Raw genomic sequence first — 44,457 nt, 5'->3', positions numbered from 1 at the left:
TTCGAGTACATCGAGTTGGACTACAACCGGCAGCGCCGACACAGTGCTATCGGGATGATCAGCCCAGAGGCCTTCGAGGCTCAAATGATCGCTTAAGTCGGTGTCCACCAGTGCTGGGCAAGATCAGTGGCGATGACGGGACACGGCCCGCCGATAGGAGGGGCGCTATTGACCAACGGTCTGGAGCATATCCTCACTCACTTCCATGCCGATCACATGCCCGACCATACCTTCATGCACTAGTCGGTCGAGGCACCACGTCCGATCTCCCTCGTTCATGGAACATGTTCCAGAACCACCCTCCCCTCTTCATCCACGACGGTCAATCGACAGGGCGTCCGTTTTCTCATCTTCGCTATCTTGCCTACCCATTTCGGGGAAGAGTGCGAGGTCTCGAGGAAGATGGTGTCGACTTCAAGGCGACGCGCCTCCTCCACGATCGTCTCGGAGACCTCACCGGCCTTGACCACGAAATTCACCGCAGCCATGGGCTCGTTGAGTTGGTGCCACATCGCCTCGAGATGCGATTTGGCAGCCGCGAAGTCCTCGTCGTCCAGTGCATGGGTGGCAGCGCCTGTCGCCGCTCCGAGCACGTCCCCCGTCTCCTCCGGCACGACGACATGTAGCAGGTAGAGCCGGGAGTGCTCGCTCTGGGCAATGCCTCTTGCCTTGCGCAGCGCTGCCATCGAGCTTTTTTCCTTCCCCATGGGGATCAGAATCGCATTCTGCATCTCTGGCTTCTCCTCGTCTTTTCACCGCGAGTATAGCGCCCCACCCTCTCCCCACTTTAACGTCGGTCAACGTCGAAAAGGCCTTTCCGGGTCACTGGTGGGTGACTGCACTTCCCAGGCGATATCGAGACCGATCGCGGAATGCCAGCGTCGTGGCACCGATTACGGCATTCGCGTTAGGCTAACGCCACCCTCATGCCGTTGGAGACGTCACCTCGATGCAAGGGCGAAACATGACTCGCTGGCGCGATCCCAAGAAGGATCCGCGTCAGGAAAAGAAGAGCAACCTGATTACGCCACAGGGATTCGATCGGCTCCAGGGGATTCACGATCACCTGTCCCGCGTCAAGCGGCCGCAATTGTCAGCCAAAGTCGGTGAAGCCGCGGCCCTGGGAGACCGCAGCGAAAATGCGGACTACACCTACAATAAGAAGGAACTCAACCGGGTCATCGCGCGGATCCGCTATCTACGCAAACGCCTGGATGAGCTGCAGGTCGTCGATCGCTTGCCGGCGGACACGGGAAAAGTCTATTTCGGCGCCAACGTCACGTTGGAAGACGACAACGGCGAGGAGCTGTCGGTGCGGCTGGTCGGCCATGACGAAACCGACACCGGCAAGCACTGGATCAGTATCGATGCGCCATTGGCCCGTGCGCTACTGGGAAAAGCGCTGGACGACGACGTCGTGGTCGCGGCACCCGGCGGCGAAACGCACTACGTCGTGACCGATATCCACTATACGAATCACGATCACCAGTGAAGGGCTGCCAAGCCTTTGGATGACTCAGGGAAGGTCCAGAAACCGGCGGATCGGTCGATAAACGACATCGACAATGATAGCGCCCACGAATCGAGATGAACGAGACCCACCGAGGACAGCCCATGCAGGAGGCTTCCGAACACCCAACCCCAGCGGTCCTGTTCGCGCGACAGCCGATCTTCGACGCCTCTCTGGAACTCGTCGCTTTCGAGCTATTGTTCCGTCCGACCGATGGCGGCCCCATGCCGATGCCATTCGATGGCAACCAGGCGACCAGTACGGTCTTGCTGAATGCCTTCGCCCAGGGCGATCTCAACACGGTCAGCCAGGGAAAGCCGCTGTTCGTGAATTTCACGGCCGAGACGCTGAGCGACGACCTGCCGTTCGAGGCTTCTCGACTGGTCGTCGAGCTCCTCGAAGACATCCCGTTCGACGACACCATCCGCGACCAGTTGGAATTACTGCGGCAGCGTGGGTTCACGCTTGCGCTGGACGACTATGCCGAAGCCGATGCCACCCATCCCTGCTTGCCGCTCGTGGATATCGTCAAACTCGAGTACCCGCACTACAGTGAGGAAGGATTCGATCACATCGTCCGGCAGTTACGACGACATTATCCGAAGATCAGGATTCTGGCGGAAAAGCTGGAAACGGAGGAAGATCTCAGGCGCTGCCAGCACGCCGGTTGCGACCTGTTCCAGGGCTACTTCCTCGCTCGCCCCCAGCTCGTTCATGGAGCTGTGGTCACCACCGACCGCCTCGCCATTCTCAAGCTCATCGCGACGCTCAACAAACCGAAAGTCAGCGTAGGCGAGATCTCGTCGGCCATCGAACGCGACCCGACGCTAGGCGTACGACTGCTACGGCTGGTGAATACGGCACAGTACCAGCGTCAGATCGATATCACCTCGCTGCATCAGGCCGTCGCACTCATCGGCACCCACCGTATCCGCAGCCTGGCGACGTTACTGGCGCTGTCGGAGATGGAAGACAAACCGGAATCCCTTCAGCAGTTGGCACTTTCCCGCGCTTGCCTGTGCCGCGAACTGGCCGCCGGAGACCCGAGCCTGGCCGAAAAAGCTTTCATCTCGGGTCTATTCTCCTACCTGGAAGCCTTTTTCAACCGCCCCCTCGAGGAACTCGTCGCATCGCTCCCCCTGCATGCTTCGATCACGACTGCGCTGCTTCATCACGATGGGCCGGTCGGCACGCTGCTGGAGACCGCCATTCGGCTGGAGAGCGGTAAGTGGAACGAGATCCCGTGGGCACGCCTGAGATCGCTGGGCATCAAGGCCTCGGACGTTGGCGAGGCGAATCAGCGCGCCCTGCAATCGATGAGGGAGCTGCAGACTAACGCCGGGCTTTGATCGCCCGGTAAACCCGAAAGCGCCGGTCGTCGGCCAGCACCTCGAACTCGCCAAAGGCGGCCCGCAACCACTCGGGGTACGGAAGAAACGCGTTGGCGACCAGTGTCAGGCTTCCACCGCCGACGAGATGCGCCGGCGCCTCCCTGATCAATCTCTCGGCGGGCCCGTAATCGATGGCGCGCTCCTGATGGAACGGCGGATTGCTGACGATGGCGTCGAAGGTGGCGTCGACATTATCGTAGACATCGCTCTGCACAACGCGACCGCTCAGCCGGTTGGCCGCCAGCGTGCGGCGGGTCGCCTCGACCGCGAACGCGTTGATGTCTCCCGCCGTGACCTCGCACCCCTTTCTGGCCAGCCAGGCCGTCAGAATGCCGTCGCCACACCCCACGTCCAGCGCCCTGGTCACTGCCTTGCCGGAGGCCGGCAGCGGCGACCGGGTCACGGCCTCCATCAGCAACCGGGTGCCGTCGTCCAGCTTGCCATGGCCGAAGACGCCCGGGTGCGTCGCCAGGGTCAGGCCATCCACCGTCAATGTCCGCCAGGCGGATTCCGTGTCCCCGATGTTCCCCCTCGTCCGGGTGGCAAACAACGTGCAGCGGCGCGCCGTGTCCAGTTTCCGACACGCCTGGTCCAGGCTTGCCAGCACCTTGGGGACACGCTTGATGCCGCCCTGGTTCTCTCCCACGATCTGCAGCCGCGTGCCGGCTGGCAACGCCGCATTCAGCGCCGTCAACCACCACGTCCCCAGCGCGTGACTCTTAGGCCAGAACAGCACCGCCCCCGGCGCCCCGATGGATGGCGGCGTCAAAGCGCCATAGGCCGGGCGACCCACCCCCTGCCACGCCGTGCACACATCCAGGTCCGCACTCCAGACCAGTCCTTCGCCTGACTCCAGCCAGCCGTCGCGTGGCGGCGCGACCCACAGCCAGCCGCGATAATCGGCATCCTGGCGAGCCAGCAACTGGCACGCGGGGGACTGTGTCGCCATCAAGACGTCTCCTCGAGGTTCGTGCCGTCGGCACGTCGAATCAGGTAGTGGAGGTAGCGCCCCAGCCGCCAGTGCGGCTCGACCCGGCAGTAGCGCTTCTCGAGTTCGATGATCGTCGCGAGCTGCGCCTCGCTCGGCGAGCGTTCCCGCAGGTAGTCGTGGAAGATCCGGATGCCGGCGACGCTCTCGATCACCAGCCCCTCCTCCCGACACCAGCGCTCGATATCGGCATGCGTCAGCGGCGAGATCGGCGTCAGGCGTTGGCGTCGCCCGGTACCCGATAGCCGATCCTCCAGCGCTTTATCGAGATTGCCCTTGACCACGTTGGAGAAACGCAGCGCATCGCGATTGAACACCATCAAGGAGAGCCGGCCGCCCGGCGCCAGCAACGCGTTCAGGAGGGAGAACGCCTCGCGCGGCTGCGCCAGCCACTCCAGTACGGCATGACAGACGATCAATGGCCACGGCCCCGGCGCCAGTTCGGGCAACGCCTGGATCGGTGCCTGCAATGTCTGGACGGGCAGCCTGCCGAAGCCGGCCCGCGCCTCCGCCAGCATGTCCGCCGACGGTTCCGCCAGGGTGACGTGATGTCCCCGCTCGGCCAGCCATACGCTCATCTGGCCAAGGCCGCCGCCCACGTCCAGCGCGGGCGCCCCATCCGACGGCAAGGCGCGGGACAGCATATCGTCGAGCACCGCCAGACGGATCTGGCCGCGTGCCGTGGCGTAGAGGCTGTTGGCGAACTTGTCGGCCAGGCCGTCGAAAATCCGGTCCTGGCCCACGGGTATATCGTTGCCGTGCCGCGAGCGCGAGGCGGTGTCATCAGAACAAGGCATGAGATAGCGATGGCTCGAATCGGGAAGGCGGCATTGTACCAATGCCAACGCGGAGCGTCCCGGCGCAATGGCTACCGCGGGTTTATCTTGGCGAATCCGGCGCTTATACTATGCGCCGCTCGAGACGCATGCGTCGCTCGACGCACAGCGGTTGCGCTGCCCCGCCCTCCGCCCCCATAGCTCAGCTGGATAGAGCGTCCCCCTCCTAAGGGGAAGGTCTCAGGTTCGAATCCTGATGGGGGCGCCAAACTGACTTCTTCAGCATTCCCAGAAATTCCAAAAAATACTGAAAATTATAGAATTACACTAAATTTCAGTCCTCAACGTTCCCAGCATTTCCTCCCAAATCCGGCATACAAATGGCATACTCTGGAGAATCCCCCCCTGTTCGATTGTCACTCGTATGCCACTATGGCGCTAACCTCCCGCAAGATCGAAACAACCAAACCAGGCTTCGAGAACAGCAGGCGCCTCAGCGTTGAGGGATATCCCGCATTTTTGCGCGGTCATAAGCGAGATAGGTTGTGTTGGACATCCCGTACACCTGAGGAGTCTTCGATGAGCGATCAGAACACCACTGACAAGCAGCCACAGCGCGATCCGGCGGAAGATAACGCGTTCTTCCCTTCGCCCTACTCGCTGAGCCAGTTCACCGCGCCGAAGTCCGACCTTGGCGGAGCCGACTACCCCAATCCCTACAAGGGCGACAAGAAAATCCTGATGATCGGGGCTGACGAGCGCTACCTGCTGACCGACAACGGTAGCTTCTTCTCCACCGGCAACCACCCGGTGGAAACACTGCTGCCGATGTACCATCTCGACAAGGCGGGATTTTCCTTCGACGTGGCCACGGTCTCGGGCAATCCGGTGAAGTTCGAGTATTGGGCGATGCCGTCCGAGGACGAGGAAGTGAAGCGCTTCTTCGGCAGTTACCACGAGCAATTCAAGCAACCGCTGAAGCTGGCCGATGTCGTCGCGGGTGGGCTGGATGGCTATGCGGCGATCTTCATTCCAGGCGGACATGGCGCGTTGATCGGCCTGCCCGAAAGCCAGGACGTGCGGGATACCCTGGAGTGGGCGTCCAATCAAGATCGCTTCGTCATCTCGCTTTGCCACGGTCCGGCAGCCCTCCTGGCAGTCGATGACAGCGACATCTATCGCGGCTACAAGATCTGCGCGTTCCCAGATTCCCTCGACGCCACCACGCCGGACATCGGCTACATGCCGGGCCACCTGACCTGGAAATTCGGCGAGAAGCTGAAAGCCTTGGGTTTCGAGATTATCAATGACGACATCTCTGGTGCCGTCCACCAGGATCGCAAGCTGATCACCGGTGACAGCCCACTGGCCGCCAACGCCTTGGGCAAGCTGGCAGCCCAGGCCATGCTCGAGGAGCTGGCTGGTTGATGGCCTCATCCACTCCGGCCGCTTCAGCCATCAACAGCGCCCTCGCTATCGAGGGCGCTGAAACCCTAGCGAAGATCCAGACAGAGACGCGCACCTTCGCCCGACAGTTCGGGTATGACCGCTTCGTTCTGTTCTCGGCTTCGACCTCGAGCGACGGCCTGGTCGAGCGCATCTACTGGGTCGAGGGCAACTGGCTCGGCGACGGGCAGACCGTCGATGCCGAAACCTATGTACGCCGCTGCCCGGTGACTCGCCATATCTTCGAAGCGCGTGAGCCGTTCTTCTGGACCAAAACGACCGATGTCAGTGGCGAACGGTATCGTGTGGTCCGCCTACCCCGTGGGCCAGGGCTCCATGGCGTCCAGATGCCAGTGTTCGGCCCGCTGGGGCTTGAAGGCGCGATGAGCCTGGGCGGCGAGCAGATCGACGCCTCATCTCAGGCAAGGCTGGCTATCGGACTGGTAGCAAACGCCGCTTTCTTCAGGGCTCGACAACTACTGGAGGCGCCCATGGACGGCGCCACCGGCAGTCTATCCGGCCGCGAGCGTGAAGTGCTGACATGGACCGCCGCCGGCCGGCGGCAAACCGAGATCGCCGCGATACTCGGTCTTTCCGAACGAACGGTCGAGAACCATCTAAGGCGAATCCGCCAACGCCTCGGCGTCACGACCACCGCGCAAGCCATCAGCATTGCGATACGCCGCGGCGAGATCGTCGCCTGAGCCGGGAATATCAGCCTATCGCTCCCCCCTTCGCTATCAACACTTCCCGTACGCGAACGGCACTACCTACCAAGCAGGCCACGACACACCATCTGTACCCCCTCTGCCCTCGCCGAGCGGTTCAAACAGACGCGGCCAGACGTCCGATCTCGGCGATGACTTGATCGCGCTGGGCCTTGCTCGCCTGCGGCAGCCAGGCATAGGCCACGGCGATCACCGCGCCCCGATCCGCTGACCAGGCAATGCCGATATCGTTGGCGTTGCCGACGGAGTTGGTGCCGGTCTTCTCGCCGATCAGCCATCCTGCCGGCATTCCCGCTCGCAGGCGGGCGTCGCCGGTCTTCCCTTCGATCATCCATGACGCGAGCTGGTGGCGCATCGAGGGAGACAGCGCCTCTCCCAACAACAGCGTGCGCAGCGTCTGCATCATTGCCAGGGGCGTCGTGGTATCGCGCTCGTCACCTTCGTGGTCGTGCTCGTTGAGCGCCGGCTCCATTCGATCCAGGCGCGTCGTGTCGTCGCCGATGTCGCGCAAGAAGGCGGTAACGCTCTCGGGACCGCCCACGCTCTCGATCAACAGATTTGCCGCTGCATTGTCGCTCCAGGCCACCGCCGCCTGACCGAGTTCGGCAATCGTCATCCCCGGGCTGCCGATTCGCTTTTCCGTGATGGGTGTCCAGCCGCCCAAGTCGGACTGGCTTACCTCGATACGACGATCCAGTGATTCCTCGCCACGCTCCACGCGTGCCAGTACGGCGGCGACGATAGGTACCTTGATCGTACTGTTGAACAGGAAGCGCTCGTCGCCTCGAAGGCTGGCCACCTCGCCGGTGGCGGCGTTCATGAGCGCGACCCCCAAGCGGCCACCGTGACGCTGCTCCAGCGCTTCCAGCTTGCGCTGGACGTCACCTTCCGAGGGGCTCGCCGTTTTCCCCAACGTCGGTAGCGAAGTGAGTGCCAGCGGTAGCAGCGCCGTCGCGGTAAGCAGCTTTCGCCGGTCGATCAAAGGCATATGCATATCCCCGTCTCCAGATGGTGGGACGAGCAACTTAGCCTCAGATGACGCCAACATGCAAAGTGGCGCCGGGGCGGGCGCCACCGACTGCCTTTTGCGGCATCACCGACAAAAGGCAGGGGGACATTGGATAGAGCAGTGAAACGAGACAGAGCTTAACAGCCGCTTTGCCGCGGCTTGATGATGTCGGACGCGGCGAGGCATCGGTCAGCCTCATCGATCAGCGAATCGAACGTCGCCAGAACAATATTACGTAGCCACTGGGTCGCGGGGTCGCCGTCGAGTTCTGATTTCCACATCACCCGAAAAGAGACGTCGGGCAAGGGTTCGGGAGGCTCAAAGACCTGAATGTCTTCATCCTGCGCTCCTCCCAGTAGGCACAGCACGACAAAGTTACCCAGCATGTCGGTATTGCTCAGGACCGCACCAATGCCTGACCAACTGGCAGCGTGCAACCCAACCCGGCGTTTCAGGCCCAAGCTTTCGAACCGCTCTTCGACGGTGCCATGGGTGGCACCTGGCGCGCGCACAACGACATGGGGCCAACGCATCCAACTCTCCGTCGTCCAGCGTTTTGCGGCTGGGTGTCCACGACGAGCGAAGACATAGCGTTTCAATGGGGGGAGAGCCTTGGCCTTCAATCCTACCGGCAGAGGGAAGTTGGCGTTCCCGAATGCAATGTCTATTTCACCACTTACGATCTGCCCCATGGTCTCCTTCGACAGGGGCTGCCACGCAAGGCCGGACTCTGGCGCGTCTCCGTGCATCCTTCTGACGATTTCCGTGGCCACGATGTCCAGGCCGGGGCCGGATATCTTGAAAGTCCGTGTGCTTGTCGCGGGATTGAATGCCGCTAGCGGCTGCACGGCGCGTTCGATCCGGGCGAGGATCGGCTGTATCTCCTGATAGAGTGCGAGAGCCCGTGGACTGGGCTGCATGGTTCCCCCCGCACGGACCAGAAGCGGATCACCAAGCTGGTCGCGCAGCCGACCCAAGGCATGGCTGACCGCCGAAGGCGTACGGCCGAGCTGTTCTGCGGCCCGATTGACACTGCCCTCGTCCATCAACACGCGGAAAACCAGGAGCAGGTTCAGGTCCAGATTTCTGATCTGAATTTCATTCATGCCAAATGAAAACTATTCGCTTCTCTGCGCTGAAATTCACCGCATAATGCTCCCCCATCGGTCAACATTCAATTTATAGCGGAAAGGGATTCAGATGGGACTCTCGCTACCGCAGGCAAAGGTTTTACTGGTCGATACCGGCCCAAGACTGGTGCTTGGCAGCATCTTCCTGATCGGCGCACTGGATGGGTTCTGGTACCTGTTCACCGGATCGCACCTTATCCACCCGCCAACATCAGTGGAGGGTCTGGCTTTTGAAGCTGCTCTCAAGGAGGCTGGGTTTATCTGGCCCCTGATGAAAATCATCGAACTGATCGGCGCTTCGTTACTGCTGAGCAATCGAGCGCCTGCACTCGGCTTGGCATTGCTTGCGCCTGTCATGGCGGTGATCGTGGCGTTTCATGTGGTGTTGAACCCCGCTGGACTGCCACTCGCTGCCATCTTGGTGGCAACTGGTGGAATGACTCTTTGGGCCCAGCGTGATCGTTTCAGACCGCTGATGTCTTCTGGAAAACCGTAAACCTCCGGCCTTGGCAGGCCACCCAATGCGTGGGCATGGCTTCCACCTGGCAGCCCAACGAGCCGCCATCCGACCTGGATCTCTCGGGCTTCGCCTGGACGACACCCGACCTCCGCGATCATCGCTACAGTGCAGCATCAACCCTCATTGCCTGGGAACCGGGCAGCTCATATCGCCCTCCTCGCACTGCGAGTAGTTCTGCAGCGTTTCGGTACGCTGCCGTGTCAGGTCTTCCAGGCAGCCGGCCTTCACCATTGCGTTGACGCTACCGCCAGAGGTGGGCCCTCCCACGAAATCACATTCGGCGTCGCGAAACTCGATCCACGCTCTCTGGGCGGTCTTCAGACGTTCCCTGGAATCACCATCGAGCCGGCCCATGATCTCGTCATAGGTGGTGTTCAGCGCCTTGTCAGCGGCTTGATAGCCTTCGCCGGCACACGCGTTCATCTCCTGCTGGGTGGTGGCGTCGTCGCAGGCGCCGTCAGCCTGTACCAGTCCGCTCAGGCCAGTCAGGAACAAACCTGAAATGAGTAGAAAACCTCGCATTCTGTCACCCCGCCTCTAGGCTCTGTTGATCGTCATCCCCTGCTCACCCTAGTCAACGGCTGGATGCTTCGCTCGTCAATCCGGGTCTCGGGTTCACGCGCCACTGGCAATCGCCCCGCGAGTTGTACAAGTTTTGGGAGTCGCATGGCCACTATCCTCGGTCACGCTTTCTCGAGTTCCGAATGAAGCTTCAACACTCGGGTGCCGTCCTCCTGCTTGATCAGGTATGCCGGCGTCTGCTTGGATCCATTTCTTGTCACCTCGCTGCCCTGGAGCTTCCTGGTGACTTTCTCCTGATACTTTCGGGTGACCTGACCCTCTGCCCAGTTATCGCCCCATTTCCACTTGACCCACTCGCGCTGCTTGTAGTCCGCCATGATGGAAGCCCTTTTTCCTATACACGAAACCAAATATTGTACAATTTTTTCTGTCATGCCATTATCAGTTTGTCGGCACGGATCGCTGACGTGACATCGGGCCGGAATACCGGCTCAGGAGCATCACTCAGATATCGACCAGTCAGGAAGACCGGCCAGCCAGAAGCCAAGGATGGCCATCATGAAACACGAGATATCCTGCCCCCGCTGCGGGCACGACGAAGCCGCCTCCAACGACACCGCCCAGGACTGGGACGAGATCAATTGTTTGGAGTGTGGAGAATTTATTGGCACCCGTGATCGCCAATTCGCTTTCGCTTCACGCAATCACCGCATGCACACCTTGAGTCAATCACTGGAGCTGCTGATCGAGATGGCTCGAGACGATTCGTGGACGCGGGCGATAGCTTCTGCCGCCTGATTCAACGCCACGCCTTCGTGCCGCTCTCCCGGCCGCTTCCCGCTGGCGGTCCTGACCCGCCCCAGAACCCGGCACTCACCCATCGCCACTGCTGCCTTCCGGCCTTGCATCGACAGAGAAGGGCCAGCAACGCTCTGCTGCTGACCCTTAACCCTATCCTCTAGGCTGGCGCACTCTTTTCGAGATGGAGGTAAGTCGGGTCGAAGTCACCGGCCTCCAGCAGCTCGTCCCAGTCGAGCACCTGGATCCGGCTCCGGGTGACCTTGAGGAGTCCGCTTGCGGCGAGGGCCCCGTAGACACGGCTCATATGAACCGAGCTGATACCGAAGGCATCGGCCAGATTGGCTTGAGTGACGGGGAACTTGAAGGAATCCCCCTCAGTGAGGCCTACCGCCTTGAGGCGCACCATCAGCTCACAGACCAGATGCGCCACCCTTCCAAAAGCTTCACGCTGGCCAATATTGAGCATCCAGTCTCTATATATCGCCGCGTCTATCAGGGTCTCGCGCCACAGGGCCACCCCCAGCCGGGGGTGGGCCTCGCACATCTGCTGTATCTTCTCGTGGGGGATATAGCCCACGGTGCAGGCACTGATCGCTGCGAGGCCAAAATCCATCAATCCCAGGTGCAGGCTTTGGATGTCAGGGATATCCCCCGGGACATGGATGGCCATGATCTGACGCCCGCCTTCGGACGTCAGTTTATAGATGCAGGTACAGCCCTCGATCACCACGCAGCACTGCTTGGGCCGATCCCCCATGCGCACGATATCGTGACCCGATTCCAGCGACGCTACCTCCAGGGGTAACTCTCCAAGCGCTCGAACCTCTTCATTCGACAATGGATGGATACTTTGCAGCCTTCGGATCATCAAATCGTTCGGCGAAATTGAGCGGGTCATAAGCAAGCCACCGGTTTGACTGGGTCAAGATAATCAACTCGAGCCTAGTCGATCCTGCCCCATTCCGCCGTCGTTGGTACTGAATCACTTCGATAGTGCCGAATCACTCCACTACGGCGCACCATGGCCGCGTCACGGACTCACTCGCCTGCCAGCGGATTACCAGGCACGCGATCGCGACCGGTACAAACCGTCGTCCATCAAATCCACTAAGATGGCCCGCGGCGTGGAATCGGAGACTCGATGAGTTGGAGGGGTTGGGAGGAGATCCCATCGATGGGCAGATGCAGAAACAGATCGGCAGACTTCCCGCGCTTCAGCCGATGACGATGGCCTCGGCGGCGCCATGCCGCCGAGGCCGTGGCGTCACCCACACTGGCAATCGTGGCCGCAGTCCTTGCTTCCATCGGCGTGACCATTGGCGCAGGCCTCGCAGCAATACAACTTGCCGTCTGCCTCGACCGACCGGTCGGTGACTTTGCAATCGCACTTCGGGCATGCACAGGTCTGTTGGGACATCGGTGATCTCCTCTGTTGATCACGTCTAAATCTAGTCCCCACTGCCACTGTTATGTCATCACAACCGGCACGCCATCCTCCCCCCACGGCCGCAGCGCCCGTTTGAAGTCGGCAGACACGCCGGATTGCATGACAATGCAATTTCATGCACATTACCGCAAAACCTTGCAGGAGCGGCGGTATGCTCAATGTGCCCCAGACCCGGCAGCAAAAACTCATGGCACGCCTCGCGAATGGCGATGAACTGATCGCGCAGGAGCTTGCCGTGGAGTTCGAGGTGTCGCTGGATACGATCCGCCGCGACATCATCGCCCTGGAGCAGCGGGGTGAGGTGCAACGGGTGCGCGGCGGCGCGGTCTCCGTCGCGCCGCCGTCACCGCCGATGCAGTATCGAAACTCGAGCCAGAATCCTGCGGTGGCCGCGGTCGTCTCCCGCGCGCTACGCGAAATCGAAGGCGCGTCGACGCTGCTGCTGGATGGCGGTACCACCCTGCTGGCGATGGCCGAGCGGTTGCGGCCGCAGCCGGGCCTGCTGGTCATGACGCCCTCGCCATGGGTTGCCGTGGCCTGCCAGAAGCACGGCATCGAGGTGTTCATGCTGGGGGGGAAATTGAGTCCCAGCGGCGGCATCAACGTCGGCGATGCTGCACTGCTGGCCACGACGGATGTCCATGTCGACATTGCCGTGCTCGGCGTCTGCGGGATCGACCCGGCATTCGGCCTCAGTGCCGACGACCTCCACGAGTCGCAGCTCAAGCTGGCGATGACGCAGGTGGCGGCCAGAACGATCGCCCTGGCCTCGCGCGAGAAAATCGGTCGCCGCGCACGCTATCGCGCCGTTGCACCGGAGCATCTGGACTGCCTTATCACCGACGCCGACGCCACCGCCGTCGCGGGCTTCAATCAGTATGGGATGGAAATCATTCATGCCTAGTGCACGCCGGATCTGGCTCGCCGTTGCCGCCGCTTTCGTTCTCAACGGAGGACTGTTCGGCGCCTGGGCGTCGCGAATCCCCACCGTCGTCCAGCACAACGGGATCGACGGCGGCCAGTTGGGGCTGCTGCTGCTGCTGCTCGCGCTGGGCGCCATCGTCTCCTTTCCGCTCGCCGGCCGCGCCTCGGACGCCTTCGGCGCGGCACGCACGACGCTCGCCATCGCGATCTTCTACACGCTGGCGCTGATCCTGATCGCGCTGGCCCCCAGCCTTTGGCTGCTGGCGCCCGCGCTGTTCCTGTTCGGCGGCGCCCATGGCGCCATGGACGTGGCCATGAACAGTTGGGCCGGCGAGGCGGAGCGATACATCGGCAGGCGAGTGATGTCGTCGCTGCATGCGATGTGGAGCCTGGGTGCCGGCCTCGGTGCCGCCGCCGGCTACCTGGCAGTCAAGCTGGAACTGGGGCTGACGATGCATTTCACCGTCTTCGCCTTGTCGCTCTACGCCATCACGAGCTGGGTTGCCCACATTCGCTGGCAGTCCCAGACCCGCCCCCGGGCCTCCGGCGGCAGCCTGTTTCCCCTGCCCAGGGGCGGCCTGCTATGGGTGGGCATCATTGCCATGTGCGCGTCGATCGGCGAAGGCGCCATGGCGGACTGGAGCGCGCTCTTCCTGGTGGCGGTGACGTCGGCCAGCGAAGCACAGGCAGCGCTCGGCTACACCGTGTTCTCGGTGGCCATGGTGGTCATGCGGCTCATGGGGGATCGCCTGATATCGGCCTTCGGCCCGAGGAAGGCGGCGCGCTTTGCCGGATCCTCGGCATTGGCCGGCGTGCTGCTGGCGGTGCTGTTTGCCAATCTCTACACCGCCCTGGCGGGCTTCGTGCTGCTCGGCGTGGGCTACGCCCTGATCATGCCGCTGGCGATCACCCGCGCCGCCAACGATCCGGAGACATCGCCAGGCGTGGCGATCGCCAGCGTCTCGACACTGGGCTACGGCGCGATGCTGGTCGGCCCACCGGCGATCGGCTTTACCGCCCACTTCATCACCCTGCACTATGCTTTCTGCCTGTTGGGCATCCTGGCGTGCTTCATCGTCATCTGCGCGCCAGCGCTAGAGCGGCGGTGATCCGGCCGCTCGCCGCTAGCGGTTACCGCAATGCGCGTCCCCGACCGAGGAGGATGTCACGCGATGAACGAGCCGGCTTCCCCTGGCCGGGCGCGGGCCGTTCAGGCCGAATGGCCCAGCAGTACGCGTAATTGCTGGCGATTCTCGACCAGGTCGGCCAGCACATAGCCGTCGAGCACGGCGAGAAAGGCCTGCTGGGCCTTGGCTAGCACGCCCTTCAGGCGGCAGCCCGGTTCGATCGGACAGGTCGATTCCGGCCCGAAACACTCCAGCAACTCCAGGTTCTCGGTTTGCCTCACCAGCGCGCCGATGCCGATTTCCTCCGCGGGCCGCTGAAGCCGAAGGCCGCCGCCCCGCCCGCGCAGGCTGGCCACGTACCCCAGTTGCACCAGTGTCTGGGCGACCTTGGCCAGATGATGCGTGGAGATGCCGTAGTGTGTCGCAGCGGCCTGTACCGTGGCCGGCATCTGGTCGTCCCTCACCGCCAGGTAGATCAGCAGTCTCAGGGCGTAATCGGTGTGCGTCGTCAGTTTCATCAGCGCTTGACAGCCATAATTTGGTAAATGATACTCCCATTTAAATAGGCATTTAAAATACCGATTAAAATCCTGCCAGAGGAGTCGAGATGCCAACCACCGCCCAGACCGATATCGTCAAGAGCACCATCCCGGTGCTGAGACAGCATGGCGAGACACTGACCCGCCACTTCTACGCCCGCCTGTTCGCGCACCACCCCGAGGTCCGGCACTACTTCAATCCCGCGCATCAGCGCTCTGGCGGTCAACAGCGGGCCCTGGCCGGCGCCATTCTCGCCTACGCCCAACATATCGACGATCCGGCGGCGCTCGCCGATGCCATCGAGGTGATCGCCCAGAAGCACGCCTCGTTGACGATCCAGCCGGAACACTACCCGATCGTCGGCGAGCACTTGCTGGCGTCGATCCGGGAAGTGCTGGGCGACGCCGCCACCGACGAGGTGCTAGATGCCTGGGCCGCGGCCTACGGCGAACTGGCCAGGGTGTTCATCGAGCGCGAACGGACGATCTACGCCGAACAGCGCGAGCATCAGGGGTGGGCGGGATTCAAGCCGTTCACGATCGTGCGGCGCGAGCGCGAGAGCGACAACATCGTCTCCCTCTATCTGGTGCCGGCGGACGGCAGCGAGCCGCCCGCGCACCTGCCGGGGCAGTATGTCTCGATTCGCGTGCAGGATGCCGATGGCCACACCGCCATGCGCAACTACAGCCTCTCCAACGCGCCGGGCGCCGCGGCTTATCGAATCAGCGTCAAGCGTGAGGCCGGGGATGGCGAGGCTCCCGGGGGCGATGTCTCGAACCGCATTCACGACGACCTGGCCCAGGGCGACCGGATCGAGCTCTCACCGCCGTGCGGTGCGTTCACGCTCGAGCTGCCGGAATCGGCGGACAAGCCGCTGGTATTCATCGCCGGCGGCATCGGTGCCACGCCGCTGGTCTCCATGGCCCACGCGGCACTGCACGCCTCCCCGTCGCAGCCGGTGATCTTCATCCAGGCCGTACGCCACGGCGGGCTGCGACCGTTCACCCGCGAACTGGAGACGCTGGCCAGCCGTCATCCGAACTTCAGCCTGCACGTGTGCTTAAGCGAGCCAGGCGAAGCGGATGGCGCCGGCGACTCCGGGATCAAGCGCGGCGAGCTGGAACCGGCAGACCTCGAACGCTGGATCGGCGGGTGGGGAGCGACCTACTATTTCTGCGGGCCGCTACCAATGATGAGCCGGATCGATCGGATGCTGGAAACCCGTGGCGTGGCGGCCGGCGATCGCCGATACGAATGTTTCGGCCCAGCACAGCCGCTGGCGGCCTGACCGGATGACGATGGAACGCTCGGGCCGCAAAACCACTTGAATAGCGCCATGACCGGGGAAACAACGCCATGACTGGGGAGATAGCGACATGACTTGCGAATTCATCAACGACCTTGGTTTGAAAGCGCCGATCTTCCAGGCGCCCATGGCGGGCGTCGCGACGCCGGCCATGGCGGCCGCGGTCTCCAACGCCGGTGGGCTGGGCGCCCTGGGGGTTGCCGCGTCAACGCCGGAGGGCGCAGGCAAGGCCATCCGGGAAACCCGCGCCCTGACGACTCGGCCGTTCAACGTCAACGTCTTCTGCCACGCGCCGGCGCTGCGTGACAACGACCGCGAACGCCGCTGGATCGAGCGCGCCCGCCCGCTGTTCGAGTCGTTCGGCGCGACGCCACCGGAGCAGCTGAGGGAGATCTACTCGCCCTTTCAGGCGAGCGACGCTATGCTCGAAGTCCTGCTCGAGACCCGCCCAGCCGTCGTCAGCTTCCATTTCGGCCTACCCCGCCCCGAGCAGATCGAGGCGCTGCGCCAGGCGGGATGTCGGCTGATGGCGACCGCGACCTGCCTTGCCGAGGCCCGGCAGATCGCGGAGCGCGGGCTCGATGCAATCGTCGCCCAGGGGTGGGGCGCGGGCGGCCATCGCGGCGTGTTCGACCCCGATGCCACTGACGAAGGACGATCGACACAAGCACTGACCCGCCAGCTCGTCCAGGAGATATCTCTGCCGATCATAGCAGCGGGCGGCCTGATGGATGGTGCCGATATCCAACACGCCCTGGACTGGGGGGCGGCAGCGGCGCAACTGGGAACGGCTTTCATCCGTTGCCCGGAGAGCGCGGCCGACGAAGCCTATCGGGCTCGCCTGGTGTCCGGCGGGGGCACCGTGATGACTCGTGCGATTTCGGGTCGCCCGGCACGCTGCCTCGTCAATCGGTTTACCGCTTGGGCCGAAGATGCCATCTGCGAAGATATCCCGGCCTATCCGAACACCTACGATCTCGGCAAGGCACTGAATGCCGCGGCCAAGGAACGAGGCGAAACGGGTTTCGGGGCGCAATGGGCCGGTATCGGCAAAGCGCGAGGCGACATCTTCCCGGCAGGCGAACTGATTCTAAAGCTGGAAGAAGAGAGACGAGCGGCAGCTTCCAACGGCGACCATCGGCTCGAGGGATAGGCGTCTATTCATCTAGGTCACGGATCCACTTACGTACCTGATGACGTCTCGGCCGCGAAGCATATCGTCGAGTCACGAGACGCGTCGGCACGAGCGCCTCGCCCGATTCCCCCATGGTCAATTCAAAGGTTCTGGCAGCCCCCACGGGAGAGTCCTCGCTGCCGTAAACGGCGATGACCCGCAGCTCTATCGACTGGAGTGTACGCCCATCGATCGACTGGAAGTCGTCGGAGGAAAGTCCGTGAAAACGGAGAATTCGGCCGATGATGTCGTGGAAAGTGCCGATGTGATTGTAACTGCCGGAGAGCATCGGCCCCTGCCGAGTGGTTTCGATCAAGCGACCGGCTTCTTCTCTCTCGTCCGGCGACACCTCGAAATCGATCAGATCCTTGGAGAGCGCCCCCCGGTCGGTATGCAGTATCGCGACGATGTGCTCGATGAAAATAGGCTCGGGGCTCATGTTGCTGATGACGCAACGGGCCTGCAGCGTGCGGCCGAAGCCACGATTGATGATGATCTTGGGTTGACGTTGGCGCCTGAAGTTCAGGTAAAGCAGTTGCGCGTAGAACAGCCAGACGAAGAGCGTACACACGCTGGTCAAGGCCGTGATGGCCGGGCTGTTCTGGGAAATCCAATCCATCATATCGGTGCTCGCAACCTCCTCCCCCAAGGCATCGCCGTCCACCACGAGTGACACGGCCAGGGATCAACGAATTGCCCTCAGGGAGCAACCCGCCGCTATCACGTTGGACCATGGCATCGACGTTCGCAATGATCCAGGCAACGCAATGAGTGGTGCCTTCCGCCAAACAGAAGGGGGAACCGGTCAAACCGGCTCCCCGAGTACCCTACTTCCCCGTCGGCCATTCATGGCTTCCTGCCGAGGCATCCCCGCGATATCGTCCCTCGCACGGTGAATCTTTCAGTCATAAGGCAAATTGATCCGGATCACGAACGACACATCCGTTTGTGCCGATATGTGTCATGACCACAGGCGAGTGGATGGAGTCAGCTGTCACTTCAGTGGTTTTATCGGCACGCCGGCCCGTGATTCATCGAATCATTGCGTCGAATGGAGAGATCTGAAGCAAACTTGGTTTTTTTCGCCAGCAGCGCTCCTGAAAAGCCCAAAAAACCTAAGTAGACTTAATGGGTTCACAAGATAAAAAACCCTTTACACTTCGCAATAATCACTAAATAAATAAAGATAAAAGCAATTTATTGATAGAAATTCACGGCTCCGGTGTTTTTATATCGAAAACACCGATCAGAACTCTATCGCCAAAAATTTACTGTTCTGGCTAGCGTCCCTGCGGCCGCTTCAACCCGGTATGGCAAACGGTCCCCGCTGACTCTTTCCCATAGCCGGGTTATTTTTTCATATACGGACATCCACGTGCTGGACTGCCTCCCCGGAAGTCCCTGAGAGTCCAGCGCCTGCTACAAGATGCGCAGAAAGTGAATCGAAATCGAGGAAGCATCTCATATCAGTGACACTCCCCGGACGAAGAGCATCAGCGGCGAAAATCACTCACGGTCATCCACATTGCCGCAATGAAAAAACAGATAGCATGCAGCGATGCATAAATAAGCCACGTTGGTTATCAATGGCACTGCAAACTGTGACAGCCAAATAAAAAAGGCACCCACAAAGATAGACTGAGCACCACCCAGTATCATGACCATTGCCCATTGGGCCTCAAGACCTTTCCAAAACCGAAGGGCGGCATTGACTTGCAACAACCCCCATAGGATGGCCCATGATCCGAACACAGCGAGAACGACATCTTCACCCAGTTGCAGGCTGACGACCACGGCAAACGTTGCGACCGCACTTACCACGACATTGGCGGCTTGCGCTTTATTCCAACTCAGCCCGCCAAATTGCTGCGCGCCTATAAAGTTAACCACCGCATCCCAGGCAGGATATAAGATCAGCAAAATCGTCGCAATCTCGGCAGATTGAAGTCCCAAGGTCATCGACGCCGCGACCCACAGGACTGAAAATCCGGACCGGAAGAAGTAATATGCCTTGAGCCACCGTGATCTCATCGATAACTCAAGACAGGGATCCAACATATTGTTCATACAGCCATCCATTAGCGGACTGACGAAGTTATTGAAACCCCGTGATAAACGACAAATCCCAGATTCGAACCGTTTCCAGTCACCAACGCTTCTCTGTGGAGAATGCGCCGGGTGCATGATCTCACCACTAGCGACTTAGTGATCGAACGCCCTGGTTGGGGTTGGCGAACGACTTAAATGCCGGCGTACCATTCGTATCCCCGATCTTCCCAGAAGCCGCCGCTGCCGCCCCACAAGGCGGCGAAACTGTCGACGATCTCGATGTGCATGATGTACTTGGTCTGCTTGTAGCCCAGCTGCCGCTCGACTCTGAGACGCAACGGTGCGCCATGGCCCACCGATAGTTCCTGGTCATTCATCCGGTAAGCGAGGATCGTCTGCGGATGGAAAGCGTCGATGAGGTCGATGCTTTCATAGTATCGGCCACTGCCGTCGAGCGTCTTTTCGAGCTCGTCGGCGCAATGGAAGACCGCGAATCGCGCCGAGGGCTTGAGTCCAGTCGCCGCCAGAAGACTTCCGAGCGGAACACCGGTCCATTTGGCGATGGCACTCCACCCTTCGACGCAGTCGTGACGGGTAATCTGGGTGCGAGCAGGAAGCTTCTTGAGATCCGCCAGCGAGAGCTCCAGCGGCCGGTCGACGAGCCCGTCGATCTTCAACCGCCAGTTGGCGAAGTTGCCTTCGACCAGTTGCGCATACGCCTCACCGTCCGGGGCGCTGGTTCCGTTTACGCGGAACGCTGGCGAGATGTCCGTTTCGGCAAATTCGCGGGCGAGCGCGTCACGGCCCAGCAGCAGTCTCTGGGCGCTCATGGTCAGCTTCTCGGCGGAGCGAATCACGCCTCCCACTTCGGGGCTCTGTTCCAGCCTGTCGCAGCCGGACAGCGCCAGCGCGCTCACGCCCAGCGCACTGCTGATCAGAAAGCGACGGCGCTTGAGATCTGTCATGCGTCAGGCTCCTTGCTGCGGATCGCATAGCGACCCGTGACCATCGAGCGCAGGTTGTTCCAGGGCCCCGAGAGGATGACCATGGCGACGTGAACGATCACGAACACGACCAGCAGCGAAGCGGTGATGAAGTGAAGCGATCGGGCGGACTGGCGCCCGCCAAAGATATCGAGAAGAGCCGGAAACGCGGCGTCCATGCCCGGCGACAGGGTCAACCCCGTCAGTATCATCAGCGGTAGCAGCCCTGCCATGACACCGATGTAGGTCAATTTCTGGAGTACGTTATAGTGCCGGGCAGCTTCGCCGGCGGGGAAGCGCAAGCGGGCATGATCGACGATTTCCCGCCAGAAATGACGCGGTGCGAGCTCCTGCGCCTTCGGCGTCAAGTCACGCCGGAAATGTCCGCTGACGAGACCGTATCCCAGGTAGACGAGACCGTTGATGACGAACACCCAGGCGAAAAAGAAGTGCCAGTTCCGGCCAGCGGCAAGATCCTGATAGGACGGAAAGGTAAGCCACGTCGGAAACGCACGCGGTGTCCACTCGCCTTCCACCTTCGACAGGCCCAGGAAACCCGTGGTGGGCACGGAGACACTGCCGATCTCGACGAAGCCATGCGGCGTCCCGTGGCTCTCGCTCGCCCCTATCGTGAGAAAGGCAGGATCGGAATCCATGCCGTATTGGCCCCAGTGGAGTTGCGGATAGGCGTTGAATATCTGGAGACCACTCAATATCAGAAAGCTCAGGCACACCACGTTCAGCCAGTGCGACAGGCGGGTAACCACGGCATGGCGTCGGATGAAGATGGCTCGCCGACGCGGTGTCGATTGGAGAGGTGTCGAGCGGAGCGGTTGCGTCTCCTGATTCATGGGTCGGTCCTGATGGTTTAGCGGCATGGGTCGAAACAGCGCAACGTTTGCGAGATCGAACGCGCCACCGGCCTGGCAGAATCCTGAATCCAGGCCGGTGGCGACCTCCACTCACATCGGCGGGACGACACCATTGGCGCCAACGACGACCTGCTTCGCGGTCAAGCTGTCATCCGTGCTTTTCTCGACGGGGACGAAGACGACCGCTCCCGGCGTCAGATCGGCCTTGGTGGCCGGTGCCAGGGTCACGACAGGCGTTCCTTCGGGGATGGTGATTGTCTTCTCTTTCCCGTGATAAGTGACGGTAACGGTTCGGCCATCCACACCTTTGACAGCGTCTGCGACCGTGGCGTTGGTCATGGTGCTTTGGGGCTTCAGATCCCAACCGAAACTGCCCTCGCCGGCGCCCTTCAGGGCTGGCGGGAAGATCAGCACCTCGAGCGCGCCACTACCGCCGTCCTTCATGGGAAGCGAAGCGATACCGACGTAATCGCCGGGCTTGATGTCGGTAATCGCTGCACGGCTGACACCCGAAACCACCGCTCCCTCCGCCAGCGCAATGTCGACGGTCTCGCCTTCACGCGTGTTCACCTTCAATGTCTGACCGCTGAAGCTGACCACGTCGCCGCGCACGTTCATGGGCTCAGCCATGGCGCTCTGAGCGACAGCCGCCGAGCCAATGGCCGCGGCAGTCACAAATCCCACCACAAGTTGACGTAACATGTTGACTCCAGGGTATCTACTAGTAGATAGGCAAATGGATTGATGTGGACGGGTTTAGCCGCCTTCCGATCCAAGGCTAACAGGGACCCGGCTTGTTGTCTACCTACTGGATGGTAGACGATGAAATCGTGCAGAAGCCTTCCTTGCCAGCTCGGTTTTACGAGCGATTCGGCATGAGCTTTTCCATCAGGGAATCAGTGACGACCTTGAACACCTTATCGTCGCCATAGGCCCGAGCCGACAACATCGCACCGTGTACGCCCGCCACGAATCCCTCCGCCTCGGATCGAGCGGTACCGGCCAGAACGAACACGCCTTGCGCTGCGCCCTTGTCCAGCACAGCGGTGAGCCATGCCGATAGCATGCGGAAATGCGCCCGAACCTCGAGCACGATCTCTGGCGGCAGCACAGGTATCTGGCTCGCGAGCAAGGCGCATACGCAGAAGGCGTTGGTGGGATCGGCGATACACGCCGCCCAGTAGTTTGCATAGGCGCGAAGTTGATCTGCGGGGTCAGGGTTATAACGTTCCAGCGCAGCAATCCCTGCTTCCGCCTCCTCGCGATATCGCTCCAGAAGCGTACGAACCAGATCGACCTTGCTGGGAAAATGATGGTGAATGCTCGCCTTGCGAATGCCTACGACTTCGGCGATGTCTGCATAGCTGAAGCCGTTGTACCCCCCAGCGATGATCAGGGAGCGCGCGCATTGAAGGATTTTGTCAGCGGTACTTGTGGGATTGGTCATGATTGGCATATCTACCTTGTAGTAGAATATTTGTCAAGATCGGCCCGCCGTACCGGTGAAACCAGGCTAGAATCGATAAGAAAAGCAACGTGAGCTGAGGCTCGACGGGAATCCCCCTTCGACCCGCTTTCGCAGCGACCATCATGTCGGGGCCTGGTCAATCAAGGTCTTTTCGCAAGGTCTTTTCGACCTGCTCTTTTGGGACTTGCTACCAGCCTGCGCTCCTATTTATTCAAAGCTATTTATCCAAAACGGCTTATTCAAAATGATTTATTCAAAACGATTCATTCAAGACAGAAGTTTCCAGCAAAGGACGCAATGCGACCTCTCTTGCCTCACCTCCTATTCCGTCGTTTATCAAGGTTTCGGACCGGTTTTCAATATATCGCCGAATACTCGCGTTGACGGTAATACGCTTGAAATCTCGGAGCGACTCAATCAATTGTGGCGTCAGCTGATCGAGCTTGGGGCGGATATCTTCAGCAAGGCTTGGCGGAGCGTCAAAGGGTGGGTGTTTCGTTCGTTGCCATCGATCATGGAGTCGATGCTGGATGAGTTTACTGGCATCAAACTGATGCCTGAAAAATTCCAGGGCAAATGACGCATCGACACCCGCTCGTGTGGCTTCGACCACGACCCGATCTACAATCTTTGCTTCTCGTGCCGGGGCATCGATGGGATCACCAGAATTCCACTTAGCCTTTGCGACATCCGATGCGATGGCAAGACGCTCATCAACCAATTTCAGCAAATGATCCACCACCGGCCTCGCATCGTCAGCAGGCTCGGCGGAGCGAGCCTGGTACGCAGCGCCAAGTACCAATATGACGAGTATGATGGCTCGTAGCGTGAAATGAAAAACAGACGTGAAAGACCCCCTTTCAACCCCCATTACGATACTCCATAGAGTGACAAACGATTCATCCAAGCCGCCGCGGCGCGTGGCGTCGTGCTCGGGACGGACGTTGAACGAAGACTGGCACATCATTGGCGCCGCGGGCACCATCCAACGTGGAGCCATACGGCGGAAACCGGCGTAGCGATTCTCATTACCGGGGAGCCCTGACCGCCCCCATTGATCCCTACGTCGCCGAACCGTTCTTGGCGAAGTGGTCAGCGGCGATCTGTCCATGCCGTCGCACAGCCTCGTCAATGATCGTCCTAATCAATCTTTCAATAAAAACCTGATCGAGCTCGGCGTCATCCGCAAGTGTTCTCAGGCGCGCATATTGCGATTGCTCCCTGCCTTCATCCACCGGAGGAAAATCATGCTCGGCTTTCAATAGGCCGATTTCATTGGTACACCGAAAACGCTCAGCAAGAATATAAACCAAAGCCGCATCAATGTTATCGATCGTCTTTCGATACGATGCCAATTGAGCGGCAACGTCGCGTTCTTTCATAACGCTCCCTCTTCAACGGTGCTTCTACCAGAGGTTTCAACGGCGCTTCTGGCAAAGACAAGCGCTCCCCAAGATACCGCCTGGGATGCAAGCCTCATGGGTCGGAAGATCAAATCGTGAAGGCATTCTTCACTGGCGAGAAAGCCTACCTTCTGGATGGTAGACAGTCAACGTGGTTGCTCGATTCTCGCAGTGCTGTTTCACCTTCCGCCCGAGCCCCTGCTCACCTGATCAAATCCCCGATGCAGCAGTTCAGGCTCCAGAGCCGGTCGCCCTTGTCTGCACCTCCATCAGGCACGCCACGGTCAGTAGAAGAGCACTTCCACCAGACTATTCGTGGTCACGACACTGATAGCTTGCCCCAGTCGCGAGCGAAGACTAACATAGGAACCGAACGGTTCTCATATAGACTCGACAGGAAAAGACATCGATGGCAACTCACGCTGGTCTCGGGCGTCCCCGCGAGTTCGACCTGGACGTTGCTGCACGCGACGCCATGAACGTGTTCTGGGACCATGGATACGAAGGGACATCCCTACCCGACCTGATCGAAGGCACGGGACTGTCGCGGGGCAGCCTTTACAAGGCATTCGGCGATAAGAAAAAGCTGCTGCTCGCGGCGCTCGACCTATACATGGCAGAGGGACTCAGGGCCACCGCAGACCTCTTGTCGCAGCCCGGTACGGTCAAAGAGGCTATTCGTGCTTCGCTGCTGCGCTACGCCCGCCTCTCCTCGGGCGAGGCAGGCCGGCGTGGCTGCCTCGTTGTGGCCATCGCAGTCGAGATGGCGGCCCACGACCCGGCGCTCGCGGAACGCGCTGCACAGATGTTTCGTCGCATACAGCAACTCTATGCCGGCGCGATCGTGCGTGGGCAGGCAAACGGCGAAATCGCCGAAGGGGATGAGCAGGCCATGGCACGCTTTCTGGTCTGCCAGATCCAGGGCATGCGCGTACTGGGAAAAACCGGTGGGCTCGAGGCAGACATGGTCGCGCTGGTCGATAGCGCGATGCTGATGCTCGAGCGGAATTAAATTTATCCATTTAGGAACCAATCGGTTCCTTAAAAAGGGCTATCTCATGACACTTGATACCAAGACGCCTCCCGCACCACGCCGCTGGGCAATGTTTGCGATCCTGCTTGTCGGCACCTTTCTGCCGCCGCTCGATTTCTTCATCGTCAATGTCGCACTTCCCTCGATTCGCGAGGACCTGGGCGCCTCGCCTTCGTCCCAGCAACTGGTCATTTCGGCTTATGCCGCGATTTATGCCGTGACACTGATTACCGGCGGCCGCCTGGGCGACCTGTTTGGGCGCGGCAGGGTGTTCCTTTGCGGATTGATCGGTTTTGCGGTCGCCTCGGCGCTATGCGGTATCGCATGGTCGCCCTGGGCTCTCATCATCGGGCGCATACTGCAGGGCGTGACGGCGGCCATCATGGCACCGCAAGCCCTGGCTTCGATTCAGGTGATCTTTCCAGAAACAGAGAAGCCGCTGGCACTCAGCCTCTATGGCGCCGTGTTCGGCCTGGCCGCCACCATCGGACAGGCTCTCGGGGGCATCTTGATTTCGTTGGACCTGCTAGGGCTGGGATGGCGGGCGATCTTCCTGATCAATCTGCCGCTGGCAATTCTGGTCGCGCTGTTCGGGATCCCTCTCCTCAAGGATACGCGTCTCCGGCACGCCCGTAGATTGGACATCGGCGGTACCATGCTGTCGATGGCCACCCTCGGCGCGCTGATCATACCGCTCATCGAGGGACGTGAAGCGGGGTGGCCCCTGTGGTCCTGGCTATCGCTCGGCGCAGTGCCGCCGTTGGCGTGGTACTTCTGGCGTTATGAAAGCAGGCTTGCCAGTACGGGGCGCGCTCCACTGCTGTCTCCTGCCGCGCTAAAAGCGCCGGGCCTGGGCCGGGCACTCTTGATCGCGCTGTTGTTCTACACGATTGCTGCGTTCTTCCTTCTCTTCTCGGTGTTCCTGCAGGGCGCCTTGCATCTGAATGCCCTCAGTGCGGGCCTGATCTTCCTGCCGTTCGGAGCGGGATTTCTACTGGGACCGCTGGCAGCCCCACTGGGCACGCGCGTCGTTGGCGTCTACGTCAATGCCATTGGCATGGCGCTTGAAGCCGGCGGCTTCCTCTGCCTGGTCTGGCTGGTCGCCACGACGCCGCTGGGCATGCCGTTGGCATTCGTGCCGCTCGCGGTCCTGCTCTTCACGATTGGATTTGGCCAGGGACTTGCGCTTCCCACCTTGATGCGGATGGTGACGAGTCGAGTCGCACCGGCATTTTCAGGCATGATCGCAGGCATCGCCACGTCAACGCTGCAAGTCAGCGCCGCGCTGAGCGTCGCGATCATTGGTGGCATTTTCTATTCCCTTCTCGGCCTCCAGGACGATCCGTCAGCCATCACCCACGCTTTCGTCGTATCAATGCTATGCATCGCTTTGTGTCTCGCCGTCGGGTCGGGTCTGAGCATCACACTTGCCCGGCGCCCCAGCATCGTGCCACCCGCCGATGGCCGGGTAGCTGGGGCATAGCAGCAAGCTGCCCTTTCGACCAAGAGCTCCGGGAGCGCCTCGCCATGGAAGGCAAAAAGATCATCGCCGTAGACTCCGCGCTCTTCTCGACCAATCGTTTCCATACCCTCTTGCGCCATGCACAAAGCCTGGGTGATCCATGCAAAATACTCCTGGACCTATCATGCCGCGATGTGAGCGGTTCATCGGACGCTATCAATCAAGCGATGTCGCCGAATATCCAACGGTAAGATCCGTCGAGAACGTATTCGCTTGGGAGCAAGATGATGGCTGGCTGATCAGCCTCGACGTGTGGAATTCGCCAATCTGACAAGACGCGGGATAGATTCAATAGGAGGGATCATTATCAGCCCAATGACCAGGCTGAAGTTCCAGTTGTACAAACATGAGAGGCTAAATCTCACGAGGCAGCCTCTCATCATGGACTAGGCGGAAAAACCGCCATCCACCAACAACTCGGCGCCCGTGACGAAGTCCGCCTCGTGACTCACCAGGTAAGCCACTGCGCCGGCAATGTCTTTACCCTGGCCATAGCGTCCAACCGCCAACCGGGGAAGCATCACTTCGGCCACGGGGCCATCTATGGGATTCATGTCGGTCTCCACTGGGCCAGGTTGAACCGTGTTGACCGTGATGCCACGCGGCCCCAGATCACGCACCAACCCTCTCGTGTAGCCAGATACGGCGCCCTTGGTCAGGGTGTAAAGTGAAATAGTACCAAACCCGACATATTGAGTGACATTACTACCAATATGAACAATACGTCCGCCTTGCCCCATATGCTTCAACGCTTCCTCGGTGGCAGCGACCATACCAGTGACGTTGACAGCCAGCATTCTCTGATAATCCTCGGATGTCACTTCTCCGGGATTCCCCAGAACGAGAATGCCAGCATTGTTCACTAGAATATCGATCTTGCCAAAGGCTTCGAACACGTCGTTGACCGCTGCTCTGACCTGATCCGGATTACCCGCGTCGGCTTGGATCGCCTTCGCCTTCCCGCCCGACGCCTGAACTTCCGAGACCAGTGTCTCGGCCTTGCCGGGAGAGGCATGGTAAGTCAGCGCCACCGTAGCGCCATCTGCAGCCAAACGTCGAACAATAGCGGCCCCGATGCCGCGGGAACCGCCAGTGACGATCGCCACCTTGTTTTTCAAAGAGTTGGTCATTTCATGACTTCCTATGCATGCCCCTGCCGGGCTGTAGTCAAACATAGCCGTCCAATAAAAATCGCTTTATTGGACCCACTCTTTCACCTTTATCCCACACGATAATCATGAAATGCCCAGACTCACGGGCAAACCTGCTTATCATTTGGAATCACTTAAGGCCGTATTCAATCTCAGACTCGGTGGTCTAAGAACAACAGGGCACGGCTGGACACCCAGCGGAGGAGACAAACCGGAAAGGCAACAACCCACCATTCTCGACTAGCGAGTGGAAAAGGGTCACAGCGGAGTAAAAAGGCTTCTCATCACGACTGTCGCGTCCGTGAATCTTTTGACATCGGCCATGACTAGCTCGGTTTCCGGCGAGGCAAGCGCCACATCAATATCGCTGGTTTCCCGAAAGCGATAGACCCCGATGGAAAGCCAGCCATCCCCGTTGCCAGCGGGATAGAAGGCTTCCGCCGACTCGAGGCCATATTGCCCCCAGCACTCCATCGCCAGCGCGAGATGCTGGGTAGCGTAATATTCGCGATCGAATCTCGTATTTTCGTCACCAACACAAACAACCATCATCTTGGTCATGAGTATCGTTTCCATTGCTCGTTTTCATACAGTTCAGCTGCCTTGGGACAAGAATGACGAAACCAGGAATGAGTGAGCGTGCGAACCCTGTCGCTGGTGGCCTACCCTGCTTTCCGGCAACTGATTTGGCCCTTGCCACGACCTTTCAGGCTCCAGCGGTGTCGATATCGATTCAGCGCTTCGCGGACTGGATCGTATAGTCCGCCATCACCGACCAGTCGCGATCGCCGAGACCGGCGTCGACCGTTTCGCCCATCCTTTGATAGACCGCTGCCAGCATCGGTAGCGAACCTTCGGTTTGCTCGGCGGCCTCAGTAGCCAGGCGCAGATCCTTGAGGCCCAACGTCGCCTTGAATCCCGGCTCGTAGTCGTCATTCGCGATATTGGCCGAGTAGACCTGATAGGAGCGACTGCCGAACAACGTGCCCAGGATCAATTCGAAGAAGCGTTCACGCTCCACGCCGTTGCCCTCGGTCAGCGAGACCGCTTCCGCCATCGCCTCGATCGCCATGGCGATCATCATGTTGCAAGCGATCTTGGCCGCGTTGGCAGCGGGCGGCCGGTCGCCCATGAGCCATACCTGCTTGCCAATGGCCTCGAACACCGGTTGCACCCGATCAACCGCCGCGGCCCTTCCCCCGGCCAGAATGTTGAGTTCACCCTTGGCAGCGACATCCGGCCTGCCCAGCACCGGCGCCGCGACGTAATCCATGCCGGCGTTGGCATGCAGGGCCGCCAGCTCGTGCGAAAATGCCAACGAGATGGTCGAGGCCACGATATGCACGGTGCCTGCTGCGGCATGTTCCAGGACACCGCCTTCCAGCAGCGCCTCCCGAATCGCCGCATCGTCGGGGAGCATGGTCAGCACCGCATCCCCCTGAAACGCCTCCCGCGGCGAAGCCACCATGGTCACGCCATCGAGCTCGCCACCGGAACGGTTCCAGGCCTTGACCGTGTGCCCGGCCGCAACGAGATTGCTCGCCATGGCGCGTCCCATCGCCCCTAATCCAATAACGCCAATATCCATTGCCCTACTCCCGTTGTCTGACGGTGTTCGCCACCAGACCCTCTATTGATGTGGAAGAGAATGCCGCTCAGTCGAAATCGGTATGAAATGCAATCTCCCGCCAGGCTTCCATGTCGGAGCGAAAGGCATCGAACTTGCGCTCGGCGATCCCGTAGGCGACCGGCCCCAGCGGTAGATGGAGTGGCGGATGCCTGGCATCGACGGCCTGCATGATCACCGCCGTGGCCTTCTCGGGGTCTCCAGCCTGCTTGCCATCATTGCTATCTCGATAGGCACGCCGCTGGCCCGCCGTCTCGGCATAGGCATCGATCTCCCTGGCAGCCATCGCGATGGATCGTCCCAGGAACTCGGTACGAAACGGACCAGGCTCCACGATGATTACTTGAATGCCTAACGGTCCGACTTCCTTGGCCAGCGCTTCCGAGAATCCCTCCACCGCGAATTTGGTAGCGCTGTAATAACCGGAACCCGCGCCACCAGAGAGTCCTGCGCCCGAAGACAAGTTGACGATGCGCGCCCCGGTTCTCCGACGCAGGACCGGCAGCGCCATTCGTGTCGTCTCGATCAAACCGAACACGTTCACCTCGAACATGGGGCGGTACTCTTCCGGCTCCGCCTCTTCGACCGCGCCGATGAAGCCATACCCCGCGTTGTTGACCAGTACATCGAGCCCGCCGAACTCACGCGCCGAAAGCGCAATGGCGGCCGCCACCGAACCCGGCTCGGTAACATCGAGCCGAACGGCCCGTACATGATCCGGGAAGCGATCGGCGAGATCGCGTAGCGTGTCCGGGTTGCGGGCGGTGGCGACCACGTTATCGCCTCGCGCGGCAGCGGCCTGGGCAATATGTCTCCCCAGACCGCTGGAGCAGCCGGTGATGAGCCAAGTCTTGTTCATGGCACTCTCCTCAGTGTCTTGTGCAGAATCTGTGAAGCCCGTTCATGGCGTCTGGCGTTACGGGCGCCGCCCACGCCACGAACATGGGACCGGAGTGATAGGTATTGCCGGCCAAGCTAATACGGTCGCCAGGCAGCCAGAAATGTCCGCGCCGGACAGTCCGCGCGGGGGTGGTTTCCCAAGGCGCATATGCCGATGTTGCTTCGGGCTTGCTCATGCACATTCCCTTCTTAAAGCGGGTAGCTGTCATGCAGACTCTCCTGGCCGATCGTGCACGGCTCAGGCGCCGAAGCCGCCATCGATCGTGTGCATCGCACCGGTGATACCGCTAGCGTGCGGCCCGGCCAGATAGGCAGTCAGATGGGCCACGTCCTGGGCGGTGCCGTGACGCTTGATCGCCATGACGCTGTGCATCTGCTCGGCAAGTTCGCCGTCGGCGGGATTCATGTCGGTATCCGTTGGCCCCGGTTGCACGATATTGATCGTGATGCCGCGCGGCCCAAAATCCCGGGCCAGCCCGCGGGCCATGCCCTGTAGCGCCGACTTGCTCAGCGCATAGGCGGCCAGTCCCGGAAACGGCATCCGGTCGCCGTTGACCGACCCGATCACGATGATGCGCCCGCCTTCCTTCATGGCCCGCGCTGCCTCCACTGATGCGTGGTACGGCGCGCGCACATTGACGTCGATCAGGTGATCGACCGCATCCGGATCCAGCGTCAGAGGGTCACCCGCTACCAGTACGCCGGCGTTGAATATCATGATGTCCAGAGGCCCCGCTTCACGCACGGTCGCCATCATCGCGTCGCGGTCGGCCGCATCGGTCTGGACTGCTGTCGCCCCGGTCTTCGCCGCCAGGTTTTGCGCCGCTTCGCGTGAACCCGAGTAGGTAAAACTCACCCGAGCCCCGCTATCGGCAAAGAGAGCAACGATGGCGGCGCCAATACCACGGCTTCCCCCAACGACCAGAACACGCTTGTCTACGAAATCCATGTGAAGCACCTCCGGTAGCAAATTGGATAGCAATCACTATAAAATTAGACAGAATGCATGCGCAAGGATTTTTATAGTGGACACTAAAGAAAATGCCGAATCAGCGCCCAGACCCCGGGGCCGTCCCCGTGGCTTCGACATGGAAACCGCACTGGACAAGGGCCAGCGCCTGTTCCACGCCAGCAGCTACGAAGCCGTGGGGTTGGCGGCACTGACCGATGCACTAGGTGTGAAACCGCCCAGTTTCTACAAGGCGTTTGGTAGCAAGTCCGAGTTTTTCGCACAGGTCATCGAGCGCTACGCGCAATCGGCCCTCGCGCTGGACAAGATCCTGCTGCCCGGCCGGGCACCGGCGGATGCACTGGCGGAATTGCTGGAGAGCGCCGCACGAACCTATGCGCGAGATCCGGAACAGCGGGGGTGTCTTGTACTCGAAGCCGCCCGAGGCAATGACGGAGATGAGAGCGTCATCCATGCACGCCGGGTGGCGAATCAGCGCCGTGATCGAATTCGCGAGTTCGTCGCCCGTACACATCCGGAGCACGCATCGGCGATTACCGACTTCATGGCCAGCACGATGTCCGGACTTTCAGCCAGTGCGCGGGAAGGCATGGACGAAACCCGGTTAGTCGATGTGGCACGCACCGCCGTTGCGGGACTGAAGGCGCAATTGAACTCGGAGCAGCGGATAATGGGAGGCAATGACCGTGCAAAGAGATGACCGTGCAGAGAGTTAGCGCAGCAGGAACGCTATGGGTATTCCTGCCTGGCAATTTCTACTGGAATTACGAGTAGCGCTTGTTGGCAATGCGATCCCACCCCCCGGCAATATTACCGGAGCCGGCTCCATTATCCCGCTTTTGCTGGATATAGTTGAATTTAATACGTCCGAAATTGAAGCGAACGGTTTCCAGAGGAAGGTCTCCAGCAGACGCACCATTTCCCGTCACGGACGAGATAATGACTTCTTCCAGCGTAATCTCGAGATATCGGAGTTGCTTGCCACCCGCACGATTGACATGGAACACTATCCTCTTGAAATGTTGCCCAGCACAGCAGCTTTCATAAAGTTCGGGGGCAGGTCAGAGGCTCGGTCAACGAACTTAGTAATCTGAAAATCGCTTAGCTTGGCGCGCCCAGACGCGGCGCCACCGGCAGAACTGGCGGTAGCTGAAGCCGACTGATAAGCATCGTAATTGTACTGCAGAACCTCGATCCAATTTTGATGTTCGTTGTCGAGGCTTTCACCCTGAATGCCCTCGATTTGAAGGTATGCATCAAAAGCCATTTCGATCTCCTGGAGTTGGGGAAGACGGTGTAGATTGTTATATTATATCAACAATTCGCATGCTATATGTTCGAATGGTGGGAAGACTTACCGTAACGATATCTCCCGTGCGAGAGTTATATGACACCCCCAGACCGTTTTGACTCTGCGTATATACACACCACTTTTCCAGCGTCAGATCGTACTTCATGAATATAAATGCTCTTGGAGATGATTCCGTTCCGTAGTCACTGAATTTCGACGAGTATGTCAAGCCCATTCCGTGATCACGCCCTTCATTATTATACTCTATATCCATGTAACTTATTGGTGCCTCCCCTCCATGACCGCCCTTGTGACCTCCTTGAACATGATAAACCCGATAGCTTTCTTGATTGAGTTTATCAATCATTAATGAACACCCCGTAAAGTCCGGTGTAAAGGCAAATTTCGGATCCCCAGGGCCTGGCGTGGCGGGCAATTCAGCACTTTCACCTTGCGGTATCCAATAGCCTTTTAACGGAAAAAGTGGCTGTTCACCCACGGGTTGAATAGAGTAATTATCTGGAGTAGTGGACCAGTTTTCTAGCGTCACGACATCGATAGAATTTTGATGAGCGTCCCGAGTGTGCCGTTTTAGCATGAAAAGATTGGGGCCTGCAGACAGCGTGGGAGAAATGCCCGCAGCAGTGAGGAAATGCTGAGCAATAAATATTTCGGTGCTGTGCTGTAGACTTGGTATTAATACATTTTTCATAGTATTGACTTATATGCTGCTATCATAAGACCTTAACATGTTGTTACTCCTCCTTGATCAACTAATGCGCTACCTTGAGTAGCTTTTTGTATTTTTTGCGTTTAGGTTGCGTGTACGGCCCCGTAGAGCAATGGTCTATCTTACGAGCCACTATCAGGGGATGATCCATGGCTCAGGTTCTTCATCAACGCGCCGCGACCGCGCTCGCTGTCCGATCTGAATTACAGCGATCGACGGAGGCGTTAGCGACGTTGAGGCATCGCTACAGTATCAATTCAATCCCTTACGGAAGAACGTATATTCCAGAGGGAAGGCCGCATGGGGAATGTCCAGCATCTGCTGCAGGTCGAAGTCGGCCAAGGCATCGCGCGATGCACGCGGGAGTCTAGGCGAAACTCTACAGCTAGCCACTTCATCATGAACGGGGGCGACCTGCTGACGTTGTAGAAGATCCTTGGACACCGGACGATCCAAATGACCATGCGCTATGCCCACCTCTCACCTGATCATCTCGCGGACAGCATCAAATACGGCCCGAAATTCGAGTGTGGTCAAAGTGTGGACACGGTACGGAAATGGAACCCTGAAACGGGCAGAAAAGTGACGTAAGCTATTGATTTAATGGTGGGCCCAGTAGGACTTGAACCTACGACCAAGGGATTATGAGTTCTCTACTAAATCAATAAGTTGCTGACAGCCAAGGAAAACTGACCGAAATCTGGAGAAAGGTACAGTTCTTTGGAATCAGTAGTTTAGCGAAATTTGAGGATAGCATAGAAAATTAATGTGTGTACCGTTACTGTACTCGTTGTGCAGGTTTGTAACCGGTCGCCTAGTCAGACCAGTAGCCAGTCTGCATAGGGCTGTTGGGCTCTACGAAAGCAGTATGAGCCATCATGCTCGCACCTCGACAGCTTTAGAACATTGCTAGTCGAAGGATAAAAAAATAGCAGGTGCTGACTCTAGTACGGGGAACGGTACCTTATTACAGCAGGAAGCAAGGCAGGGAATATGGAGCAATTTTTCGAGCATCCGATCCTTAACTCCCCCTATCAGTACCCCGGCCGCCACTGGGAGCTGGATGATCAGGGCCAGCCCACCCAGCAAATTATCGAGAAGCGTCGCAGAGCCGAGTTCATCACTCCCATCCCCAAGCCAAAGAAGCGCAAGGGTAGCGGCAAGCAGGCCGCACTGGCCTTCGACGAGGGTCTGGGGCTTTCCAGCGACGACCAACAGTACGATCACACGGCCGTCATCAACGCCGTGCGTGGGGAAGTAGACAAATGGCGCCGCCTACCCAACCCCAACGACTGGCGTGTGAGCCCAGAAACTGCCCGGTTGCTTCAGCACTGGCGACACCATGACTTCGCTGGCATCCGCCCATTCTTCTGCCAGGTCGAAGCAGTGGAGACCGCCATCTGGCTTACCGAGGTCGCCCCGCAGATCGGCAAGAACGGCGCTCGCTTCCTGGAACACCTAGCCAACGCCAACAACGAGGCCAATCCGGAATTGATGCGCTTGGCACTCAAGCTCGCCACCGGGGCCGGTAAAACCACAGTCATGGCCATGCTGATCGCCTGGCAGACCCTCAATGCCGTGCGTCACCCCAACAGCAAGCGTTTCACACGCGGTTTTCTACTCGTAGCCCCCGGCATCACCATCCGTGACCGCCTTCGCGTACTGATGCCCAATGATCCAGATAGCTACTACAAAAACCGCGAGCTGGTCCCCAGCGACATGATGGAGGATCTGGGCAAGGCCAAGATTGTCATCACCAACTATCACTCCTTCAAGCGTCGCGAACGTATGGAGCTCTCCAAAGGTGGACGCCTGCTGCTGCAAGGCCGAGGTGGCGATGAGCTCAACACGACCGAAACCGAAGGCCAGATGCTACAACGGGTCATGCCCGAGCTAATGGGCCTGAAAAACATCCTGGTCATCAACGACGAAGCCCATCATTGCTACCGCGAGAAGCCGGGGGATACTGACGAGGAGGCCCTCAAGGGCGACGAGAAGAAGGAAGCAGAGAAAAACAAAGAGGCCGCTCGCTTGTGGATCAGCGGCCTAGAGGCGGTCAATCGTAAGCTGGGCGTGGCGCGCGTGTATGATCTCTCCGCCACGCCCTTCTTTCTCAGCGGCTCCGGTTATGTGGAAGGTACCCTATTCCCCTGGACCATGAGCGATTTCTCGTTGATGGATGCCATTGAATGCGGCATCGTCAAGCTGCCTCGCGTCCCCGTTGCCGAGAACATCCCCGGCAATGAAATGCCGATGTTTCGCGAACTGTGGAAACACATTGGCAAGAAGATGCCCAAGAAGGGCCGTGGCCAGAGCAAAGCACTCGACCCCCTCAGTATTCCGGTGGAGCTGCAGACCGCACTGCAGGCTCTCTACGGCCACTACGAGAAGACCTGGCAACTTTGGCAGAAGGCGGGCATCAAGGTCCCTCCCTGCTTCATCGTGGTATGCAACAATACCGCCACCTCCAAACTGGTCTATGACTACATCTCCGGCTTTATCCGCGAGAACGAAGACGGCACAGAGAATGTCGAGAACGGACGCCTAGAGCTGTTTCGCAACTTCGATGAGCACGGCAATCCGCTCCCCCGCCCGAACACCCTGCTGATCGATAGCGAGCAGCTGGAATCCGGTGAGGCCCTAGACAAGAACTTCCGCACGCTGGCCGCCGACGAGATCGAGCGTTTCAAGCGTGAGGCATTAGAACGGGGTGGGGCCTTGGCCAACGACTTGCGCGCCGGCAAGGAGATAGATGATGCCACGCTGCTGCGAGAGGTCATGAACACTGTCGGTAAGGTAGGCCAGCTCGGCGAATCCATCCGCTGTGTGGTTTCCGTCTCCATGCTCACCGAAGGATGGGATGCCAATACCGTCACCCACGTGCTGGGCGTGCGAGCCTTCGGTACCCAGTTACTCTGCGAGCAGGTGATTGGCCGAGCCCTGCGCCGTCAGTCCTACGAGTTGAACGAGGAGGGGCGATTCAACGCCGAATACGCCGACGTACTCGGTATCCCCTTCGATTTCACGGCCAAACCGGTAATCGCTCCCCCCCAACCCCCGCGGGAAACCGTACAGGTCAAGGCCGTACTGCCAGAGCGAGAGGTTCTGGAGATCACCTTTCCCCGCGTGGCCGGCTACCGGGTTGAACTGCCGGAGGAGCGCCTGTTTGCGGACTTCAACGATGACTCAGTATTCGAGCTCACCCCGGCCATCGTCGGCCCTTCCATCACCAAGAACTCCGGCATCATTGGCGAGGCAGTGGACCTCAGCCTCGAGCACATCCGTGACATGCGCAGCTCCTCACTGCTATTCCATCTAACCCAACGCCTGCTTTACACCAAGTGGCGTGATCCCGGCGAGGAACCCAAGCTGCACCTGTTCGGCCAGCTCAAACGCATCACCCGGCAGTGGCTGGACACCTGTCTGGTCTGCAGGGGTGATACATACCCCGGCCTCCTGATGTATCAGGCCTTGGCCGATATCGCTTGTGACCGCATTACCGCGGCCATTACCCGCGCCGAGCAGGGCAAGCGCCCCATCAAGGCAGTACTCGACCCCTACAACCCCACCGGCTCCACGACACATGTCAACTTCACCACCTCCAAGACAGAGCGTTACGAGACCGACAGCCGCCGCTGCCAACTCAACTGGGTAGTACTCGACAGTGACTGGGAAGCTGAATTCTGCCGTGTTGCTGAGGCTCACCACCGGGTGCTGGCATACGTGAAGAATCATAACCTCGGGCTTGATGTGCCCTACCGCTACGCCTCGAAAACCCGCACTTACCGCCCGGACTTCATCGTCCAGATTGACGATGGCCACGGTAAGGATGACCCGCTTAACCTCATCGTCGAAATCAAGGGCTACCGTGGCGAGGATGCCAAGGAGAAGAAGGCCACCATGGACACTTACTGGGTGCCGGGGGTAAACCACTTGGGCATCTACGGTCGCTGGGCCTTCGCCGAATTCACCGATGTGTTCCAGATGCAGGACGACTTCGCCAAGCAAGTAGAAGCCGACTTCAACAAAATGATCAGCCGCGTAACCGGCAAGCCGTCAGCGTAAGGGTTTTAGCATGGCAAGAAAGGTACAACCCAACATCCCCAAGTCCGTCGAGTCTCTCATTCACGACGAGGCCAAGCGCCGCAATATCCCCACCGCCGAATATCAGTCGCTGATGCGTAAGGACGACCAAGCTCCGGCCAAGGTCAGTTATCCACGCGGTAGCGGCGAGCTGAACGAAGAGAAGGAGAGCCGCAACCGAGACCTAGACCCTCAGTTGGTTTGGCGTGGTAAGGACCAGCAGGACTGGTCCGATCTGGTGGTACACGCCCCGCCTCTCTACATCCAGGAGAAGGTGCACCCCAAGGTACTGATTGACGACCTGCGCCGGCGTAGCGAAGCCAATGAACAGGCCAGCGACGACCAACCCGATCTCTTCGCCGACTTCAACGGCCTTGATAACGACGCTGCTACCACCGAGTTTTACCAGCACGAAGCCCACTGGACCAACCGCATGATCCTCGGCGACTCGTTGCAGGTAATGGCTAGCCTCGCCGAGCGTGAAGGTCTTAGCAGCAAGGTGCAGTGCATCTATCTCGACCCACCCTATGGCATCAAATTCAACTCCAATTTTCAGTGGTCTACCACCAGCCGTGACGTCAAGGATGGAAACGCCGCCCACATCACCCGCGAGCCGGAGATGGTCAAGGCCTTCCGTGACACTTGGCGGGATGGTATTCACTCCTACCTCACCTATTTGCGTGATAGGTTGATCGTTGCGAGAGATCTATTAGCAGACTCTGGCTCTATCTTTGTGCAGATTGGCGATGAAAATGTACATAGAGTTAGAACGCTAATGGATGAGGTGTTTGGCGATGTAAATTACATCGCCCAAATTGCATACTCGACTACTACAGGGCGAGCCGATCAAAAAGTTAGCTCAGAGAATGATTACATCCTGTTCTATGCAAAAAACATAAATTCAATGAAGTTTCGCCCGATACTGACACCAAAAGATCCGGAAGAAATTAAAAGCTATAAATATGTTGTTGACAAATTAAGGTCATATGCTCGACCACTAGGTGGTGACAAAAAAATCGACATCATTCAATCCGAGGCACATCAGCTTGCGCAACTTAGCTTTGCCGTTTCACAAGATCCAGGAAAGCCTGAAGAGCGGATTTTTCGCTTTCAAGGGCGAGACTTCGATTGTGGTAAGGGCCGACATTGGAAAACTCGCAATCCCGAAGGCATGACCACCCTTGCGCATGCTGCTCGGCTTTTCCCTCTGGCCTCACAGCTAAATTACGTGCGCCTTTTTACTGATAACCCGTATAAGCCAATTAATAATACCTGGCTTGATACAGGAAGTGCAGGATACTCTAGTGCTGACCCTAAGCGTTACGTTGTCCAAACTGACAGCCTCGTGATACGTCGATGCCTGCTGATGGTAACTGACCCCGGCGACTTAGTCCTTGACCCAACCTGCGGTTCCGGCACTACTGCCACTGTTGCTGAACAGTGGGGGCGCCGCTGGATAACCATCGATACCTCTCGAGTAGCCCTAGCCCTGGCTCGCGCTCGCGTCATGGGAGCTCGTTACCCTTATTATTTGTTAGCCGACAGCCCCGACGGGCAATTGAAAGAGGCAGAAATCACCCGAACCGCACCTTCTAGCCAGCCCACTCGAGGCCATATCGGACACGGCTTCGTCTATCAGAGAGCACCACATATCACCCTCAAGGCCATCGCCAACAACACCGAGATCGATGTGATCTGGGAGCGTTTCCAGGAAATATTGGAACCGCTGCGCGGTCGACTCAACGACGCCGTGGCAGCCAATTGGGAAGAGTGGGAGATCCCTCGCCAAGCGGGTGAGGAGTGGCCAGAAGAGGCCAAGAAGCTTCACGCTAAGTGGTGGGATCAGCGCATCGCCCGCCAGCAGGAGATCGACGCCTCCATCACCGCCAAGGCCGACCAGGAATACCTCTACGACAAGCCCTACGAGGACAAAAAGAAGGTGCGCGTCGCCGGGCCCTTCACCGTGGAAAGCCTCTCTCCCCATCGAGTGCTGGGCGTGGACGAGAATGACGAGCTGAGCGACCCCGCGGTTGTTGAGAGCGATGGGGACTACGCGGAAGAGCGCGACTTCGTGCAGATCATGCTGGAGAACCTCAAGACCGCCGGCGTCCAGCAGGCCCATAGGGAAGACAAAATATCCTTCACGTCGCTCACCCCTTGGCCAGGCAGCTTGGTCTGCGCCGAAGGACGTTATATTGAAGGAAAAGAGCTCGAATGCAGCAGTGAAGAATCCGGCAGGGAGAAGCGTGCTGCTATTTTCATTGGTCCTGAATTCGGCACCGTCTCCCGACCAGATCTGGTGGCTGCAGCTCGCGAGGCCGGCGACGCCGACTTCGACGTACTGGTCGCCTGCGCCTTCAACTTCGATGCTCACTCCAGCGAGTTCGATAAGCTCGGTCGCATCCCTGTGCTTAAGGCGCGCATGAATGCCGACCTTCACATGGCCGACGACCTCAAGAATACGGGCAAAGGCAACCTCTTCGTCATCTTCGGCGAGCCGGATATCGATATCCTCAATGTCACTGGCCCGAATGGAAAAGGCGACGGGGAGCCCGACCAGATACAGGTCAAGGTCAACGGAGTCGACGTCTTCCACCCCAATACAGGTGAAGTCCGTTCCGATGGTGCCGAGGGCATCGCCTGCTGGTTCATAGACACCGACTACAACGAAGAAAGCTTTTTCGTTCGCCAAGCCTACTTCCTTGGTGCGAACGATCCCTATAAGTCGCTGAAGACCACCCTCAAGGCGGAGATCGACGAGGATGCCTGGGCGACTCTCCACAGTGATACCTCGCGCCCCTTCAATAGACCATCATCGGGACGTATCGCGGTTAAGGTGATCAATCATCTCGGAGATGAGGTGATGAAGGTGTTCAGGGTATGAACCTTAAACTTCATCCGTAGAAGTACTGCTGAAGGGTGGTGAAGGAAATTGTCAAATATCAATCTAAACCGGCACCCTCTCAGGCTTAATTCGAGCTATGAAGGAGGCTGCAGACATCTCCTCAGCAGCCACCATCAACAACAACGGCACCACGATAACAATGGTGAAAATTCCATGAACTTTCGCATCGCCGATACTTTTACTGCCAGCCTTTCCAAGCTCACCGGCGACGAGCAGAAGGCAGCCAAGACTACTGCCTTCGATCTACAGATGAATCCGGCCAGCCCTGGTATGAAGTTCCATAAGTTGGATCATGCTAAGGACAAGCATTTCTGGTCAGTTCGGGTAAGTAGTGACATACGCCTGATCGTACACCGCAGCAATGACAGCCTGCTGCTCTGTTATGTAGATCACCATGACAAAGCTTACCAATGGGCTGCAGGTCGAAAACTGGAGATTCATCCCAAGACAGGAGCAGCACAGCTGGTTCAGGTCAGGGAGACCGTGCGGGAAATCGTGGTATCGCGTTATGTCGAAACCGAACCGGCCAGGTCACGGTTGTTTGAGGGTGTAACCGAGGATGTTCTTCTAAGCTACGGAGTCCCCACCGATTGGCTCGACGAAGTGCTCCAAGCTAATGAGGACTCACTGCTTGAATTAGCCGAACATTTGCCTGCAGAAGCAGCCGAAGCCCTGCTAGAGTTAGCTACCGGTAATACTCCGAAGCCGGCCACTCCCTACACCGGTACCAGCCCCTTCGATCACCCGGATGCCCAGCGCCGCTTCCGGGTGATGACCGATATTGAAGAACTAGAGCGGGCTCTGGAGTATCCTTGGGAAAAATGGAGCATCTTTCTCCACCCAACACAGCGCCAGTGGGTCGAACGCGAATATAATGGGCCCGCACGGGTTTCCGGCTCTGCTGGTACTGGCAAGACAGTAGTCGCTCTGCACCGAGCCGTGCATCTCGCCAAAGCCAATCCGGACGCACGTATCCTGCTAGCAACCTTCTCCGACTCATTGGCCAATATGCTCAGGGACAAGCTGATCCTATTAATCGGCACACAACCACGGCTAGGTGAGCGACTTGATGTCTATTCGATGAATGCCCTAGGTCAGCGGCTGTATGAACTACAGTATGGCCCAGTAAAGCTAGCCAGCCGCGAAGTGATCAAGACCCTACTGAAAGAGGCTGCTCAAACAACGCAAGAGCATACCTTCTCAACAAGCTTCTTGCTTTCTGAGTGGGAAGATATAGTCGATGCTTGGCAGTTGGCGTCTTGGGAAGACTATCGCGATGTTCGACGCCTAGGCAGAAAAACCCGGCTCCCCGAGGCACAGCGTGCCACACTTTGGTCTATTTTCGAAAAGACTCGTCATGAGTTGAAACAACGCAGTCTAACAACTCATGCTGGCATGTTCAGCACCTTGACCTCTGTCATCCAGCAGCGCACCACCCCACTCTATGACTTCGCTATTATTGACGAGGCGCAGGATATCCGAGTACCTCAGCTACAGTTTGTAGCGTCATTAGGAGGTAACCGCCCAAATAGCTTGTTTTTTGCCGGTGATTTGGGACAGCGCATTTTTCAACAACCTTTCTCGTGGAAGGCTCTGGGGGTGAATATCCAAGGACGCTCGCGTACTCTTAATATCAATTACCGTACATCGCACCAAATCCGTCGTCAGGCCGACTTACTGCTGGACCCAGAGATCGCTGACGTAGACGGAAACACCGAGAAGCGCAGTGGCACCATCTCAGTATTCAATGGTCCTGTCCCTACCGTCCAATCATTTGATAACCAGAATGACGAAACCAGAGCAGTGGCTAGTTGGTTGCAGCAGTGCCAAGCTGAAGGCGTGAGTACCGGCGAAATGGCGGTATTCGTGCGCTCGCCAGCGGAGCTGGAACGCGCTCGCGATGCTGTAATACAGGCAGAACTCCCCTACCACACTCTGGATGAGCGCGTACTGGCATCAGAAGGCAAGGTTACTATCAGTACCATGCATCTCGCCAAGGGTCTCGAATTCCGCGCTGTCGCAGTGATGGCATGTGATGACGAGATACTTCCCTCACAGCAACGTATCGAGTCAGTTGCCGATGCCGCTGATCTGGAAGAGGTTTACAACACGGAACGGCACCTGCTTTATGTGGCATGCACACGGGCCCGAGACCACTTACTGGTCACCAGTGGTGATGTGCCGTCAGAGTTTTTAGATGACCTTTCCAACAGCTAAACTCTCTAAAGAAAATCAAACCTCATTGCGCTAGTCAGTAGAAGCGACTCATAAAAATTAGTTACATAAAAAATTTCAGCACTTTGTCACAGGGTAGAGTGGTCTGCGCCGTCACTCACCCTGGTTTGAAGCTGGCTGCGGTCCTGACGCGGCACTTACCATTCATCGAGCTTGAAACTCAACTGCGTACTATCCGACTCGCTTTCTGGACGACCTCCTGAATCCCCGCCATATGCCGCGATCATCTCTTCGACCCATAGCTCTCCGGCAAACTTGGCGTTCTCGTATTCGACCCTCTTCATCCATCCAACATCGTGAGGTGCAGAAAACACCTCGTATCCTGGAATCTCCCAATCATCCTCAAAGTACCTCAGGACTCAGCCATAGCCTTCCTCCGGAGGGCACGGATCGACCTTGAAGCTATATCTCGGCATTTCCATTCTCCTATGCTCACACCAGGTTCCAACGCTTTCGCCCACTGGAGACCAGTGCCATCACGCGCTCATTAACCTCCCGCACTCTGTCTTGTAGCTCCTTGATGCTGATTTCTCCCTGGCCCTGATCCTTAATCCGCATGCGAGGCAAACCCAGCTGGGTACCGCCAGCGTTTTCAATGACGTCGGTCAGTGCGAAAGATGCTTGGATCAAGGCCGAGCACTCTTCTTCGTTCATGACCGGCTGACGTAGCAGCGTCGCCCGAATCAGCGCCGAAGCCCAACGAGTGCGATTCGGAAAGCCCTCGTAAGTGGCCCGCTCAGTGATCAACTCCTGCTCCTGCCGAGTCAACCGAACCGATAACTTGCAGGACTTGGGGCCTCGCATCATATCTCGCCCCTCTTCGGCGATGCTTTCGCCACAAACGCGTTGAATCATCTCCCGCAGCACATCTGACTCCGAACGGCCAGATGCCTCACACAGACATTGCCAGGCTTCCTTCTCGGCTGATGTCAGCCTGGTTTTGACCACTGCTGCTTCTGTCATCTCGTCCTCTTTCATCATTTACTTCCCATCGAGTGTGGTACCAAATGCCAGCACGCTGCCGGCAACGGCTGACACTTCGCGAATCCTGCCCTAGCCCAAAACCAAGAAGAGTTTTTCGTACGCACGAAATTTCGCCAACCTGCCGCAATGACTGCTACTGACCACTCGTACGCTTTGCTAGCACTTCGCGAATCCTGCCCTAGCTCAAAACCTATCCACTCTTTTCTTACGTAAGAAACTTGGACTCCTGGAACACTCTTTCCTAACGAGATCAACTCAGGACGGCGGTACCATGTGCCGGCACTATGCGAATCCTGCCCTAGGGCAAAGTCATGTGGATGTTTCGTACGTACGAAATCTCGCCGACCTCCTACTATGGCTCCTACTGCCAGTGGTACGTTGTGGTACCACCCCGCGAATCCTGCCCTAGCCCTAAACCCATACTTTCTTTTCGTACGTAAGAAAAATGGTGGCTCCTCGGGCGAGGCTAGCAACCATAGGGATATGCGTTAGGCTTCGCCATTAGTAATACGCACGGACCCTTGAACACCCTGGAACATTCAGAAATTTCGTGCGCACGAAAATCTGCATGTGCTATTGGCTGCGTTGCCATCCTCAATCCCAAGGGCTTCGCCATTAGTAATACGCATGGACCTGTCTCAAACCTGCTCGTCGCCAGGGGCTAATCGGGAGGCTTCACCATTAGTAATAGGGGAGGCACTTGTCTCAACCGCTTCCGTCTCTCCATGCTCCTGGCGACGCTTGGCCAGCTCAGCTTTCATCCACTGCCCAGAGGCACGCATCTCTGTAGTGGTCAACTATTTCCGGACAGTATTTTAAGGTTTTCCTCGGCCACAACGGGGGACATGCTGTCATTGAAGGCATGAGGTCGCTGTCGGTTGTAGTACCCCATCAGATACTCACCAACGTCTT

At 58.8% G+C, this 44,457-nt stretch carries 42 protein-coding genes, 1 tRNA gene and 1 pseudogene; 18 read left to right on the top strand and 26 right to left on the bottom strand.

The window, feature by feature from the left end; genetic code table 11:
• Positions 1 to 96, top strand: a 96-nt coding sequence (locus F0A16_RS22210; RefSeq protein WP_149437654.1) for an IS3 family transposase, incomplete at its 5' end; no start/stop codon positions are given.
• A gap of 179 nt (positions 97 to 275) precedes the next feature.
• On the opposite strand, the gene F0A16_RS20450 is transcribed toward F0A16_RS22210, so the two are convergent.
• Positions 276 to 731 carry a universal stress protein gene (locus tag F0A16_RS20450; protein ID WP_149437730.1) on the bottom strand — a complete coding sequence of 152 codons (456 nt, stop codon included), beginning with the start codon at positions 729 to 731 and terminating at the stop codon, positions 276 to 278.
• Positions 732 to 949: 218 nt separating this feature from the next.
• On the opposite strand from F0A16_RS20450, the gene greB reads away from it, so the two are divergent.
• Both greB and F0A16_RS20440 read left to right on the top strand, forming a co-directional pair.
• Positions 950 to 1,492 carry a transcription elongation factor GreB gene (greB, locus tag F0A16_RS20445; protein WP_149437727.1) on the top strand — a complete coding sequence of 181 codons (543 nt, stop codon included), beginning with the start codon at positions 950 to 952 and terminating at the stop codon, positions 1,490 to 1,492.
• 95 nt (positions 1,493 to 1,587) lie between these two features.
• Positions 1,588 to 2,859 carry an EAL and HDOD domain-containing protein gene (locus F0A16_RS20440; RefSeq protein WP_149437725.1) on the top strand — a complete coding sequence of 424 codons (1,272 nt, stop codon included), beginning with the start codon at positions 1,588 to 1,590 and terminating at the stop codon, positions 2,857 to 2,859.
• On the opposite strand, the gene F0A16_RS20435 is transcribed toward F0A16_RS20440, so the two are convergent.
• On the bottom strand, positions 2,843 to 3,850 hold the full coding sequence (locus tag F0A16_RS20435) for a methyltransferase (RefSeq protein ID WP_149437723.1): 1,008 nt from the start codon (positions 3,848 to 3,850) through the stop codon (positions 2,843 to 2,845). The genes F0A16_RS20440 and F0A16_RS20435 overlap by 17 nt on opposite strands.
• Positions 3,850 to 4,686, bottom strand: coding sequence for a methyltransferase domain-containing protein (locus F0A16_RS20430; RefSeq protein WP_149437721.1), 837 nt, complete (start codon positions 4,684 to 4,686; stop codon positions 3,850 to 3,852). Before F0A16_RS20430 ends, F0A16_RS20435 begins: the two co-directional genes overlap by 1 nt.
• A gap of 170 nt (positions 4,687 to 4,856) precedes the next feature.
• Between F0A16_RS20430 and F0A16_RS20425 the strand changes: the two genes are divergently transcribed.
• From F0A16_RS20425 to F0A16_RS20415, 3 genes are all read left to right on the top strand, one after another.
• Positions 4,857 to 4,933 (top strand) — tRNA-Arg (locus F0A16_RS20425).
• 311 nt (positions 4,934 to 5,244) lie between these two features.
• Positions 5,245 to 6,093 carry a glyoxalase III HchA gene (gene hchA / locus F0A16_RS20420; RefSeq protein ID WP_149437720.1) on the top strand — a complete coding sequence of 283 codons (849 nt, stop codon included), beginning with the start codon at positions 5,245 to 5,247 and terminating at the stop codon, positions 6,091 to 6,093.
• Entirely contained in the window at positions 6,093 to 6,815 is a 723-nt protein-coding gene (locus tag F0A16_RS20415) for a PA1136 family autoinducer-binding transcriptional regulator (protein WP_149437718.1), read from the top strand. Before hchA ends, F0A16_RS20415 begins: the two co-directional genes overlap by 1 nt.
• A gap of 121 nt (positions 6,816 to 6,936) precedes the next feature.
• Here the strand turns inward: F0A16_RS20415 and bla are convergent, their stop codons facing one another.
• Positions 6,937 to 7,833, bottom strand: coding sequence for a class A beta-lactamase (gene bla, locus F0A16_RS20410; protein ID WP_223119845.1), 897 nt, complete (start codon positions 7,831 to 7,833; stop codon positions 6,937 to 6,939).
• Between the two features lie 152 nt (positions 7,834 to 7,985).
• Entirely contained in the window at positions 7,986 to 8,954 is a 969-nt protein-coding gene (locus F0A16_RS20405) for a LysR family transcriptional regulator (RefSeq protein ID WP_149437716.1), read from the bottom strand.
• 94 nt (positions 8,955 to 9,048) lie between these two features.
• Here F0A16_RS20405 and F0A16_RS20400 point away from each other — a divergent pair, with 94 nt between their 5' ends.
• The gene (locus F0A16_RS20400) at positions 9,049 to 9,474 is read left to right on the top strand and encodes a hypothetical protein (protein ID WP_149437714.1); all 426 of its coding nucleotides are present in this window, start codon (positions 9,049 to 9,051) and stop codon (positions 9,472 to 9,474) included.
• 144 nt (positions 9,475 to 9,618) lie between these two features.
• On the opposite strand, the gene F0A16_RS20395 is transcribed toward F0A16_RS20400, so the two are convergent.
• Positions 9,619 to 10,020 carry a lysozyme inhibitor LprI family protein gene (locus tag F0A16_RS20395; protein ID WP_149437712.1) on the bottom strand — a complete coding sequence of 134 codons (402 nt, stop codon included), beginning with the start codon at positions 10,018 to 10,020 and terminating at the stop codon, positions 9,619 to 9,621.
• Between the two features lie 161 nt (positions 10,021 to 10,181).
• Positions 10,182 to 10,397, bottom strand: coding sequence for a hypervirulence associated TUDOR domain-containing protein (locus F0A16_RS20390; protein ID WP_149437710.1), 216 nt, complete (start codon positions 10,395 to 10,397; stop codon positions 10,182 to 10,184).
• 181 nt (positions 10,398 to 10,578) lie between these two features.
• Between F0A16_RS20390 and F0A16_RS20385 the strand changes: the two genes are divergently transcribed.
• On the top strand, positions 10,579 to 10,818 hold the full coding sequence (locus F0A16_RS20385; protein WP_149437708.1) for a hypothetical protein: 240 nt from the start codon (positions 10,579 to 10,581) through the stop codon (positions 10,816 to 10,818).
• A 160-nt stretch (positions 10,819 to 10,978) separates the two neighbouring features.
• Here the strand turns inward: F0A16_RS20385 and F0A16_RS20380 are convergent, their stop codons facing one another.
• Together F0A16_RS20380 and F0A16_RS20375 are read right to left on the bottom strand one after the other, a co-directional pair.
• Positions 10,979 to 11,689, bottom strand: coding sequence for a Crp/Fnr family transcriptional regulator (locus tag F0A16_RS20380; RefSeq protein ID WP_338100622.1), 711 nt, complete (start codon positions 11,687 to 11,689; stop codon positions 10,979 to 10,981).
• 396 nt (positions 11,690 to 12,085) lie between these two features.
• Entirely contained in the window at positions 12,086 to 12,238 is a 153-nt protein-coding gene (locus F0A16_RS20375) for a metallothionein (protein ID WP_149437705.1), read from the bottom strand.
• A gap of 181 nt (positions 12,239 to 12,419) precedes the next feature.
• Between F0A16_RS20375 and F0A16_RS20370 the strand changes: the two genes are divergently transcribed.
• Positions 12,420 to 13,172 carry a DeoR/GlpR family DNA-binding transcription regulator gene (locus F0A16_RS20370; protein WP_187776093.1) on the top strand — a complete coding sequence of 251 codons (753 nt, stop codon included), beginning with the start codon at positions 12,420 to 12,422 and terminating at the stop codon, positions 13,170 to 13,172.
• Positions 13,165 to 14,301, top strand: coding sequence for an MFS transporter (locus tag F0A16_RS20365; RefSeq protein WP_149437701.1), 1,137 nt, complete (start codon positions 13,165 to 13,167; stop codon positions 14,299 to 14,301). The genes F0A16_RS20370 and F0A16_RS20365 overlap by 8 nt, the downstream gene beginning before the upstream one ends.
• A gap of 101 nt (positions 14,302 to 14,402) precedes the next feature.
• Here the strand turns inward: F0A16_RS20365 and F0A16_RS20360 are convergent, their stop codons facing one another.
• Positions 14,403 to 14,837, bottom strand: coding sequence for an Rrf2 family transcriptional regulator (locus F0A16_RS20360; protein ID WP_149437699.1), 435 nt, complete (start codon positions 14,835 to 14,837; stop codon positions 14,403 to 14,405).
• An 89-nt stretch (positions 14,838 to 14,926) separates the two neighbouring features.
• On the opposite strand from F0A16_RS20360, the gene hmpA reads away from it, so the two are divergent.
• Together hmpA and F0A16_RS20350 are read left to right on the top strand one after the other, a co-directional pair.
• The gene (hmpA, locus tag F0A16_RS20355; RefSeq protein ID WP_149437698.1) at positions 14,927 to 16,147 is read left to right on the top strand and encodes an NO-inducible flavohemoprotein; all 1,221 of its coding nucleotides are present in this window, start codon (positions 14,927 to 14,929) and stop codon (positions 16,145 to 16,147) included.
• 88 nt (positions 16,148 to 16,235) lie between these two features.
• A complete protein-coding gene (locus F0A16_RS20350) occupies positions 16,236 to 17,318 on the top strand; it encodes an NAD(P)H-dependent flavin oxidoreductase (protein WP_149437696.1) in 1,083 nt (360 codons plus the stop codon).
• A 4-nt stretch (positions 17,319 to 17,322) separates the two neighbouring features.
• On the opposite strand, the gene F0A16_RS20345 is transcribed toward F0A16_RS20350, so the two are convergent.
• From F0A16_RS20345 to F0A16_RS20310, 8 genes are all read right to left on the bottom strand, one after another.
• Positions 17,323 to 17,961 carry a hypothetical protein gene (locus F0A16_RS20345; RefSeq protein WP_149437694.1) on the bottom strand — a complete coding sequence of 213 codons (639 nt, stop codon included), beginning with the start codon at positions 17,959 to 17,961 and terminating at the stop codon, positions 17,323 to 17,325.
• Between the two features lie 884 nt (positions 17,962 to 18,845).
• A complete protein-coding gene (locus tag F0A16_RS20340; protein WP_223119844.1) occupies positions 18,846 to 19,406 on the bottom strand; it encodes a hypothetical protein in 561 nt (186 codons plus the stop codon).
• A 173-nt stretch (positions 19,407 to 19,579) separates the two neighbouring features.
• Entirely contained in the window at positions 19,580 to 20,353 is a 774-nt protein-coding gene (locus tag F0A16_RS20335; protein ID WP_149437692.1) for a molybdopterin-binding protein, read from the bottom strand.
• Positions 20,350 to 21,222, bottom strand: coding sequence for a cytochrome b/b6 domain-containing protein (locus tag F0A16_RS20330; RefSeq protein ID WP_149437690.1), 873 nt, complete (start codon positions 21,220 to 21,222; stop codon positions 20,350 to 20,352). Before F0A16_RS20330 ends, F0A16_RS20335 begins: the two co-directional genes overlap by 4 nt.
• Positions 21,223 to 21,333: 111 nt before the next feature.
• Positions 21,334 to 21,945, bottom strand: coding sequence for a hypothetical protein (locus tag F0A16_RS20325; RefSeq protein ID WP_149437689.1), 612 nt, complete (start codon positions 21,943 to 21,945; stop codon positions 21,334 to 21,336).
• Positions 21,946 to 22,102: 157 nt separating this feature from the next.
• Positions 22,103 to 22,690: a TetR/AcrR family transcriptional regulator gene (locus tag F0A16_RS20320; RefSeq protein ID WP_149437687.1), complete on the bottom strand. Its 588-nt coding sequence runs from the start codon at positions 22,688 to 22,690 to the stop codon at positions 22,103 to 22,105.
• Positions 22,691 to 22,964: 274 nt separating this feature from the next.
• Positions 22,965 to 23,711: a gamma subclass chorismate mutase AroQ gene (aroQ, locus tag F0A16_RS20315; RefSeq protein WP_239023911.1), complete on the bottom strand. Its 747-nt coding sequence runs from the start codon at positions 23,709 to 23,711 to the stop codon at positions 22,965 to 22,967.
• A 61-nt stretch (positions 23,712 to 23,772) separates the two neighbouring features.
• Entirely contained in the window at positions 23,773 to 24,093 is a 321-nt protein-coding gene (locus F0A16_RS20310) for a chorismate mutase (RefSeq protein WP_149437685.1), read from the bottom strand.
• 430 nt (positions 24,094 to 24,523) lie between these two features.
• On the opposite strand from F0A16_RS20310, the gene F0A16_RS20305 reads away from it, so the two are divergent.
• Together F0A16_RS20305 and F0A16_RS20300 are read left to right on the top strand one after the other, a co-directional pair.
• A complete protein-coding gene (locus F0A16_RS20305) occupies positions 24,524 to 25,126 on the top strand; it encodes a TetR/AcrR family transcriptional regulator (protein WP_149437682.1) in 603 nt (200 codons plus the stop codon).
• Between the two features lie 46 nt (positions 25,127 to 25,172).
• Complete coding sequence (locus F0A16_RS20300) at positions 25,173 to 26,630, top strand: MFS transporter (RefSeq protein WP_149437681.1); 1,458 nt, start codon at positions 25,173 to 25,175, stop codon at positions 26,628 to 26,630.
• A gap of 425 nt (positions 26,631 to 27,055) precedes the next feature.
• Here the strand turns inward: F0A16_RS20300 and F0A16_RS20295 are convergent, their stop codons facing one another.
• The 5 genes from F0A16_RS20295 to bdcA form a co-directional block, all read right to left on the bottom strand.
• Positions 27,056 to 27,799, bottom strand: a complete 744-nt coding sequence (locus F0A16_RS20295) for a 3-oxoacyl-ACP reductase family protein (protein ID WP_149437679.1) — start codon at positions 27,797 to 27,799, stop codon at positions 27,056 to 27,058.
• Between the two features lie 279 nt (positions 27,800 to 28,078).
• On the bottom strand, positions 28,079 to 28,381 hold the full coding sequence (locus tag F0A16_RS20290; protein WP_187776092.1) for an EthD family reductase: 303 nt from the start codon (positions 28,379 to 28,381) through the stop codon (positions 28,079 to 28,081).
• A 172-nt stretch (positions 28,382 to 28,553) separates the two neighbouring features.
• The gene (locus F0A16_RS20285) at positions 28,554 to 29,408 is read right to left on the bottom strand and encodes an NAD(P)-dependent oxidoreductase (RefSeq protein WP_149437677.1); all 855 of its coding nucleotides are present in this window, start codon (positions 29,406 to 29,408) and stop codon (positions 28,554 to 28,556) included.
• Between the two features lie 67 nt (positions 29,409 to 29,475).
• Positions 29,476 to 30,306, bottom strand: coding sequence for an oxidoreductase (locus tag F0A16_RS20280; protein WP_149437675.1), 831 nt, complete (start codon positions 30,304 to 30,306; stop codon positions 29,476 to 29,478).
• A gap of 279 nt (positions 30,307 to 30,585) precedes the next feature.
• Positions 30,586 to 31,296 (bottom strand): SDR family oxidoreductase, encoded by a 711-nt coding sequence (bdcA, locus tag F0A16_RS20275; RefSeq protein WP_149437672.1) that lies wholly within the window; start codon positions 31,294 to 31,296, stop codon positions 30,586 to 30,588.
• A 139-nt stretch (positions 31,297 to 31,435) separates the two neighbouring features.
• Here bdcA and F0A16_RS20270 point away from each other — a divergent pair, with 139 nt between their 5' ends.
• Positions 31,436 to 32,017 (top strand): TetR/AcrR family transcriptional regulator, encoded by a 582-nt coding sequence (locus F0A16_RS20270; RefSeq protein ID WP_223119843.1) that lies wholly within the window; start codon positions 31,436 to 31,438, stop codon positions 32,015 to 32,017.
• Between the two features lie 64 nt (positions 32,018 to 32,081).
• Here F0A16_RS20270 and F0A16_RS20265 read toward each other — a convergent pair.
• Positions 32,082 to 32,584: pseudogene (locus F0A16_RS20265) on the bottom strand (Hcp family type VI secretion system effector).
• Positions 32,585 to 32,621: 37 nt separating this feature from the next.
• A complete protein-coding gene (locus tag F0A16_RS20260) occupies positions 32,622 to 33,320 on the bottom strand; it encodes a hypothetical protein (RefSeq protein ID WP_149437668.1) in 699 nt (232 codons plus the stop codon).
• A gap of 1,011 nt (positions 33,321 to 34,331) precedes the next feature.
• Between F0A16_RS20260 and F0A16_RS20250 the strand changes: the two genes are divergently transcribed.
• The 3 genes from F0A16_RS20250 to F0A16_RS20240 all read left to right on the top strand — a co-directional run bounded on the left by F0A16_RS20250 (position 34,332) and on the right by F0A16_RS20240 (position 42,543).
• Entirely contained in the window at positions 34,332 to 37,403 is a 3,072-nt protein-coding gene (locus F0A16_RS20250; RefSeq protein WP_149437667.1) for a BPTD_3080 family restriction endonuclease, read from the top strand.
• A 10-nt stretch (positions 37,404 to 37,413) separates the two neighbouring features.
• Positions 37,414 to 40,305 (top strand): site-specific DNA-methyltransferase, encoded by a 2,892-nt coding sequence (locus tag F0A16_RS20245; protein ID WP_149437664.1) that lies wholly within the window; start codon positions 37,414 to 37,416, stop codon positions 40,303 to 40,305.
• 174 nt (positions 40,306 to 40,479) lie between these two features.
• A complete protein-coding gene (locus tag F0A16_RS20240; RefSeq protein WP_149437662.1) occupies positions 40,480 to 42,543 on the top strand; it encodes a 3'-5' exonuclease in 2,064 nt (687 codons plus the stop codon).
• Between the two features lie 450 nt (positions 42,544 to 42,993).
• On the opposite strand, the gene F0A16_RS20235 is transcribed toward F0A16_RS20240, so the two are convergent.
• Positions 42,994 to 43,542, bottom strand: coding sequence for a hypothetical protein (locus tag F0A16_RS20235; RefSeq protein ID WP_187776091.1), 549 nt, complete (start codon positions 43,540 to 43,542; stop codon positions 42,994 to 42,996).
• Between the last annotated feature and the right edge of the window lie 915 nt (positions 43,543 to 44,457).

This window comes from Salinicola corii, from assembly GCF_008298015.1.
GTDB lineage: Bacteria > Pseudomonadota > Gammaproteobacteria > Pseudomonadales > Halomonadaceae > Salinicola > Salinicola corii.
Note: the sequence above shows the minus strand (reverse complement) of the source record. Positions and strands in the feature narration are given on the sequence as shown.

Excerpts from the sequence above, each read along its gene's own strand:
- F0A16_RS20450 (WP_149437730.1), bottom strand. The coding sequence starts at position 731 with ATGCAGAATGCGATTCTGATCCCCATGGGGAAGGAAAAAAGCTCGATG.
- greB (WP_149437727.1), top strand. The coding sequence starts at position 950 with ATGCAAGGGCGAAACATGACTCGCTGGCGCGATCCCAAGAAGGATCCG.
- F0A16_RS20440 (WP_149437725.1), top strand. The coding sequence starts at position 1,588 with ATGAACGAGACCCACCGAGGACAGCCCATGCAGGAGGCTTCCGAACAC.
- F0A16_RS20435 (WP_149437723.1), bottom strand. The coding sequence starts at position 3,850 with ATGGCGACACAGTCCCCCGCGTGCCAGTTGCTGGCTCGCCAGGATGCC.
- F0A16_RS20430 (WP_149437721.1), bottom strand. The coding sequence starts at position 4,686 with ATGCCTTGTTCTGATGACACCGCCTCGCGCTCGCGGCACGGCAACGAT.
- hchA (WP_149437720.1), top strand. The coding sequence starts at position 5,245 with ATGAGCGATCAGAACACCACTGACAAGCAGCCACAGCGCGATCCGGCG.
- F0A16_RS20415 (WP_149437718.1), top strand. The coding sequence starts at position 6,093 with ATGGCCTCATCCACTCCGGCCGCTTCAGCCATCAACAGCGCCCTCGCT.
- bla (WP_223119845.1), bottom strand. The coding sequence starts at position 7,833 with ATGCATATGCCTTTGATCGACCGGCGAAAGCTGCTTACCGCGACGGCG.
- F0A16_RS20405 (WP_149437716.1), bottom strand. The coding sequence starts at position 8,954 with ATGAATGAAATTCAGATCAGAAATCTGGACCTGAACCTGCTCCTGGTT.
- F0A16_RS20400 (WP_149437714.1), top strand. The coding sequence starts at position 9,049 with ATGGGACTCTCGCTACCGCAGGCAAAGGTTTTACTGGTCGATACCGGC.
- F0A16_RS20395 (WP_149437712.1), bottom strand. The coding sequence starts at position 10,020 with ATGCGAGGTTTTCTACTCATTTCAGGTTTGTTCCTGACTGGCCTGAGC.
- F0A16_RS20390 (WP_149437710.1), bottom strand. The coding sequence starts at position 10,397 with ATGGCGGACTACAAGCAGCGCGAGTGGGTCAAGTGGAAATGGGGCGAT.
- F0A16_RS20385 (WP_149437708.1), top strand. The coding sequence starts at position 10,579 with ATGAAACACGAGATATCCTGCCCCCGCTGCGGGCACGACGAAGCCGCC.
- F0A16_RS20380 (WP_338100622.1), bottom strand. The coding sequence starts at position 11,689 with ATGATCCGAAGGCTGCAAAGTATCCATCCATTGTCGAATGAAGAGGTT.
- F0A16_RS20375 (WP_149437705.1), bottom strand. The coding sequence starts at position 12,238 with ATGTCCCAACAGACCTGTGCATGCCCGAAGTGCGATTGCAAAGTCACC.
- F0A16_RS20370 (WP_187776093.1), top strand. The coding sequence starts at position 12,420 with ATGCTCAATGTGCCCCAGACCCGGCAGCAAAAACTCATGGCACGCCTC.
- F0A16_RS20365 (WP_149437701.1), top strand. The coding sequence starts at position 13,165 with ATGCCTAGTGCACGCCGGATCTGGCTCGCCGTTGCCGCCGCTTTCGTT.
- F0A16_RS20360 (WP_149437699.1), bottom strand. The coding sequence starts at position 14,837 with ATGAAACTGACGACGCACACCGATTACGCCCTGAGACTGCTGATCTAC.
- hmpA (WP_149437698.1), top strand. The coding sequence starts at position 14,927 with ATGCCAACCACCGCCCAGACCGATATCGTCAAGAGCACCATCCCGGTG.
- F0A16_RS20350 (WP_149437696.1), top strand. The coding sequence starts at position 16,236 with ATGACTTGCGAATTCATCAACGACCTTGGTTTGAAAGCGCCGATCTTC.
- F0A16_RS20345 (WP_149437694.1), bottom strand. The coding sequence starts at position 17,961 with ATGATGGATTGGATTTCCCAGAACAGCCCGGCCATCACGGCCTTGACC.
- F0A16_RS20340 (WP_223119844.1), bottom strand. The coding sequence starts at position 19,406 with ATGAACAATATGTTGGATCCCTGTCTTGAGTTATCGATGAGATCACGG.
- F0A16_RS20335 (WP_149437692.1), bottom strand. The coding sequence starts at position 20,353 with ATGACAGATCTCAAGCGCCGTCGCTTTCTGATCAGCAGTGCGCTGGGC.
- F0A16_RS20330 (WP_149437690.1), bottom strand. The coding sequence starts at position 21,222 with ATGAATCAGGAGACGCAACCGCTCCGCTCGACACCTCTCCAATCGACA.
- F0A16_RS20325 (WP_149437689.1), bottom strand. The coding sequence starts at position 21,945 with ATGTTACGTCAACTTGTGGTGGGATTTGTGACTGCCGCGGCCATTGGC.
- F0A16_RS20320 (WP_149437687.1), bottom strand. The coding sequence starts at position 22,690 with ATGACCAATCCCACAAGTACCGCTGACAAAATCCTTCAATGCGCGCGC.
- aroQ (WP_239023911.1), bottom strand. The coding sequence starts at position 23,711 with ATGGCTCCACGTTGGATGGTGCCCGCGGCGCCAATGATGTGCCAGTCT.
- F0A16_RS20310 (WP_149437685.1), bottom strand. The coding sequence starts at position 24,093 with ATGAAAGAACGCGACGTTGCCGCTCAATTGGCATCGTATCGAAAGACG.
- F0A16_RS20305 (WP_149437682.1), top strand. The coding sequence starts at position 24,524 with ATGGCAACTCACGCTGGTCTCGGGCGTCCCCGCGAGTTCGACCTGGAC.
- F0A16_RS20300 (WP_149437681.1), top strand. The coding sequence starts at position 25,173 with ATGACACTTGATACCAAGACGCCTCCCGCACCACGCCGCTGGGCAATG.
- F0A16_RS20295 (WP_149437679.1), bottom strand. The coding sequence starts at position 27,799 with ATGACCAACTCTTTGAAAAACAAGGTGGCGATCGTCACTGGCGGTTCC.
- F0A16_RS20290 (WP_187776092.1), bottom strand. The coding sequence starts at position 28,381 with ATGACCAAGATGATGGTTGTTTGTGTTGGTGACGAAAATACGAGATTC.
- F0A16_RS20285 (WP_149437677.1), bottom strand. The coding sequence starts at position 29,408 with ATGGATATTGGCGTTATTGGATTAGGGGCGATGGGACGCGCCATGGCG.
- F0A16_RS20280 (WP_149437675.1), bottom strand. The coding sequence starts at position 30,306 with ATGAACAAGACTTGGCTCATCACCGGCTGCTCCAGCGGTCTGGGGAGA.
- bdcA (WP_149437672.1), bottom strand. The coding sequence starts at position 31,296 with ATGGATTTCGTAGACAAGCGTGTTCTGGTCGTTGGGGGAAGCCGTGGT.
- F0A16_RS20270 (WP_223119843.1), top strand. The coding sequence starts at position 31,436 with ATGGAAACCGCACTGGACAAGGGCCAGCGCCTGTTCCACGCCAGCAGC.
- F0A16_RS20260 (WP_149437668.1), bottom strand. The coding sequence starts at position 33,320 with ATGAAAAATGTATTAATACCAAGTCTACAGCACAGCACCGAAATATTT.
- F0A16_RS20250 (WP_149437667.1), top strand. The coding sequence starts at position 34,332 with ATGGAGCAATTTTTCGAGCATCCGATCCTTAACTCCCCCTATCAGTAC.
- F0A16_RS20245 (WP_149437664.1), top strand. The coding sequence starts at position 37,414 with ATGGCAAGAAAGGTACAACCCAACATCCCCAAGTCCGTCGAGTCTCTC.
- F0A16_RS20240 (WP_149437662.1), top strand. The coding sequence starts at position 40,480 with ATGAACTTTCGCATCGCCGATACTTTTACTGCCAGCCTTTCCAAGCTC.
- F0A16_RS20235 (WP_187776091.1), bottom strand. The coding sequence starts at position 43,542 with ATGATGAAAGAGGACGAGATGACAGAAGCAGCAGTGGTCAAAACCAGG.